This window comes from Allofournierella sp. CML151 (assembly GCF_027853465.1).
Lineage (GTDB): Bacteria > Bacillota > Clostridia > Oscillospirales > Ruminococcaceae > Allofournierella.
This window is the reverse complement of sequence record NZ_JAPNNW010000012.1, coordinates 56,667-105,355: the sequence shown is the minus strand read 5'-3', so window position 1 is coordinate 105,355 and position 48,689 is coordinate 56,667. Positions and strand designations below refer to the sequence as shown.

General features: G+C 62.7%; 47 protein-coding genes and 1 pseudogene (1 of these 48 only partly in view). 27 read left to right on the top strand and 21 right to left on the bottom strand.

Annotated elements, in window-relative coordinates:
* Positions 1 to 1,012: MerR family transcriptional regulator (locus PH256_RS10100; RefSeq protein WP_270914041.1), on the top strand; the 1,012-nt coding region annotated here is incomplete at its 5' end.
* 110 nt (positions 1,013 to 1,122) lie between these two features.
* Here the strand turns inward: PH256_RS10100 and PH256_RS10095 are convergent.
* On the bottom strand, positions 1,123 to 2,235 hold the full coding sequence (locus tag PH256_RS10095; RefSeq protein WP_087183762.1) for an ABC transporter ATP-binding protein: 1,113 nt from the start codon (positions 2,233 to 2,235) through the stop codon (positions 1,123 to 1,125).
* A 143-nt stretch (positions 2,236 to 2,378) separates the two neighbouring features.
* Between PH256_RS10095 and PH256_RS10090 the strand changes: the two genes are divergently transcribed.
* Positions 2,379 to 3,167, top strand: coding sequence for a helix-turn-helix domain-containing protein (locus tag PH256_RS10090; protein ID WP_270914039.1), 789 nt, complete (start codon positions 2,379 to 2,381; stop codon positions 3,165 to 3,167).
* Positions 3,168 to 3,385: 218 nt separating this feature from the next.
* Positions 3,386 to 4,123 carry a glucosamine-6-phosphate deaminase gene (gene nagB / locus PH256_RS10085; protein ID WP_058963141.1) on the top strand — a complete coding sequence of 246 codons (738 nt, stop codon included), beginning with the start codon at positions 3,386 to 3,388 and terminating at the stop codon, positions 4,121 to 4,123.
* Between the two features lie 120 nt (positions 4,124 to 4,243).
* Here nagB and PH256_RS10080 read toward each other — a convergent pair whose 3' ends face one another.
* The gene (locus PH256_RS10080) at positions 4,244 to 4,768 is read right to left on the bottom strand and encodes a hypothetical protein (protein WP_270914038.1); all 525 of its coding nucleotides are present in this window, start codon (positions 4,766 to 4,768) and stop codon (positions 4,244 to 4,246) included.
* A gap of 24 nt (positions 4,769 to 4,792) precedes the next feature.
* On the bottom strand, positions 4,793 to 5,695 hold the full coding sequence (locus PH256_RS10075) for a helix-turn-helix domain-containing protein (RefSeq protein WP_087183765.1): 903 nt from the start codon (positions 5,693 to 5,695) through the stop codon (positions 4,793 to 4,795).
* Positions 5,696 to 5,931: 236 nt separating this feature from the next.
* Between PH256_RS10075 and PH256_RS10070 the strand changes: the two genes are divergently transcribed.
* On the top strand, positions 5,932 to 7,305 hold the full coding sequence (locus PH256_RS10070) for an MATE family efflux transporter (RefSeq protein WP_270914037.1): 1,374 nt from the start codon (positions 5,932 to 5,934) through the stop codon (positions 7,303 to 7,305).
* Between the two features lie 67 nt (positions 7,306 to 7,372).
* Positions 7,373 to 8,242: an NAD(P)-dependent oxidoreductase gene (locus PH256_RS10065; protein ID WP_333766370.1), complete on the top strand. Its 870-nt coding sequence runs from the start codon at positions 7,373 to 7,375 to the stop codon at positions 8,240 to 8,242.
* Positions 8,243 to 8,302: 60 nt separating this feature from the next.
* Here PH256_RS10065 and xdhC read toward each other — a convergent pair whose 3' ends face one another.
* Positions 8,303 to 9,160 (bottom strand): xanthine dehydrogenase accessory protein XdhC, encoded by an 858-nt coding sequence (gene xdhC, locus PH256_RS10060; RefSeq protein WP_270914035.1) that lies wholly within the window; start codon positions 9,158 to 9,160, stop codon positions 8,303 to 8,305.
* Between the two features lie 293 nt (positions 9,161 to 9,453).
* Here xdhC and PH256_RS10055 point away from each other — a divergent pair, with 293 nt between their 5' ends.
* From PH256_RS10055 to PH256_RS10045, 3 genes are all read left to right on the top strand, one after another.
* Positions 9,454 to 10,554 carry an ornithine cyclodeaminase family domain gene (locus tag PH256_RS10055; protein WP_270914034.1) on the top strand — a complete coding sequence of 367 codons (1,101 nt, stop codon included), beginning with the start codon at positions 9,454 to 9,456 and terminating at the stop codon, positions 10,552 to 10,554.
* Between the two features lie 63 nt (positions 10,555 to 10,617).
* On the top strand, positions 10,618 to 11,685 hold the full coding sequence (locus PH256_RS10050; protein WP_270914033.1) for a hypothetical protein: 1,068 nt from the start codon (positions 10,618 to 10,620) through the stop codon (positions 11,683 to 11,685).
* A 32-nt stretch (positions 11,686 to 11,717) separates the two neighbouring features.
* A complete protein-coding gene (locus PH256_RS10045) occupies positions 11,718 to 12,623 on the top strand; it encodes a L,D-transpeptidase family protein (RefSeq protein WP_270914032.1) in 906 nt (301 codons plus the stop codon).
* 97 nt (positions 12,624 to 12,720) lie between these two features.
* Here the strand turns inward: PH256_RS10045 and PH256_RS10040 are convergent, their stop codons facing one another.
* Both PH256_RS10040 and PH256_RS10035 read right to left on the bottom strand, forming a co-directional pair.
* On the bottom strand, positions 12,721 to 13,365 hold the full coding sequence (locus tag PH256_RS10040; RefSeq protein ID WP_270914031.1) for a hypothetical protein: 645 nt from the start codon (positions 13,363 to 13,365) through the stop codon (positions 12,721 to 12,723).
* 136 nt (positions 13,366 to 13,501) lie between these two features.
* Positions 13,502 to 14,905: an ROK family protein gene (locus PH256_RS10035; protein ID WP_087183773.1), complete on the bottom strand. Its 1,404-nt coding sequence runs from the start codon at positions 14,903 to 14,905 to the stop codon at positions 13,502 to 13,504.
* 297 nt (positions 14,906 to 15,202) lie between these two features.
* On the opposite strand from PH256_RS10035, the gene PH256_RS10030 reads away from it, so the two are divergent.
* The gene (locus tag PH256_RS10030) at positions 15,203 to 15,409 is read left to right on the top strand and encodes a DUF378 domain-containing protein (protein WP_087183774.1); all 207 of its coding nucleotides are present in this window, start codon (positions 15,203 to 15,205) and stop codon (positions 15,407 to 15,409) included.
* 308 nt (positions 15,410 to 15,717) lie between these two features.
* Here the strand turns inward: PH256_RS10030 and selD are convergent, their stop codons facing one another.
* The 4 genes and pseudogenes from selD to yedE form a co-directional block, all read right to left on the bottom strand.
* Entirely contained in the window at positions 15,718 to 16,758 is a 1,041-nt protein-coding gene (gene selD / locus PH256_RS10025) for a selenide, water dikinase SelD (protein ID WP_442866660.1), read from the bottom strand.
* 14 nt (positions 16,759 to 16,772) lie between these two features.
* Positions 16,773 to 17,018 carry a DUF3343 domain-containing protein gene (locus PH256_RS10020; RefSeq protein WP_087183776.1) on the bottom strand — a complete coding sequence of 82 codons (246 nt, stop codon included), beginning with the start codon at positions 17,016 to 17,018 and terminating at the stop codon, positions 16,773 to 16,775.
* Positions 17,015 to 17,224, bottom strand: coding sequence for a sulfurtransferase TusA family protein (locus tag PH256_RS10015; RefSeq protein ID WP_087181803.1), 210 nt, complete (start codon positions 17,222 to 17,224; stop codon positions 17,015 to 17,017). The genes PH256_RS10020 and PH256_RS10015 overlap by 4 nt, the downstream gene beginning before the upstream one ends.
* 14 nt (positions 17,225 to 17,238) lie before the next feature.
* A pseudogene (gene yedE / locus PH256_RS10010) lies at positions 17,239 to 18,324 on the bottom strand (YedE family putative selenium transporter).
* Between yedE and PH256_RS10005 the strand changes: the two are divergent.
* From PH256_RS10005 to PH256_RS09995, 3 genes are read left to right on the top strand one after another with little or no spacing between them, the layout of a single operon-like run.
* The gene (locus PH256_RS10005; protein WP_270914045.1) at positions 18,266 to 18,634 is read left to right on the top strand and encodes a hypothetical protein; all 369 of its coding nucleotides are present in this window, start codon (positions 18,266 to 18,268) and stop codon (positions 18,632 to 18,634) included. The pseudogene yedE and the gene PH256_RS10005 overlap by 59 nt on opposite strands.
* Before the next feature lie 58 nt (positions 18,635 to 18,692).
* Positions 18,693 to 19,856, top strand: coding sequence for an aminotransferase class V-fold PLP-dependent enzyme (locus PH256_RS10000; RefSeq protein ID WP_270914029.1), 1,164 nt, complete (start codon positions 18,693 to 18,695; stop codon positions 19,854 to 19,856).
* Positions 19,846 to 20,760 (top strand): selenium metabolism-associated LysR family transcriptional regulator, encoded by a 915-nt coding sequence (locus PH256_RS09995; protein WP_270914028.1) that lies wholly within the window; start codon positions 19,846 to 19,848, stop codon positions 20,758 to 20,760. Before PH256_RS10000 ends, PH256_RS09995 begins: the two co-directional genes overlap by 11 nt.
* Before the next feature lie 69 nt (positions 20,761 to 20,829).
* Here the strand turns inward: PH256_RS09995 and PH256_RS09990 are convergent, their stop codons facing one another.
* Complete coding sequence (locus PH256_RS09990) at positions 20,830 to 22,020, bottom strand: FtsW/RodA/SpoVE family cell cycle protein (protein WP_270914027.1); 1,191 nt, start codon at positions 22,018 to 22,020, stop codon at positions 20,830 to 20,832.
* Positions 22,021 to 22,312: 292 nt separating this feature from the next.
* On the opposite strand from PH256_RS09990, the gene tsaE reads away from it, so the two are divergent.
* The 5 genes from tsaE to PH256_RS09965 are packed head-to-tail and all read left to right on the top strand — an operon-like array spanning position 22,313 to position 25,355.
* The gene (gene tsaE / locus PH256_RS09985; protein ID WP_087181808.1) at positions 22,313 to 22,738 is read left to right on the top strand and encodes a tRNA (adenosine(37)-N6)-threonylcarbamoyltransferase complex ATPase subunit type 1 TsaE; all 426 of its coding nucleotides are present in this window, start codon (positions 22,313 to 22,315) and stop codon (positions 22,736 to 22,738) included.
* On the top strand, positions 22,735 to 23,439 hold the full coding sequence (tsaB, locus tag PH256_RS09980; protein ID WP_333766369.1) for a tRNA (adenosine(37)-N6)-threonylcarbamoyltransferase complex dimerization subunit type 1 TsaB: 705 nt from the start codon (positions 22,735 to 22,737) through the stop codon (positions 23,437 to 23,439). The genes tsaE and tsaB overlap by 4 nt, the downstream gene beginning before the upstream one ends.
* A complete protein-coding gene (gene rpiB / locus PH256_RS09975) occupies positions 23,436 to 23,882 on the top strand; it encodes a ribose 5-phosphate isomerase B (protein ID WP_087183781.1) in 447 nt (148 codons plus the stop codon). Before tsaB ends, rpiB begins: the two co-directional genes overlap by 4 nt.
* 54 nt (positions 23,883 to 23,936) lie before the next feature.
* A complete protein-coding gene (gene upp / locus PH256_RS09970; RefSeq protein WP_087183782.1) occupies positions 23,937 to 24,569 on the top strand; it encodes a uracil phosphoribosyltransferase in 633 nt (210 codons plus the stop codon).
* A gap of 39 nt (positions 24,570 to 24,608) precedes the next feature.
* On the top strand, positions 24,609 to 25,355 hold the full coding sequence (locus PH256_RS09965) for a hypothetical protein (protein WP_270914026.1): 747 nt from the start codon (positions 24,609 to 24,611) through the stop codon (positions 25,353 to 25,355).
* Positions 25,356 to 25,416: 61 nt separating this feature from the next.
* Here PH256_RS09965 and PH256_RS09960 read toward each other — a convergent pair whose 3' ends face one another.
* Positions 25,417 to 26,118, bottom strand: coding sequence for a YoaK family protein (locus PH256_RS09960; RefSeq protein ID WP_270914025.1), 702 nt, complete (start codon positions 26,116 to 26,118; stop codon positions 25,417 to 25,419).
* Between the two features lie 120 nt (positions 26,119 to 26,238).
* Positions 26,239 to 27,426: a nucleotidyltransferase family protein gene (locus tag PH256_RS09955; RefSeq protein WP_270914024.1), complete on the bottom strand. Its 1,188-nt coding sequence runs from the start codon at positions 27,424 to 27,426 to the stop codon at positions 26,239 to 26,241.
* A gap of 187 nt (positions 27,427 to 27,613) precedes the next feature.
* On the opposite strand from PH256_RS09955, the gene PH256_RS09950 reads away from it, so the two are divergent.
* The gene (locus PH256_RS09950; RefSeq protein ID WP_270914023.1) at positions 27,614 to 28,813 is read left to right on the top strand and encodes an acetate/propionate family kinase; all 1,200 of its coding nucleotides are present in this window, start codon (positions 27,614 to 27,616) and stop codon (positions 28,811 to 28,813) included.
* A 105-nt stretch (positions 28,814 to 28,918) separates the two neighbouring features.
* Here PH256_RS09950 and PH256_RS09945 read toward each other — a convergent pair whose 3' ends face one another.
* The 4 genes from PH256_RS09945 to PH256_RS09930 all read right to left on the bottom strand — a co-directional run bounded on the left by PH256_RS09945 (position 28,919) and on the right by PH256_RS09930 (position 32,293).
* Positions 28,919 to 29,593 carry a DUF4956 domain-containing protein gene (locus PH256_RS09945; protein WP_270914022.1) on the bottom strand — a complete coding sequence of 225 codons (675 nt, stop codon included), beginning with the start codon at positions 29,591 to 29,593 and terminating at the stop codon, positions 28,919 to 28,921.
* Positions 29,580 to 30,296 (bottom strand): polyphosphate polymerase domain-containing protein, encoded by a 717-nt coding sequence (locus tag PH256_RS09940; RefSeq protein ID WP_270914021.1) that lies wholly within the window; start codon positions 30,294 to 30,296, stop codon positions 29,580 to 29,582. The genes PH256_RS09945 and PH256_RS09940 overlap by 14 nt, the downstream gene beginning before the upstream one ends.
* Positions 30,280 to 31,926 carry a CotH kinase family protein gene (locus tag PH256_RS09935; RefSeq protein ID WP_270914020.1) on the bottom strand — a complete coding sequence of 549 codons (1,647 nt, stop codon included), beginning with the start codon at positions 31,924 to 31,926 and terminating at the stop codon, positions 30,280 to 30,282. The genes PH256_RS09940 and PH256_RS09935 overlap by 17 nt, the downstream gene beginning before the upstream one ends.
* Positions 31,927 to 32,071: 145 nt before the next feature.
* On the bottom strand, positions 32,072 to 32,293 hold the full coding sequence (locus PH256_RS09930) for a hypothetical protein (RefSeq protein WP_087183789.1): 222 nt from the start codon (positions 32,291 to 32,293) through the stop codon (positions 32,072 to 32,074).
* A 491-nt stretch (positions 32,294 to 32,784) separates the two neighbouring features.
* Between PH256_RS09930 and PH256_RS09925 the strand changes: the two genes are divergently transcribed.
* The 3 genes from PH256_RS09925 (at position 32,785) to PH256_RS09915 (ending at position 35,953) form a co-directional block, all read left to right on the top strand.
* The gene (locus PH256_RS09925) at positions 32,785 to 34,041 is read left to right on the top strand and encodes a hemolysin family protein (RefSeq protein ID WP_242956116.1); all 1,257 of its coding nucleotides are present in this window, start codon (positions 32,785 to 32,787) and stop codon (positions 34,039 to 34,041) included.
* A complete protein-coding gene (asnA, locus tag PH256_RS09920; protein ID WP_087183791.1) occupies positions 34,038 to 35,045 on the top strand; it encodes an aspartate--ammonia ligase in 1,008 nt (335 codons plus the stop codon). The genes PH256_RS09925 and asnA overlap by 4 nt, the downstream gene beginning before the upstream one ends.
* Before the next feature lie 140 nt (positions 35,046 to 35,185).
* On the top strand, positions 35,186 to 35,953 hold the full coding sequence (locus PH256_RS09915) for a sulfite exporter TauE/SafE family protein (protein WP_270914019.1): 768 nt from the start codon (positions 35,186 to 35,188) through the stop codon (positions 35,951 to 35,953).
* A 48-nt stretch (positions 35,954 to 36,001) separates the two neighbouring features.
* Here PH256_RS09915 and PH256_RS09910 read toward each other — a convergent pair whose 3' ends face one another.
* The 3 genes from PH256_RS09910 to PH256_RS09900 are packed head-to-tail and all read right to left on the bottom strand — an operon-like array spanning position 36,002 to position 40,962.
* On the bottom strand, positions 36,002 to 36,370 hold the full coding sequence (locus tag PH256_RS09910) for a winged helix-turn-helix domain-containing protein (protein WP_270914018.1): 369 nt from the start codon (positions 36,368 to 36,370) through the stop codon (positions 36,002 to 36,004).
* Positions 36,371 to 36,404: 34 nt separating this feature from the next.
* Positions 36,405 to 38,555 carry a Tex family protein gene (locus PH256_RS09905; RefSeq protein WP_270914017.1) on the bottom strand — a complete coding sequence of 717 codons (2,151 nt, stop codon included), beginning with the start codon at positions 38,553 to 38,555 and terminating at the stop codon, positions 36,405 to 36,407.
* Positions 38,556 to 38,583: 28 nt separating this feature from the next.
* A complete protein-coding gene (locus PH256_RS09900) occupies positions 38,584 to 40,962 on the bottom strand; it encodes a YfhO family protein (protein WP_270914043.1) in 2,379 nt (792 codons plus the stop codon).
* 134 nt (positions 40,963 to 41,096) lie between these two features.
* Between PH256_RS09900 and yfbR the strand changes: the two genes are divergently transcribed.
* The gene (yfbR, locus tag PH256_RS09895; protein WP_270914016.1) at positions 41,097 to 41,696 is read left to right on the top strand and encodes a 5'-deoxynucleotidase; all 600 of its coding nucleotides are present in this window, start codon (positions 41,097 to 41,099) and stop codon (positions 41,694 to 41,696) included.
* Positions 41,697 to 41,701: 5 nt separating this feature from the next.
* Here the strand turns inward: yfbR and dusB are convergent, their stop codons facing one another.
* Positions 41,702 to 42,676, bottom strand: a complete 975-nt coding sequence (gene dusB / locus PH256_RS09890) for a tRNA dihydrouridine synthase DusB (protein WP_058963104.1) — start codon at positions 42,674 to 42,676, stop codon at positions 41,702 to 41,704.
* Positions 42,677 to 42,836: 160 nt separating this feature from the next.
* Between dusB and polA the strand changes: the two genes are divergently transcribed.
* From polA to PH256_RS09865, 5 genes are all read left to right on the top strand, one after another.
* The gene (gene polA / locus PH256_RS09885; RefSeq protein ID WP_270914015.1) at positions 42,837 to 45,356 is read left to right on the top strand and encodes a DNA polymerase I; all 2,520 of its coding nucleotides are present in this window, start codon (positions 42,837 to 42,839) and stop codon (positions 45,354 to 45,356) included.
* Between the two features lie 32 nt (positions 45,357 to 45,388).
* Positions 45,389 to 45,841: a ribosomal protein S18-alanine N-acetyltransferase gene (rimI, locus tag PH256_RS09880; protein ID WP_270914014.1), complete on the top strand. Its 453-nt coding sequence runs from the start codon at positions 45,389 to 45,391 to the stop codon at positions 45,839 to 45,841.
* A gap of 46 nt (positions 45,842 to 45,887) precedes the next feature.
* Positions 45,888 to 46,916, top strand: coding sequence for a tRNA (adenosine(37)-N6)-threonylcarbamoyltransferase complex transferase subunit TsaD (gene tsaD, locus PH256_RS09875; protein WP_270914013.1), 1,029 nt, complete (start codon positions 45,888 to 45,890; stop codon positions 46,914 to 46,916).
* A gap of 97 nt (positions 46,917 to 47,013) precedes the next feature.
* A complete protein-coding gene (locus PH256_RS09870; protein ID WP_270914012.1) occupies positions 47,014 to 47,850 on the top strand; it encodes a DegV family protein in 837 nt (278 codons plus the stop codon).
* 97 nt (positions 47,851 to 47,947) lie between these two features.
* A protein-coding gene (locus PH256_RS09865; RefSeq protein WP_270914010.1) for a metallophosphoesterase crosses the window boundary here: on the top strand, positions 47,948 to 48,689 show its 5' portion. It continues 77 nt past the right edge of the window; 742 of the gene's 819 nt are visible here — the first part of the coding sequence; it begins with the start codon at positions 47,948 to 47,950; its stop codon lies beyond the right edge, outside the window.

Below are 48,689 nucleotides of genomic sequence, written 5' to 3'. Positions count from 1 at the left end.
AAGTGTTCCCCAGGGGAACACTTTGCAGGGAGAGAAGGATATGCTGATCCATGAGGCGGCCCGCCAGGCGGGCCTGAGCAAAAAGGCGGTGCAGCTTTATCTTTCCGCCGGGCTGCTTCAGCCCCAGGTGGATGCCCGCAACGGCTACCACCAGTTCACCGGCGAGAATGTGCAGCGGCTGCAGCAGATCCGCTGGCTGCGGCAGCTGGGCTTTTCGGTGCAGGAAATCCGCGCCATGCTGGAGGACCCCTCCGCCGCTCAATACTACATCTTAAAGCGGATGACCGCCCTGCGGGAGGAAAAGCGCCGGCTGGACTGGCGCATGACCCAGCTGGAGCAGATTCTGGAGCAGGACTGCCTTTCCCCCAACAGCACCGCCCTGACGCCGGGGCCGGAGCCGTGGCACGCGCCGCTGCCGCTGGACGAAACCGACGCCTATCTGATCGTTTCCTGCTTTCTGGGCAGCCTGGTGCAGAATGTGGAGCTGAACGAATACCGCCGCTTTTTGTGGCAGCGGCTGCTGAAGGTGGTGGTCGCCCACCAGACCCCCGAGCTGGCCGGGCTGCGGGACTACATCTACAGCCTGACGCCGGAGCATGCCGGGCAGCTGTTTGCCCTCTGCCGCCGGGTGGTCAGCGAGATTGCCGCCCTGCCGCCTCGGAAGATGGAGGAATTCTGCAGCCGGGTGCTGGAAGATCTGGGCCGGAACCTGAACAGCTCCGCCGGGCGGCTCAAGCGCCGGTACGAATGCTTTCTGCGGCCCTCCATCCGGCTGTTTGACGCGGAGGCCTGCGACATTCTGCGGGAATTCACCCCGCTGTTTTCGGAATATCAGGACCGGCTGCAGGCCTACTGCGACGCCATGCTGCACCGGCTGCAGCAGCCGGAGAACGCGGCGCTGTGTGCCCGCCTGACGGCTGCCTTCGGCCCGGAATTCAGCCCGGAGCAGATCGGCAGCGGCCAGCTCACCGCCCTTTACTCGCTGTCGCTGGAGAGCGGCGAGGTCAATTAACCAAGGCAATACCGCACAATTTCAGGCAATGTTACTCAAATAAAAAACGCAAAAGCGCCGCTGGTTTTCCAGCGGCGCTTCTGCGTATAACATGATTCCAAGGGGAAGGATCAGTTCAGGATGGTCAGTTCGGTCTCGGGATCGAACAGATGGATCTTGTGAGGATCGAAGGCAACGGTAACGTTGCTGCCGTTCTTGGCCTTGGAGGTGGGAGCCACGCGGGCGGTCATCTTGTTTCCCTTGTATACCAGGTACAGGTAGATCTCGGAGCCCATCAGCTCGGAAACCTCAACAGTGGCCTCCAGCTTGCACTCGCCCTGCTTGTTTACGAACTCGGGATCGTCCTTGATGTCCTCGGGACGAACGCCAGCCTTGACCTTCTTGCCAACGTAGGCATCCAGCTTGCCGTCGGTGGTCTTCTCCTTGGGCAGGTCGATGCGGTCGCCGGACAGATCCAGGTAGTAGCCATTGGCATCTTTGTTCAGGGTAGCATCCAGGAAGTTCATCTGGGGGCTGCCGATGAAGCCGGCTACGAACATGTTGATGGGGAAGTCGTACAGGTTCTGCGGGGTGTCGACCTGCTGCACGATGCCGTCCTTCATAACCACGATGCGGTCGCCCATGGTCATGGCCTCGGTCTGGTCATGGGTAACGTAGATGAAGGTGGTAGCCAGCTTCTGGTGCAGCTTGATGATCTCGGTGCGCATGCTGGTACGCAGCTTAGCATCCAGGTTGGACAGGGGCTCGTCCAGCAGGAACACGGCCGGGTTACGAACCATGGCGCGGCCCAGGGCAACACGCTGACGCTGACCACCGGACAGAGCCTTGGGCTTGCGGTCCAGCAGGTGCTCGATGTCCAGCACGCGGGCGGCCTCACGAACACGCTTGTCGATCTCAGCCTTGTCTACCTTACGCAGCTCCAGGCCGAAAGCCATGTTCTTGTAAACGGTCATGTGGGGGTACAGAGCGTAGTTCTGGAACACCATGGCGATGTCGCGGTCCTTGGGGGCCACATCGTTCACCAGGCGGTCGCCGATGTACAGCTCGCCCTTGCTGATCTCTTCCAGACCAGCGATCATGCGCAGGGTGGTGGACTTACCACAGCCAGAGGGGCCAACCAGAATGATGAACTCCTTGTCGGCGATCTCCAGGTTGAAGTCCTTAACGGCGGTAACGTCGCCGGGGTAGATTTTGTAGATATGACGCAGGCTGATGCTTGCCATGGGAATCGACACTCCTTTTTTATTGTTACTGATTTCGATTGTCTTTTGTTGATACGCTTGACCGCGTATCTCGTTGCTAATATAATAATACCAGACTTTTTCCGGATTTAAATAGCACTTTATTGATATGAGGTGACGTAAAATTGATTTTTGACCCCCTTACCTTCTGTGCCCTGAACGAGACAAAGGACCTGCAGTTCTCCACCCCCACCACCCTGGAGGGGGAAGGGCTTTGGATCGGGGTGCTTTCCAGCGGGCAATGCGCCCTGGCGGACGAGGAAGCCCCCCAGCTGGCGGGCGCGGGCAGCCTGCTGCTGGGCGCGCCCCCGCTGCGGCTGGTGCCCGCCGAGCCCTGCCACCTGGCGGCGGTGCTGCTGAGCGGTCAGGCGGCCGCGGCCTTTGCCGAGGGTCTTGCCGGGCCCATGTTCGCGGCAGGCGCCTCCTGCCCCGGTGCGGCCGAGCTGGTGGCCCAGCTGGTGGCCTCCCCCTCCTCCCGCCGGGCCTCGGCGCTGGGCTACCAGCTGCTGTGCGAGAGTGCCCGGGCGGACGCCGCCGCCCCCAGCTACCCGCCTCTGGTGACCATGGCCATCGCCGCCATGCGGGAGCACTACGCCGGGCTTTACGGCGTGGAGGAGCTGAGCGAAAGCCTGGGCGTGAGCAAGAGTCATCTGGTGCGGGTGTTCAAGGCAGCGGTGGGCGTGCCCCCGGGCCAGTACCTGACCGGGGTGCGCATTGAGGCCGCCAAGCAGCTGTTGTGCCACCGGGAATACCCGCTGGAGGTGGTGGCCAGCCTGTGCGGCTTTTCCGGGGCCAACTACCTGTGCCGGGTGTTCAAAAAGGCCACCGGCCAAAGCCCCACCGCCTGGCGGGCGGCGGCCGCCGGGGTACCGGAGCTGCCGGAGCTGCCCCAGGAACGGGAGCTGTATGTGTAAGGCTTCTCCTTATATAGTAGAGAAAGGCCTATTTTTCAACAAATCCAGCCCCCATTTCGGAAAAGATTTTGTTTTTTGTGCAAAATTTCTGCATATTTTGGGCTATAATTTTTCCCCGGAAGGCTGTATGATAAAGATAAGACCGCGATTTGCAGGCAGGGCGCGTTCCCCGCTTTGCGAGTTTCACCGAAAAATAGTAAAGAACGGAGTGTATCACAATGAAAGTTGTTGTTACCAAGAGCTACGACGAGAGCTGCGCCTATGTGGCCGACATGATCTGCAAGCTGGTGAATGAGAAGCCCAACTGCAAGCTGGGCCTGGCCACCGGCGGCACCCCTGTGCCCATGTACAAGAAGCTGATCGAGGCCAACAAGGCCGGCAAGGTGGACTTCTCTCAGGTACATACCGTAAACCTGGACGAGTACTGCGGCATCCCCGAGACCCACGACCAGAGCTACCGCTACTTCATGAACACCAACCTGTTCGATCACATCAACATCGACAAGGCCAACACCTATGTGGCCAAGGGCATGGGCGACGCTGAGGCCAACGCCGCCGAGCTGGAAGCCAAGGTACGCGAGGGCGGCGTTGCCGACCTGCAGCTGCTGGGCATCGGCAACAACGGCCACATCGCCTTCAACGAGGCCAGCGATCACCTGATCAGCGTGGCTCACATTGAGAAGCTGACCGAGAGCACCATCAACGCCAACGCCCGCTTCTTCGAGAAGAAGGAAGACGTTCCCACCACCGCCATCACCATGGGCATGGGCGACATCATGGCCGCCAAGTGCGTTGTGCTGATCGCCACCGGCCTGGCCAAGACCGACGCCATCAAGGGCCTGGTTATGGACAACGTGATCACCACCCAGAACCCCAGCAGCATGCTGAAGATGCACGAGAACGTGGTTGTCGTGATCGATCAGGAGCTGGCCGACGCCGTTGGCTACAAGGGCTAAGCGCTCCGTTTTCCACAAAGCATTCGCACCCCGGTGAAAAACCGGGGTGTTTTTTGATTGCTGCGCTTTTAAAATAAAAAAGCAGCGGGCGGAATTTTCCGCTCGCTGCTTTTTGTTCTGTTAAAAGCTGCGCCAGGTGTTCAGCCCGTCGGGCAGATGGCCGGCCCAGAAGCCCGCCAGTATGGCCGCGGCCTGGGGGCGGCTCACACCGCCCAGCTCACGGGTAATGGCCGGCCCGTCGGGCTGCTCCATCACCGCCTGCACCGCCAAACCGCCGTCCGGGTCGGTGGTGCAGTGCATGGACCGGCAGCCCTCCAGGGGTGCGGGCGGGGTAAGCACCAGATAGCCTGCGCTCACGCCCACAGCCTCCACCGCCCGGGTGAGGGCGGCGGCGTCCGGCTGGCAGGGCGACTGGCCCTCCACCGTCAGCTGCCACAGGCCGGTGTCGTTCTTTCGGCCGGGGCGCTGCTCCTCGGGCAGGCCCGGGTTCAGCCTCCGGCGGCGCTGTTCTTCTCTGCGCCGTTCCACGGCCTGACGGTCCCGCCGCCGGGAACGCACGGTGGAATAGATGGCAAGGCCCATCATGACCAGCACCAGCACCCCCATCAGCACCGGCAGCAGCACCTGAAAGAAAAATGCACTCATGGTTTGCTCTTCTCTCCTTTTGGTTTATTCCTCGCCGCGGCCGCGCCGGGCCAGCACCTTTACGCTGCTGGCGTACTCCGAGGGGGTCATGCCGGTGACCTTTTTGAAATGACGGGAAAAATAATGGATGGAATTGTACCCCAGCAGGGCCGCGATCTCGGTGAAGTTGTGGCTGCCCTCCCGGATCATCTCCTTGGCCTTCTGGATTTTCAGATTGCCGAAGTATTCCATGGCGCCGCCGCCGGTCTTCTCCCGGAAGACCTTCTGCAGATAGCTGCGGCCCACCAGATTGTCGCGGCAGATGTCGCTCAGGGTAAGGCGGCGCTGGATGTTGTTCTCCAGATACTGCTGCACCCGGCTCAAAAACTCGTTCTGGCTGCGCTCCCGGATCAGGCTGGTGGGCTTGGCCACCACCGGGCTGTCGCCCCGGCGCACCATATCCAGCAGCATGGTCTCCAGCGACAGGCCGATCACCTGCTCGGCGCCAAAGGCCGCATCCTCCCTGCGGGTCAGATGCTGGGCCAGAGGATCGTCCAGCGGAGTGGAAAAAGCCGCCCCGGCCATCTCCACAATGCGGGCCATAAGTACCCGGTCACTGTCGCTTGCCATGAGCACCCGGCCTCTGAAAAAGTCCATGGCGGGGCTGTCGCAGTCGAAGGAGACAATCACGATGTTGGGCGCATCCTTGCCGGTGGCGCGGATGTTGTGGTACTCGCCGGGGGCGTGGAAGATCATCTGCCCCTTTTTCAGCAGCTTCTCCTCTTCGCCCGCGGTCACGTAAACTTCGCCCTTGTCCGCATAGACAAATTCCCAGAAATCATGACTCTCGCCGATGAAGGCGTAGTCCGGGCCATATTCAAAATAATGTACCGAATAGATGCGGTCGATGCGCAGCACCTTTTCCAGTTCCAGCGCCTGATAGCCCATCTGCTTGCAGCTCCTCTCCTTTGGAAGAGGGGCGGTTCGCCCCTGCTTGTTTGCCCGTGGCTCACTTTCTCATGTTTGTAGTATATCCCAAAACGACCGATTGTGCAAATGTTTTCTTTTTTTCCACCCAAAACGCCGCTCTCTGGCAGCTTTTGCCCGGATATGCTATACTGAAACCGATGATGCAAACGGCGGCAAAGCCCCGCCCCAAACCAAAACAGAGAGAGGACGGACCAATGCAGCGATTCAAAGAACATTTTTATACCGACTGGTCGTTTTACAAGCGGATGCTGGCCATCACCATTCCCATCGCTTTGCAGAATGTGATCAGCCTGGGCGTGAACATGATGGACACCATCATGCTGGGTCAGCTGGGCGATGTGGCCATCGCCTCGGCCAACCTGGGCGGCCAGCTGTTCACCATTCTGGACGTGATGGGCTTCGGCCTGGCCAGCGGCGCGGCGGTGCTGATTGCCCAGTACTGGGGCAAGCGGGACATGCTGCGCATCCGCCAGATCTTCGCGCTCACGCTGCGGGTGGTGCTGGTGGTAAGCAGCCTGTTCGCTTTGGTGGGCCATTTCCTGCCCGAAAAGGTGCTGGCCATCTACACCACCGACCCGGCGGTGATCGAATCCGGCGCGGCGTACCTGAAGCTTTTATCCATCAGCTTCGTGCTGTTCAGCTTTTCCAACTGCTACATCATGTGCCTGCGGGCGGTGGAGCAGGTGCGCATTAGCATGGTGGTGTACGGCTGCAGCTTTTTCATCAACGTGTTTTTCAACTACTGCTTCATCTTCGGCAAGCTGGGCGCCCCGGCCTGGGGCGTACGGGGCGCGGCCTTCGGCACCGTGATGGCCCGCCTGTTCGAGCTGTGCGCCACCCTGGTGTACATGTGCTTCATTGAAAAGCGGGTGCGTTTCACTCCCCGCTGGCTGCTGCAGCTGAAGAGCGGCCTGGGCCGGGACTATGTGCGCAACAGCGTGCCGGTGGTGAGCAACGAGCTGCTGTGGGGTGTGGGCCTCTCGGTGGTGAACCTGACCATCGGCCATATGGGCGCCAGCTACACCAGCGCCATGAGCATCGTGAACGTGTTCAACCAGCTGGTGAGCGTATTCACCTTCGGCATGTCTGCCGCCAGCGCGGTGGTGGTGGGCAAGACCATCGGCGAGGGGCGCATTCAGGACGCCAAGCGGGCCGCCAACAGCTCGGTGCTGGTGGGCCTGGGCCTGAGCGTTATCTGCATGACCCTGCTGCTGGTAGGCCGGCCCTATATTCTGAGCCTTTATAATGTGAGCCAGCTGGCCCACGACACCGCCTTCTCCATGATGACCATCCTGGCCCTGATGCAGCCCTTCCAGGCGGTGGGCTGCGTGATGATCGTGGGCGTGCTGCGGGGCGGTGGCGACGTGCGCACCAACCTGATGCTGGACAGCGGCCTGCAGTGGTGCCTGGCCATTCCGCTGGGCCTGCTCACCGGCTTTGTGCTCCACTGGAGTGCCCCGGTGGTATTCTTCTTCCTGCGGTGTGACAACATCGTGAAGAGCATTGCCGGTCTCATCCGGCTGCGCAGCGGCAAATGGATTCGGGTGGTCACCCGGGAATCCACCTGAGCATTGTTTTCTCCACCCCGGCCAAAACCGGGGTGGTATTTCATAAGAAATGGGGAGATGTATTGTTGTGAGCAAGATTGCATGGATCGGCACCGGCGTGATGGGCCGCCAGCAGGCAGGCCACCTGGTAAAGGCCGGGCATACCGTAAAGGCCTACAGCCGCCGCTACGAGGCGGTATGCCAGCAGGCGAAGGAATTCGGCTTTGCGCCCTGCGCCACCATCCGGGAAGCAGTGGCTGATGCGGAATTCGTCTTCGTGATGGTGGGTTACCCGGCGGACGTGGAGCAGGTGTTCTGCGGTCCCGAGGGCATTCTGGAAAACGCCCCCGCCGGGGCCGTGGTGGTGGACATGACCACCTCCAGCCCCACCCTGGCTCAGAAGCTGTATGCCCTGGGCAAGGAAAAGGGCATCGCCGTGATGGACGCACCGGTCTCCGGCGGTGACAAGGGCGCCCGGGAGGCCACCCTGTCCATCATGGTGGGCGGTGATGAGGAGGCCTTTGAGAAGACTCTGCCTCTGTTCCAGTGCATGGGCAAGAGCGTGCTGCTCATGGGCCCCGCAGGCTACGGCCAGCACACCAAGGCGGCCAACCAGATCGCGGTGGCGGGTGCGACCGCGGCCTACACCGAGGCCATTCTCTACGCCGAGAAGGCCGGGCTGGACCCCCACAAGATGCTGGCGGCCATCGGCGGCGGCGCGGCGGGCAGCTGGCAGATTGCCAACATGGCTCCCCGAGCCCTGGCCGGGGATTTCGCTCCCGGCTTCTTCGTGAAGCACTTCATCAAGGACATGAAAATCATCCGGGAGGAGGCCGCCCAGCGGGGCGTGGAGCTGGAAATGCTGGACAGCGTGCTTCATCTCTACGAGGAGTTCGCCGCAGCGGGCGGCGAGAACGAGGGCACCCAGGCCCTGATCGACTTCTACCGCAAAAAGTAACCCCCAGATACCCACATACAAAAAGGGAGCAGCCCGCGCTGCTCCCTTTTTCTGTTTGCTTCAGCTGTGAATCAAATTCAGCGGCTTTGCGCCCGCGCCCCGCTGCTGGGCCCGCCAGGCGATGAGCTGGCCCGCCACGCTCACCGCGATCTCCGCCGGGGTCTCGGCCCCGATGGAAAGGCCGATGGGAGTGCTCACCCGGGCGAACTGCTCCGGGCCAAAGCCCTCTTCCTCCAGCTTCTGGCGGGTCATGGCGATCTTGCGGCGGCTGCCCATCAGGCCGATGTAGCCCGCCGGGGTGGCAAGGGCTTTGCGCAGCACCTCGTAGTCGTGCTCGTGGCCCCGGGTCATGATGACGATCAGATCCTCTTCAGTAGGCTCCAGCCGGTCCACCGAGGCGGCCATGTCTTCACAGAGCACTCCCGCCGCGCCGGGAAAGGCCTCCTCCACCGCGAACTCCGGTCGGTCATCCACCACCCAGTACTCAAACTCCAGTGCGGGCAGCAGCGCCGCCAGTGCCCGGGCCACATGGCCCGCGCCGAACAGCAGCACACGACCGGCTCCGGTTCGGGCGGCTCGCCGCTCCAGCTCCCGGACCGATTCCCTGCCCGCAGGCAGATACAGAAATTCCACCCGTACCTGCCCGCCGCAGGCCATGCCCACCTGGTTGGGTCCCTTGTCGCTCAGGTCATATTTCTCCACCGCGCTCTGCTGTTCCTCCAGCACCCGGGCAGCCCGCTGCTGGCACACTGCCTCCACCTTGCCGCCGCCAACGGTGCCGGTACACTCGCCGCCGCCCAGCACCGCCATAAAGGCCCCCGCGTGCCGGGGAGCCGAACCCCTGCTTTCCAGAATGGTCACCAGCACCGCCGGTTCTGTTTCCAGCCGCCGGGCCAGCTGCTTCATCCCCTGGTTCATCGTTCTTTCTCCTTTGTGCGCCGGGCATATCGCACCGGCCCCGATTCATATTACTACTAAGACCATGCCGCACAATTCGCGTGCGTTATTGTCCTTAGCATATCACGCCTATTGGCGAATGGCAAGCCGGTTGACAAAGTCCCCCTGTTCGCGGTACGCTGGAACAACAAGAGCTGGTATTTTTTGAAAGAGTTTTCCCCGCCGGTTCGTTTTATTGGCAGCTGCCTTTTCCGGCAGTGCATACCGCAGAGCTTTCTCGTAACCGCCGCCCCAAACGCGGCAAAGGAGGACCCATGTCGTTTTCGCTTCCCGTTTACCGCGCGCCGGACTTTTCCGCGCCCGCCTTCGCCCGTTGCCCGAACGCCCGCTTTGTGCCCGCGCCCTGCGACGGGGCCGCGCCGGACGGCTACCACAGCACCAGCATGTACCCGGAATACTTCCGGATTGACGGACGCTGGACCCTGGCCGAGGAAAGCCGGATGGACAGCTGCGTGGTGCTGCGGGAAAACGGCCGGCTGGACGTGGTGGAGCTGCGCAACCTGAAGCAGGGCGACCTGGTGGCCCTGGGCCGCACCGACGACGGAGCGGACGGCATCTACCTGCACACTGGCGGCTTTGCGGACCCGGAGGCCCAGGCGGAGGCGGACGCCTTCACCTTCCGCCAGGGGCGCAGCCGGGAGACCTCTTACACCAAAGACTATGACCGGCTGATTCAGCTGCTGCGCCACGAAAAGGAGCACGGCAACATCCTCTGGGTGATGGGGCCTGCCTTTTCCTTCGACGCAGGCGCCCGAGCCGCCATGCAGACGCTGGTGGAGGCGGGCTATGCCCACGGCCTGCTGGCGGGCAACGCCCTTGCCACCCACGATCTGGAGGGTGCGCACCTGCACACCGCCCTGGGGCAGGACATCTACACCCAGCAGAGCATGCCCGGCGGCCATTACAACCATCTGGACGTAATCAACCGGGTACGCCGCTGCGGCAGCATTCCCCGATTCATTCAGGAATACAACATCCAGGACGGCATCATGTACAGCATCGTGAAACAGGGCGTGCCCTTTGTGCTCACCGGCTCCATCCGGGACGACGGTCCCCTGCCGGAGGTGATCGGCGACGCCTACCAGGGCCAGGCGGCCATGCGCGGCCTGGTGAAGCAGGCCACCACCGTGATCTGCCTGGCCACCATGCTGCACACCATCGCCGCCGGAAACATGACCCCCAGCTTCCGGGTGCTGCCGGATGGCACCATCCGCCCGGTGTATCTGTACACCGTGGACGCGGACGAGTTCGTGGTGAACAAGCTGCTGGACCGGGGCAGCCTGTGCGCCACCACCATGGTGACCAACGTGCAGGACTTCATCACCAAGCTGGCCCACGGGCTGGGGGTTCTGTAAGCGCTTTATTTTGCATAAAACGGAAAGGAAGTGCCATCCATGCGCCGGATCGCGTGTGCATTGATGATTCTTGCGGTTCTGACCGGCTGCGCCCGGCCCGCCGCTTCAGAGCAGGCCGGGCAAGCTGCGTCTGCCAGCCAGTCCTCTGCCAGCACACCACCTGCCAGCACTGCAGCGCCTGCGCAGGGCGCAGTGAACGAAGCCCAGCTGCGCTGGAAGGCAAACGCCTCCACCGGCCTGCGCCAGTCGCTGGTGCTGGCCACCGACCTGCCGGTGATGGACTACCTGCTGCCCGCTTTGAACGAACAGGACGCGGTGGTGCTGGTGGGCAAGCCGGAGCAAAGCGTGCCCCAGGCCGCCTTTTACGTGACCGAGGAGGAGGCCCTGCCGCTGGACACCGGTCCCTGCGGGCCCCAGACGCTCCGAAGGCTTACGCTGGAGGATGGCCAGACCTGGGTGATGATCACCGAGCAGCAGCTGGGCGTTTCGCCCCCGGCCAGCTACTTTTTCTATCTGGATGATACCGGCGCGCTGACCAGCTTTTCCCTCCGGGACCCGGAAAGCGGCCAGCCGCTGGCGGTGTCCGCTCAGACAATCGAGGGCCGCACCCGGTTTTCGCTGGAGGTCACCCGGCTGGACGGCGGCTGCACCCGCATAGAACCCGCGGACGGGATGGACAATTCCTATCTTTGGGTCACCGAGGAGGGGAGCTTTCTGCCCTCCGGCCGCAGTGTGCATCACTACCCGCTGGTGCTGGAAAACGGCAGCTTTTATGAGCTGGGAGCCGTCCCGCTGGAGGAGGAGCAGTTTCTGCAGCTGTTCCCCGAAGGGAAGGACTGGCTGGACCGGATGCTGGAACACCAGACCCGTCTGGTACGGGAGGATACGCTGGACAGCGAATATACCTTTCTGTACCGGGGCGACGGCACGGTGGATGTGAACCTGCGCTACGGGGATTTTGACTGGGGCTGGCAGTGCTGCCATCTCACCCTGACCCCCGGCCAGCCGCTTCCCGAGCCGGACACCCCCGAGGGCACCTTCCAGCCGGGCCGCCGCCAGGAGGCCGCCTGCCCGGCCATTGCCCGGCAGCCCGAACTGCCCGACGCTCTTGCCGCACCCGGCGAGGGCTGATAAATCAATCCAATCACAGGAGGAACCCAACCTTGACCAAACGCATTGCATCCATTCTGTTTGCCGCCCTAATGCTGGGCGGCCTGCTGGCGGGCTGCGGCAGCAAAGACGCTTCCGAAACGCCTGCCGCCTCCACCTCCACGCCTCAGAGCTCCCCCGCGCCCACCGCCGAACCCACCCCCACGCCGGACCCGGAGGCGGTGTGGGCCCAGGCCGGCAAGGACACCATGGCCTGGCTGCAGAGCCAGCCCGGCTTTGAGGGGCTGGACCTGACCGTGCAGGAGGGCTTCCCCTTTTTCCTGGCGGTGAACCGGGACGCCAACACCGTGACCGTTTACACCGCCGATGAGAACGGCCAATACACCAAGCCCTACATGGCCATGGTGTGCAGCGGCGGCACCGACACCCCCACCGGCTACTGGAACACCCCGGTGAACTACGACTGGCGGCTGCTCTCCGGCCCCTGCTACGGCCAGTACGCCACACGCATCGACGGGCCCTACCTGTTCCACTCGGTGCCCTACTACACCCAGCACAAGGACGATCTGGAATACGACGAGTTCAACAAGCTGGGAACCACGGCGTCGCTGGGGTGCATCCGTCTGGCGGTGGTGGACGTGCGCTGGATCTACGAAAACTGCCCCATCGGCACCCCGGTGGCCATTTATGACGACGCGGCCAACCCCGGCCCCATGGGCAAGCCGGATACCCTGACCATTGACCCGACAGACGAAACCCTGCGTGGCTGGGACCCCACCGACCCGGACCCGGCCAACCCCTGGAGCGACGAGTATCTGGACGGCACCGCCATCCGCAGCGCTGCCGCGCAAAGCGACTGGGATGCCTTCAAGGCCAGCGAGGCCTTCACCCAGAACCTGACCCCCACCGACCTGCAGGGCTGGAGCCACGACAGCGCCATCGTGGGCACCCGGGGCTGATGCCGCTCTCTCTTTTCGCAAACAAAAAGACCCGTGCGGGCCTGCCGGTTTGGCGGCCCCACGGGTCTTTTTCTGTTTCGTTGCTTTCGCGGACGCTTTACCAGTCCCAATGGAAACCGGCTGCCTGCAGATCGGCGCGCACCGCGTAATATTCCTGCTCGAAGGTCACGTATTCCCCGGCAGTCAGCGCGTCCAGCTGGCGCTCGCAGGCGCGGGCGGCGCGGGCCAGGGCAGGCGCTGCACCGGCGGGGCAGCCCTCATGGCTGCAGGCCAGCAGATACTGCATTACATTGGGCAGGTACTGCACCGCAAAGTCCGCCGCCTGGGCCGGGTCGGCCCCTTCCGCCTCCAGCACCGCCAGCAGGGCGGCGCAGCCGGTCTGCAGCCGCTCGAACTGCCAGGCCAGCATGGGCGGCCGGGCAAAGGTTTCGGTCATGCCGCCCATGGCGCGCATCGCGCCCCGCAGGCTGCCCAGCACCCGCTGGTCCACAGGCAGGTCCTGGGGCAGGCTGGGTGCAGGAGGCACCGGTCGGGCGGCGTGCTCCGGCTCATCCAGCCCCAGCACCGGCAGCGCACCCGCAGGCAGCAAAGCATTCACCACCAGCAGCATGGCGCCCACCAGCAGAGGCACCGAAAGAATGGCAAGCGTGACCCGCAGCCAGGCCCAGGGCGCGGGCAGAAGAATACAAACGGCAGCCAGCACAAAGCAGGCGGCAGCCGCCATCCAGAAACGTTTTTTCACAGGGCAAAGCCCCCTTTCCCATCAATCACCCCACCCTGCCCGCAGGCAAACCAGGAATCGATTTCTATTATAACACAAAAAGCGCCCGCCTCCAAAGAGGCGGGCGCAAATGCTCTGCAACTTTTACAAAAAGTTTTTACTTAACCTCGGGCAGGCTGGCAGCAGCGGAGCTCTGGCCAACGCGGCGGGTCATCTCGTCCGGAGCTTCGGGACGGAACTTCACTTCGGGGTACTCCTCGTCCATCACGCGGGCAGCGGTCTCCAGGATGATATCGCCGCCGCGGCCGCTCATCACGCGGCCCATCATCTGTACGTGGTGGATGTCGTAGAACTGAGCGTACAGGCCCATGGTGTGGCCCAGGTACACGCCGATGCTCTCGTACACCTTGATGGCGCGCTCGTCGTTCTCAGCCATCAGGCCCTGAACAACCTTCAGGCGCTTTGCCGGGGGCTCGGTCTCGTCCAGCTCAATGCCGGCACGGGGAGCCAGCTTGTTCACGCCGTCCTGGCTGAAGTACTTCACGCCGCAGCCGATGTCGCCGCTCCACTCGTCTTCCATGGCGTCGGGCTGGCCGTCCACGGGAGCGAAAGCCAGCTCGTTCAGCCAGCCGCAGATGTTGCCCTCGCCGTCCACGTAGCCAACAGCCTCGCTGGTGCCCATGGCGATGCCCATGATGCCGTTCTCACCCAGACCCATGGCACCGGCCAGAGCGGAAACGTCGCCGTCGTTGGCAACCACAACGGGGATCTCGTAGCCCAGGATGCGGCTCAGATCCTCGGCAGCGCGGGTGTAGATGTTCTTCACCTTGGCGTCGAAGTCTTCCTTGCCCACCTTCAGGAACAGGCTGGCAACCATGCACTTGTTGTCGATGTAAACACCGGCGGAGGAAACGCCGATGCCGTCCACCTTGCGGCCCTTCTCCAGGATCTTGGCGGCAGCGGTCTCCATGGCGGCCAGGATGCCCAGGTAGTGGTAATCGGGATTGCTGTTGACCTTCGGGTACCACACAACCTCTTCGCTGTAGATGGTCTCGCCGTCGATCACGGCGCTCACCTTGCGGTCAGATCCGCCGGCGTCGAAGCCGATGCGGGCGCCGTTGGTGTGACGGCCCACGCTCTCGGTCTTCTGGAAGGGAGCGGGCTTCTGGTCGTAGGGCAGAGCCACAACCTCGAACTCGTGCTCGTAAACGCCCTCCATGAAGTTCTTGTCGAACTCACGGCTGCCGCCCACGGAGTAGGCCTTTTTGATGCCCTCGGCCAGCTTGTCGTTGCCGCAGATGTATACCTTGAAGCCGCCCCAGCTCCACAGCAGGAACTTCACCAGGCGGTCCACATAGTAGGCGTCGGCCTCAGCCATCTCGGGGGTATCGTAAACCTTGCACTCCCAGGTGCCGATCTGGCCGCCGCTGCGCTCTACAGCGATGCACAGGGGCTTGGTGGCGCCCATGGCGTAATGCTTGAAGAACAGGCCCAGGGGCACAAAGCCCTGGTCCAGTTCAGGCAGGTTCTTTACGGGGATCTCAACATTCAAGAATTTCATGTTTTTCCGTCCTTTCGTGTCATCACCGGCGCTTTGGCCTGTGGCCCGCAGCGCACTGCGCCGGGCTGCGGGCCCGGCCGCTTCTCTTGCTTTCATTGTAGTACATCCCGCGGCGCAGCGTCTAGTGCAAAGCGGCTTTACTATTTGTACTTTCGTGTATTTTTGGGCGCTGTGGCCAAAATCACCGCCCCATGTTCACAGCTTTTGCACTATATTGGACGGAAGCGAACGGCCCGCCCGGTTTGTATAACGCCCCCAAAACCGGGGCAGACTAAGGCCAGAAAAGGAGGAAAAAACATGTCTGTTTTTTATAAGATCTGTATTCTGCTGCTGATCGTGGGCGGCTTGAACTGGGGCCTTGTGGGCCTGTTCCGCTTCGATCTGGTGGCCTGGCTGTTCGGCGGTTCCGCCAGTGTGCTCAGCCGCATCGTCTACTCGCTGGTGGGGATCTCCGCCCTGGGCGCTATTCCCAGTCTGTTCATGTCGTCCGACGGCGAGCACTGACCCCCGCAGCACAAAAAGCGCGCTTTGAGGCTGTCGAAAAAGTTCGACAGCCTCCTGAGGGACACCAAACGCACCACCCGCGCATAGCGCGGGGGATGCTTATTGGTTTCCCCCAGTACCCTTTTCCGGCGAAAAAAAGACCGATTTTGCGCACTACGCACACAAAATCGGTCTTTTTTTCTGTTAAGGTGTCAGGATTCCCGGTACATGCCCGTGAATCCTGACATTGTTTCTATTGCAGAAAAAAGTTTATCGACAGGCTGAAGCGCGCTTTCCCGCTGTTTTGGGAATAGCGCGCTTTTAACTTTTTAGCTCTCCAGGCAGACCGCCGCATCCTGCTGCTCGGTCACATAGCCGATGCGCGCCGCCTCCACGCCTGCGGCCAGCAACTGCTGCAGGCATTCTTCGGCGCACTCCTCCGGCACTGCCGCCAGCAGGCCGCCGCTGGTCTGGGGGTCGTAGAACAGATCCTCCAGCGCCTGCTCCACCTTTCCGCTCACCTGCACGCCCGCCTGGGCGTATTCCCGGTTGCGGTAGGCACCGGCCGGGATGAAGCCCATCCTTGCCAGCTCCAGCGCCTTCGGGTGGAAGGGCACCGCATGGGCCCGGATGTGCAGGGTGCAGCCGCTGCCCTGGGCCATCTCGAAGCTGTGGCCCAGCAGGGCGAAGCCGGTCACGTCGGTGCAGCTGTGCACCGGGTAGTTCACCAGCACATCCCGGGCAGCCTTGTTCAGGGTGGCCATCTGCCGGTAAATCCGCTCCAGCACCGGCGCTTCCACCAGGTCCGCCTTGGCGGCGGTGGTGATGACCCCCACGCCCAGCGGCTTTGTGAGCAGCAGCACGTCGCCGGGTCTGGCGCCGCTGTTGGTGAGCACCTTATCCGGGTGGACAAAGCCCGCCACCGCCAGGCCATAGATGGGCTCGGCCCCGTGGATGGTATGCCCGCCGGTGATGATGGCTCCCGCCTCGTAGGCTTTCGCATAGCCGCCCCGCAGAATCTCGTGCACCGTGTGCTTGTCCATGGATTCGGGCAGACACATGATGTTCAGCGCGGTGCGGGGCTCGCCGCCCATGGCGTACACGTCGCTCAGGGCATTGGCCGCCGCGATCTGGCCGAAGAGATATGGGTCATCCACGATGGGCGGGAAAAAGTCCGTGGTCTGCACCAGGGCCACCTCGTCGGTGATTACATAGACGCTGGCATCGTCGCTTTTGTCGTAGCCCACGATGAGCCGGGGGTCGTAGTGGGTTTCAAAGCCCTCCAGCATGCGGGCCAGCGTGCCCGCGCCCACCTTGGCCCCGCAGCCCGCGCAGCTGGCCAGCTTTGTAAGCTTTACCTCGGTTTCCATCAACAGCGCCTCCTTCAGCTGCCTTCCGCCCGGTAGACCGGGCGGTATCCCTCACCGGTCACCTCCACCACCTGCTCCACTTCGGCGGGATATTCCCCGCCGGGGCATGGGTCACTGCCCCCGTATTCCGCACAGGTGCCGCAGCTGCTGCTCAGCGCCCGGGGCACCGGCATCACCTTCACCGGAATCCCCTCTTGCTGGCACAGCTTTTTGAAGCGGATGGCTCCGAAATGGGAGTAAAAGGTTGCAATGTAGCTCATGCCTTGGTCAGGGTCAGGGTATATTCGCCGCCCGTTTCCTCCACCTGGACCGCATAGCCCTGATGCTGGGCATAACGGGTCACGTTTTCCTTGCTGGCCAGATTGTCCACCAGCACCTGATACTTGGCCTGCTTGTCCATCATGGCCTTGCGGGTCATGACCACCGGCTCCGGGCAGGAAAGCCCTCTTGCGTCCACGATAACCATAGTTGTTTTCCTCCTTATGCGTTCTTGCGGAAGGTGTTCACGCAGGCGATGACCGCCACCACCGCGATGCCGATGATCACAGCCACCCGGCCGGCAAAGGTGGTGCCGGTGCCGCTGGAGGCCAGACCGAAGTTGTGGGCAAAGGCAGCGCCCGCGATGAGGCCCAGAACGGCCACGGCACTGTCGGAATTGCCCTCGCCCGCCAGCACCAGCTGACGCAGGGGGCAGCCGCCCAGCAGCACGCAGCCGAAGCCCGCCAGCAGCATGCCCAGGAAGTTCCACAGGCCATCGGTGTGGGCCACGGGCTGGCCCTCAAAGCCCAGGGTGAAGTAGGCCTAGCCGGTGACCGCGCTCAGAATCAGGTTGCAGACCAGAGCGCTGGCGAAGATGGCCACAAAGCCCAGCAGCAGCTTGCTCTCCCGAAAGAGGGCCATGTCACGGATGCCGCCCACCATGCACAGGCGGGTGCGCTGGGCCAGAGCGCCCACCACAAGACCGGCGATCAGGCTGATCAGAATGGGAGCATGCAGCGCGCCCGGGCCTGCGCCCGCCTCGGAGAAGAAGATGAAAGCGGGAGCCGCCACCAGCAGCACCAGCATGGCCACCTGCACCGCCGGGAAGGCTGCGCCCTCCAGCACCGGCTGCCTGAAGGTGCGGCCCAGGGAGTAGCCACGGTTCAGGAACACAACGCCCACCAGGATACCCGCCACAAAACCGGCCAGGCCCAGCAGCGCGTTCAGATCGCCGCCCGCCAGACGCAGAATCATGCGGAAGGGGCAGCCCAGGAACATCAGGCAGCCGATCATCACAAAGAAGCCCAGCACGAAGCGGGTCAGCGGGGCGCTGCCGCCACGGGCGGAGAATTCCTTCTTGGCCAGCGCCATGGCAAAGCTGCCCAGCACCAGGCCGATGATCTCGGGCCGGATGTACTGCACCGCGCCCGCCCGATGCAGGCCCAGCGCACCCGCGGTGTCACGCAGGAAACAGGCAATGCAGAAGCCCATGTTCACCGGGTTGCCGAAGAACACCAGCGCCGCCGCAATGACGCCGATGATCAGCCCCGCGATCACGATTGTGATCTTTTCTTTTTTCAAGTCCATACCAAACGATCCCTCACTTTTTTTATTTTTGGCAACACCACACAATTCACGCCTAACGGCTCAGGCGGCGTATCACGCCAAAATTTTCCGTGCTATTTTCCAAAAATGCTCGCCAAGCCACCAAGGCTTGTCTGTGCTTTTTGGTTCATATCACAAAAAATTTCCGGCGCGCTCCACCACCCGGAATTATGCGGTGCCGCCTTTTGGGGTTCTCCTGTTCCCAATTATAAAGAGTATTACTTTTATTTTCCAATTGAATTTATTAATTTTACTAATAGATTTATTTGCTTTTCCAATAAAACAATTGTGAAGCCGCCCTGTCTGTGGTATGCTGGAAGCAAACCACAGATCGAATGGAGGATGCGACCATGCCGCGCATTTATCTGGACAATGCCGCCACCAGCTTTCCCAAGCCGCCCCAGGTGGCCCGGGCGGTGTTCGAGTTTATGACCCAGGGGGGCTGCAACATCAACCGGGGCGGCTACCAGACCGCCTACGACACCGAGGAGCAGGTGTTCGACACCCGCCAGCTGCTCTGCGACTTATTCGACGGGCCGGACTGCAAAAACGTGATCTTCACCAAAAACGTGACTGAGAGCCTGAACCTGCTCATCAAGGGCTTTCTGCACCCGGGGGACCATGTGCTGGTCTCGGCCATGGAGCACAACGCGGTGATGCGCCCGCTGGTGCAGATGACCGGCCACGGGGTGGAGTTTTCCCGCATTCCCTGCCGCGCGGACGGCTCGCTCTGCATTGAGCAGATGGAGGAGCTGATCCGCCCCAACACCCGGGCGGTGATCCTGACCCACGCCAGCAATGTGTGCGGCACCGTGATGCCGATCCGGCAGGTGGGCGAAATCTGCCGCCGCCGGGGCCTGCGCTTTTTCGTGGACGCCGCCCAGACCGCCGGGGTGCTGCCCATCTCCATGACCGGGGACCTCATCGACGCGGTGGCCTTCACCGGCCACAAGGGGCTGCTGGGGCCCCAGGGCACCGGCGGCCTGGTTCTGGCCGAGGGTCTGGAACAGGAGCTGGACCCGCTGCTCAGCGGCGGCACCGGCAGCCTGAGCCACACCGAGGAGATTCCGGCTTTTCTGCCGGACCGGTTCGAGCCGGGCACCCTGAATCTGCCGGGCATTCTGGGCCTGCGGCAGGGGCTTTTGTGGCTGGGTGAGCAGCCGGAAGGCGCGGTGCTGACCCACGAGCTGGCCCTCACCGGCCGGTTTCTGGCCGGGCTCGCCCCGCTGGAAGCTGCAGGCCTTGTGCGGCTGGCGGGCAAGCGGGGGCTTGAGGGCCGCACCGGCGTGGTGGCTCTCCAGACGCCGGGCCGGGAGATGGCCCAGGTGACCTACCGGCTGGACAGCGAGTTCGGCATCCAGACCCGGGTGGGGCTGCACTGCGCCCCTTCCGCCCACAAGAGCCTGGGCACCTGGCCGGAGGGGGCCATCCGCTTTTCCTTTGGGGTCTTCAGCACCCAGGCGGACGTGGACGCGGCCTTGGCCGCACTGGAGGTGATTCTGCATGGAGCTTAAGCAGCTGCGCTCCTTCGCGGCGGTGGTGCGCTACGGCAGCTTCACCCGGGCGGCGGAAAACACCTATCTTTCCCAGCCCACCATCAGCACCCACATCCGGGCGCTGGAGGAGGAGCTGAACACCCAGCTTCTTTTACGGGACACCAAAAATCTGCAGGTCACGCCCCGGGGGCAGGAGCTGTACGAATGTGCATGCCGGATGCTGGAACTGCAGGACAATCTGCTGCAGCGCTGGCGGCAGAGCGACCAGCATATCATCCAGCTGGGGGCCTCCACCATTCCCTCGGCCTACATCCTGCCGGAGGTGCTGCCCCTCTACGGCAAGCAAAACCCTGGCAGCTACTTCGTGGTGCACCAGAGCGACAGCCGCCAGGTGATTGAGGGGGTGGCGGGCGGTTTGTTCGACGTGGGCATGAGCGGCATGCCCTGTCAGGACGAGGCCATCCGCTGCGAGCCCTTTTTCCGGGACCGGATGGTGCTCATCACCCCGGTGAGCCGCCGCTTTCTGGCCATGCAGAGCCAGGGCCAGGATGCGCTGGCCGAGCTGCTGCACGAGCCCATCATCCTGCGGGAGGCGGGCAGCGGCAGCCAGAAAAGCGCCGACCGGTTTCTGGCCCAGATGGGCCTGCGGGAAACCGAGCTGCGGGTCACCGCCCGGGTGAACGATCAGGAATCCATCAAGAACCTGGTATCCGGCGGACTGGGGGTATCCATCGTGTCGGAAAAGGCGGTGCGGGATTTTGTGGCAGAAAAACGGCTGCTGGCCTTTCCGCTGCCGCCGGGCAGCGCCGAGCGGGACCTGTATCTGCTGCTGCCACGCCACGCCAGCGCCGACAGCCTGCGTTTTTGCAGCTTTGTGCGGGAGTTCTATCGCACTCCGCAGCCTTTGGAGGAATCCAACTAATCAAAAACCGCCCGCCGTGTGCTTTGGCTGCACACAGCGGGCGGTTTCGTTTTTTTCAATTGGCTCTGCTCAGTCGCTGAACAGGCGTTTTTTGTTGTGCATGTAAACGCTGGTGACCAGGCCCACACACAGATACATCATCAGCGCGCTGCTGCCGCCCGCCGAGAAGAAGGGCAGCGTGACGCCGATCACCGGCAGCAGCATGGTGTTCATGCCCAGATTGATGATGATCTGCCAGGCCATGGTGGCAAACACGCCCACGCAGATGTAGGTGCCGATGTGGTCCTCACTGCGCAGGCCGGTGGTGAGGGTGCGGATGGCGACGCCGAACAGCAGCGCCAGCACCACCATGCAGCCCACAAAGCCCACGCACTGGGCCAGGTAGCTGAAGATGAAGTCGTCCTGGGCGTTGATCACGTAGGCGTGGTCATTGTGGAAGAAGCCGTTGCCGAAGATCTGGCCCGAGCCGATGGACACCCGGCCGCCCTTCTGCTGCTGCATGATGTCCCGGTACTGGGGATCGTCCGGATAAAACCACAGGGCCATAATCCGGTCCACCTGGTAGCCCTTGAGCTGATCCGGGAAGAAGGTCAGAATCGCCGCCAGGCCCGCCGTGCCCAGCGCAATGGCGCTGAGGATGTATTTCCAGGAAAGGCCCGCCGCGAACAGCATCATGCAGCCGATGGTGGCGAACACGATGCCGGTGCCGTCGTCGCCCTGGATGTGGATGATGCCCACCGGCACCAGAATGTGCAAAAGCAGCTTGGCCAGCACCTTGGGCTCGTTGATGTGCTCGCGCACATTGTCCAGATGCATGGCGAAGGTGAGGATAAAGCTGATCTTGGCCAGCTCGGTGGGCTGCAGGCTCAGCGGCCCCAGAATCAGCCAGCTCTGATTGTCGGTACCGCTGGGGGTATAGCCCAGCGTGACCGGTCCGATGGTGAGTCCGGTCAACGTAAGCAGCACCAGACCCCAGGTGATGGACACATGCACCGGCCAGATCTTGGCCAGGCTCCGGTAGTCGATGCAGGAAAGCATCACCGCACAGCACAGTCCCAGCAGGCTGGCCACCGCCTGGATCAGCACATCCCGGTAGTTGCCCAGGCCGGTGATGGCCCCGGTGAAGGAATCCACGGCAAAGCCGCCGTTGTCCATGCCGATGCTGATGAGGGTGAGCACGCTGAGAACCGAGCAGCACACGCACATCAGAAGATAGAACCAGTCGGTGGCTTTTACATATTGACGGATGATCTTGAACATTCCACGGCTCCTTTTGTATTTGCCTTACCGCCCGCAATACCGGGCGGGCCCGCAGCCCTTGGTGGCCGGGGCAGGGTGTCGCTTTTTATTATAGCCCAGTTGGAGGCGGCTGACAATCATTTCCCCGCTGCTTTGTGTTGAACTTTGGGGGGCAATTGAGTATACTTATTATAAGTATGCGTGTTTCTTGTGTTTCTTTTATGAAAACGAGGCTGCATCCCGTTTTATTTCACGGCCGGGGCCTTCTTTTTTGCCGCGGCCGGCATCCCATCGTTTAAGGAGCATTTGTTTCATGGCCATTTTCAATACCGCCAGCCGCGCCGAGACCGTGGCTCTGGGCGAGCGGCTGGCCGGCCGCCTTGCCCCCGGCAGCCTGGTGTGCTTCACCGGCGGGCTGGGCGCGGGCAAGACCGCCTTCACCGAGGGGCTTGCCAAAGGTCTTGGCTGCACCGACCCGGTGAGCAGCCCCACCTTTGCCATCGTGAACTACTACCGGGGTCCCCGGCCGCTGGCCCATTTCGATCTGTACCGCATCTCCACCGAGGAGGACCTGAACGCCGCCGGGTTCTATGATTATCTGGACCAGGGCGCGGTGGTAGCCGCCGAGTGGAGCGAGAACTTCGCCGCGCTGCTGGCGCTGGAGCACCCGGTGACGGTGGACATCCAGGTCACCGGGCCGGAGAGCCGCTGCATTACCATCGAGGGGGTGAGCCTGTGATCACCTTTGGTATGGACACCGCGGGCCGCACCGTGAGCGTGGCCCTGATGCGGGACGATCAGTTACTGTACGAGTGTTACCAGGACGCGGGCCTCACCCACAGCGAGACCCTGATGCCTCTGGTGGACCAGGCCTTCCAGGCCACCGGCCTGACCCCGCAGGATGTGAATCTGTGGGGCGTGTGCGCCGGTCCGGGCAGCTTCACCGGGCTTCGCATCGGTCTTGCTGCTGTGAAGGGGCTGGCCTTCTGCACCGGCGCGGCCTGTGCGCCGGTCTCCACCCTGGAGGCACTGGCCCACAGCTTTGTGGGCGAGGGCACCGTGGTCAGCGCGCTGGATGCCCGCCGCGGCCAGGTGTACTGGGCGGCCTTTGATCTGTGCCCCGGCCATGCCCGCCTTGTGCCGGACACCGCCGCCGGACTGGAGACAATGTCCGAATTGTTGCAAAATTGCAAAAAGCCGGTGTTTTTTGTTGGTGACGGGGCTGCCCTGTGCTATAATAGGTACGGCTCTTTGCCGGGGGTTCTGCCCTGCCCGCCCGCGCTGCAGCGGCCCCGGGCAAGCGCGGTCTGCCTCGCGGCAATGGAAATGAATCAAAAGGGCCTTTGCGTGCCCCCTGCCCGGCTGCTGCCCAGCTATCTGCGGCTGAGCCAGGCCGAACGGGAACGCCAGGCCCGCATCAAAGGAGAATCGACCCAATGAGCAAACCCGTTGCCCTTGCCGCCGACCACGGCGGCTACGAACTGAAGGAAGCCATCCGCAAGCATCTGGACGAGATCGGCGTTGCCTACAAGGATTTTGGCAGCTACACCGGCGAGGCCTGCGATTACCCGGACATGGCCGAAGCCGCCTGCCGGGCCGTGGTGGCCGGTGAATGCGACAAGGCGCTGCTGTTCTGCGGCACCGGCGTGGGCATCAGCATGAGCGCCAACAAGATCCGCGGTATCCGCGCCTGCTGCTGCAGCGACGCCTTCAGCGCGGAATACACCCGCCGCCACAACGACGCCAACGCCCTGTGCATGGGCGGCCGCGTGGTGGGCCCCGGCCTGGGCGTGTATCTGGTGGACCTGTTCCTGAACACCCCCTTCGAGGGCGGCCGGCATCAGCGCCGCATCGACAAGATGATGGCTCTGGAAGCCAAGTAACTGCGTTTTAAGGAAGTTTTTATACACAACTCACAACATAAGGAGCGGTTAATTATGAGTAAGAATCCCATGATCCTGGACCATCCCCTGGTACAGCACAAGGTAAGCCACCTGCGTGACCGGAACACCGGCACCAAGGAGTTCAAGGAGCTGGTAAGCGAGATCGCCATGCTGCTGTGCTACGAGGCTACCCGTGACCTGCCCACCGAAGAGGTGGAGATCGAGACCCCCGTGGCCATTGCCAAGACCCGCGTGCTGAGCGGCCGCAAGCTGGCTCTGGTGCCCATCCTGCGCGCCGGCCTGGGCATGGTGGACGGCATGCTGACCCTGCTGCCCGCCGCCAAGGTTGGTCACATCGGCCTGTACCGCAACGAGGAGACCCTGGAGCCGGTGGAATACTACTGCAAGCTGCCCAGCGACATCGCTGAGCGCGACGTAATGGTTCTGGACCCCATGCTGGCCACCGGCGGCAGCGCTGTGGACGCCATCACCCAGATCAAGAAGCGCGGCGCCAAGAGCATCAAGTTCCTGGCCATCATCGCCGCTCCCGAAGGTCTGGAGCGCCTGCACACCGCCCATCCCGACGTGGACATCTACGTGGCCGCTCTGGATGAGAAGCTGAACGAGAACGGTTACATCATCCCCGGTCTGGGCGATGCCGGCGACCGCATCTTCGGCACCAAGTAATTTTTCTGCACAAAACCAAACGGAAACGAGGTGTGCCTTGTGAAACAATTTTTTCGTTCGCTTCTGCTCAGCCTGCTGCTTACCGGAGCGATCGGCGCTGCCTTCTGGGTGTTCCATCAGGGCACATTCTTTGACGCGGCAGTAAACCGGATTACCATGGCCTGTCTGGCACTGCTGCTGGCGGCGGTGTGGTACCTGTTCTTCTCGAACCTGTGGTTCCATCACATGCAGCGCAAGCAGCGGGTGCTGGACGCACTGCCCCAGCCCCAGCCGCCCCGGGAGGAGCCGGAAGCGCAAAAACCGGAAGCGGAACCTGAGGCAGAAACAAAGGCAGAGGCAGAGCCCGAACCGGAAGCCGTGCCCGAACCGGAACCTGTGCCGGAGCCTGAGCCCGCCAACGGGCCGGAGGCCACGGTGTTCATTCCGCCCCAGCCCGAAGAAGCCCCGCAGCCCGAGGAACCGGCAAAGCCCCAGGCCAAACAGCCTGCGGAGCAGTGGACCGCCGCACCGGAAAGCGCCCAGCGCCCGGCTGCAAAATCCAGCCGCTCCGCTTCCTCCCGAAGCCAGGCCAAGACCGCGGAGGAAAAGGCCGCGGAGAAGGCCCGCAAGCTGCAGGAGGCCGCCCAGGAAAAGCAGGCCCGCCGGGCCCGCCGTCTGGACGAGGACGCCGCCCGCCAGCAGCAGAAGCTGGAGGAGCTGCGCGCCGCAGCCGCCCGCAAAAAAGCTGCCGGGACCAAAAAACGGATGGACTGGAAAAACAGCGATTCCCAAAACAGCGAACAATAACAAGAAAAAAGTTCCGTGTGCGGCGCACACGGAACTTTTTTTGCTTTCATTTGACTTGCGGTCACACCGGGCCGCTGGTTTCCCATTCGCTGGAAAACAGCATGCCCAGCACCACGGTCAGCACCAGGCAGGCCAGCCAGATGGCCCCGGTGCCCAGCGGCTCGCAGACCAGCGCGCTGATGCCCGCGCCCACCACAAAGGCCAGAATGACCCCATAGTAGTTGAACATGTGAGCCAGCAGAGTCTTGTCGCCGGTGCGGCGGTACTGCACCAGCAGCTCGGTGCCGCTGCGCAGGTTACCGGTACACATGGTGGTGGCGTAGGCCCGGCCATGCACCCGCCGGAAGGATTCCACCTGCAGCGAACACACAAAGGACACGCACACGTTGGCCAGGTCGTTCCAGCCCTCGGCCGCGGGCAGAAAGCCCACCACCGCCAGCACCGCCAACTCGATCAGAAGCACCCACTGCCGCCAGTGGAGCCGTCCGCCGGGGCGGGCCTTGCCCCGCGCCCTGATCCATTCCGCCAGCAGCACGCCCGCCACAAAGGCCAGAATGGGCAGCAGATAATGCCCCGCTCCGGCCCAGTCGCCCCGGGCCGCATCCACGCCCAGCATCACGATATTGCCCGTCTGGGCGTTGGCAAACACATGCCCCCGTCCCAGATAGGTGTATGCATCCAGAAAGCCGCCTGCCATTGCCAGCAGAAGGCCCACACGCAGCGCCTCACTGCTCTGCACCACAGCCTGCTGTTTGTTGTTCACCACATCTTCCCTCCCGCTTGTGATTCTTCGCACCTCATTATAGTGCGTTGACGCGCAAAATGCAACTTGCCCAAAAAAGCCAGGGAGCATTTGTGGGTTCTGCCAAAGCAGGAGATTTGGTCATTCTTCGGTGCGCAGCAGCGGTTTCTGGGTATAGCTGCCGCCCATGGGACCGGGCGTGCGGCGGCACAGCGCCGCCAGATCCGCCCCCGCCGCGTGGGCGCGGGCCATGATGCGGGCCGCATCGCTTTTCTTCTCCAGCGCGGCCAGGGAGGTATCCGCCGGAAGAGCCGCCCCCTTCAACAGGGCGAGGCCCGCCCGGTTGGCCGCCAGCACATGCAGGTAGGGCGGCGTCTGGGAAAGCTCCGGCCCGTAGCCCAGCGCCGCGCACAGGGCATAGCGGCGCAGCCGGGCATGGGCATAGCGTTTGGTCTTCATGGCGGTGTACAGGCCCTCCAGATCCGGCGCGCAGCGTGCCGCTGCCGCCAGTCGGTGCTCCAGGCCCTCGGCGGTGCCCCGGGTGCCCGCCAGCTGCTCGGGACTCATGGCCCGCAGACGGCTGAGCACCGCGATGGAAAAGGCCCGGCTATCCAGATCCTGCCCCTCGGTCGCGGCGGCCTTGTAGCGCTCCAGCGCCGGGGCGGGCACATAGGGGGCCAGCGCCTCCACCCCCTGCTGCCGCCACAGCCCCCGCAGAAAGCTGGCGCTGGCAAAGCCGCCCTCGCCAGGGGTCTGCTGGCCGTGCTGAGCCCCGGTGCGCTGCACCGGCACCGGTACAAGGCGGCTGCCCTGGCGCAGAATGGCCTTGCAGTATTCCACCCCCAGGTTGTTGTTTGGGGCCGCCAGAATCTCCCCGGCCCGGGGATGCAGCGCCCCGGCCGCCCTGGCGCGGGCAGCGGCAAAGGGTATGCCCTGCCCGGCCAGCTGCCGTACCATCTGATCGAATTCCGGGCTGCACAGCACCCGGGCGGTTTCCAGCAGGGCATCGGTATCCGGCGTTTCCGCCCCGAAGACCAGGCTGTCCAGCCCGGGAAGGGCACTGAGCGCGGCCACGCCAGCGGCGGCAAAGCCCTCGGCGCTCTGCACCGCGCAGGGGTTGGGCAGGCCGATCACCAGGTCGGCCCCGGCGTCCAGTGCGGCAGCGGCCCGCACCGCCGGAGGCAGCAGCGCCGCCGAGCCCCGCTGGGTCAGATCCTCGCTCATACACACCGCAATTGCCCCGGCTCCCAGCTCCCGCGCCCGGCGCAGCTGCCAGGCGTGACCCGCGTGAAAGGGGTCGTATTCTGTGATAATGCCCGCCAAACGCATGTTTTCGCCGCCTTTCTCTGGCTTATTGCCGGAAAACCGGCCTGCTTCTTGCAAACAAACTGGTTCCATTATATAATAAAATAAGCAAAATGTAAAAACCCGGCTCGGTCAAAGGTCTTCTTTTTCCTGGGCGCGGGTTTTTGCGCCGATTTTTTGATTTTACATGATTGCAGGAGGAAACTAACACATGAAGATTCTGGTTATCAACTGTGGTTCTTCTTCTCTGAAGTACCAGCTGATCGACATGGACAACGAGAACGTGCTGTGCAAGGGCCTGTGCGAGCGCATCGGCATCGAGGGCAGCAAGATCACCCATAAGGCCAATGGCGGCTCCTGGAGCGAAGAGGTTCCCTTCCCCACTCACACCGAGGCCTTCTCCAAGGTCGTTGAGATGATGACCACCGGCGAGGGCGCCGTTGTGAAGGATAAGAGCGAGATCGGCGCCATCGGCCACCGCGTGGTGCAGGGTGCTGAGTTCTTCACCAAGAGCGAGATCGTGACCGACGCCATCATCGACAAGATCGAGGAGATCGCTCCTCTGGCCCCCGTTCACAACATGGCTCACGTGCAGGGCCTGCGCAGCGCCAAGGCTGTGTTCGGCGCCGAGACTCCCAACGTGGTTGTGTTCGACACCACCTTCCATCAGACCATGCCTCCCAAGGCTTACATCTACGGCGTTCCCTACGAGATGTATGAGAAGTACGCCATCCGCCGCTACGGCGCTCACGGCACCAGCCACCGCTATGTGAGCATGGCTGCCGCCAAGTTCCTGGGCAAGGACCCCAGCGAGCTGAAGATGGTTACCTGCCATCTGGGCAACGGCTCCTCCATCACCGCTGTGGACGGCGGCAAGTGCGTGGACACCAGCATGGGCCTGACCCCGCTGGCCGGCGTGCTGATGGGCACCCGCTGCGGCGACGTGGACCCCAGCGTTGTGACCTACATGGAGCAGAAGCTGGGCATCCATGGTCAGGACATGGCCGACTACCTGAACAAGAACAGCGGCCTGCTGGGCATTTCCGGCGTTTCCAGCGACAAGCGTGACGTTGAGGCTGCCGCTCAGTCCGGCAACAAGCGCGCCCGCCTGGCCGAGGAGATGCTGAACTACCAGATCAAGAAGTACATCGGCGCTTACACCGCTGCCATGGGCGGTCTGGACTGCGTGGTCTTCACCGGCGGCATCGGCGAGAACGACGCCCCCCTGCGCAAAGAGGTTTGCGAGAACATGGAGTTCTTCGGCATCAAGCTGGACGAGGAGAAGAACAAGCAGCGCGGCGCCGACATCATCGACCTGTCCGCTGAGGACAGCCGCGTGAAGATCCTGATGGTCTGCACCAACGAGGAGCTGATGATCGCCCGCGACACCCTGGCTCTGGTGAACGGCTGATTCATCCCCCAAAACAGGACATAACAAAAGCCGCCCGGTTTTCCAAACGGAAAGCCGGGCGGCTTTTTGTTTGCTTTTGATTGCACCTGCCGGAAAAGGCGCGGCTCAGAACCGGGCTTCGCCGTCGTGGGAGAGCAGGCTCACACTCTCGACCCCGGGCACTGCAGCGCAGGCGCTCACCAGCTGGGCCTCCTTGCTGGTGCGCAGCTCCACGATCAGGTCCACGCCCTGGGCGGTCAGGTTGCGGCTCTTCACGCGGCAGCTCTTGGCGTACTTCCGCACCACCGGGTCCAGCGCATGCTCCAGGTTGGCATCGCTGCCGTTAACCACCAGCAGGAAGGGCGCCCTGCCCGCCGGAACCAGGTCCAGCAGGAAGACCAGCACGGTGACCACCAGGCTGGCAATAATGGCAATGGAATACAGCCGCGCGCCGCACACAATGCCGATGCTGATGCTCCAGAACAGGAACACCAGGTCCATGGGGTCCTTCACCGCGTTGCGGAAACGGACGATGGACAGCGCGCCCACCATGCCCAGGCTGATCACGATGCTGCTCTGCATGGCCAGCACGATGGCCGCGGTGATCACCGGCATCAGGGCCAGGGCCTTATTGAAGTCCCGGCTGTAGAAGGAGTTGCGGCTGGCCAGCCGGTACACCACATACAGGTAAACGCCCAGCAGGGTGGTGATGCCCAGCACCACCGCCAGGGAGGCGGGGGTGATATCGGTGGAGGCGAAGCCCTCCAGCACACTGTTTTTGATCACGTCATTGAAGCTCATATTGCATTGCCCTTTCCGCCAGAGGCTCGCTCAGAACCAACCGGCTGAGATAATATTTCGAGAATGCGGTGCGGCGCAGATGCCCCAATTCCAGCACCTGAGCCACCGGGTCCGGGAGAAATTCGTCGTATTTGACCTCCAGCACATGCTGCCCTGCGGGCAGGATGGGCGTAAGCGGCACCCGCTCGTCCAGAAAGCGGCCCACCGCCGCGCTGGCAGCGATGTTCCGGTCAAAGGTGATGCGCACATTGCCCAAACGGCTTATGTAGGCGGTACGCTCGTATTCCACAATCACCTTGGGCGCCATGCCCCGGGTGCGCATGGCCGCCGACAGCAGGTTCATGGGCGGCGGGCTGTCCGGCCCAATGGGCGGAGGCGTGCCCTGCAGGATGGCCCGGCACTGCTCCGGTGTGATGGTGCAGCCGGTCTTGTGGGTCATGCCGTGCAGCTTTTCCTTGATCTCCAGCTTGATGAGGCCCGTATCCCCATTGTAGATGCGCAGTCGGTATTTGCGCCGGTCGTCCACACCGGCCTCGTTTTCCCGCAGGCAGCTGTTGTCGAAGTCGTCAAAATACAGGCTGCGGATGGCATAGCCGCCGGGCCGGTGATGGCCGTCCGGCCGGAGCAGAGGGGTGAGCCGGGCGGCAAGCACCGCCAGCTGGGCTCCGCTCACCTGGTACTTCCATTCATTCCGGTAATCCAAACTCTTCCACCCTTTCCGGCCGGTAGTCCGCCATATATTCGTCCAGATAATCCAACCGCTTTTGCATCAGCTCGTCGGTTTCCTCCAGATCCAGCGTCCGGTGGGCGGAAAGACCGCTGGCGTAGGCGTCATCCTCACCCCAAAGCGACCAGTCCCGGCCCATGGCTCCGCTTTCCACCAGATACGCGGTTTCGGCCTCCATGGCCTCATAGATCACATCCCAGTCGAACAGGGTCTCGCGCAGCTCGGCCCAGCGCCGGGCCACCCGGTCCACGGTCCCCTCCGGGTCCGTTTCGTACAGCCGGTTCAGCTCCATGTCCGGAATGATCAGAGTGGTGAAATCCAGCTCGAACATCCCCTCGTGGGTGTCGCCCCAGACGTAGTTCAGGTCCCAGGGGATGCGGTAGAACTGGCCCTCATCCGCCCGATACATGTAGTACATATTGTGGTAGGAGTTGTCGATGGCGCAGATAAACTGCTTGAACAGGGCCACATCGATCAGGTTGTCGATGTTGGCGGTCTGCTCCAGATGTTCGGTATCGGTCTTGGTATCCGGCCAGAAGAAGGCCTCTGCGTAACTGCGCATGGGCTCCCACACGCCCTCGGTCCAGCGCTGAGGCCAGACCACCTCCAGCTTGTTCAGCCACTGCAGGCTCTGGTCCTCTTCCAGCTGGTCGTATTCCTCATCGTAGGCCATCACGCCCTGCCGGTATTTATACAGCCGGTCGCCGCCTTCCAGGTCCAGCAGCTCCCGGTCCACAGTGGTGCACAGCAGATACACGCCCATGTATTCGCCGTTCAGATACAGCTCCACATACTCGCAGGTGGCTCCCGCAGGATCGAAGTCATAGGCGGCGCTCATCTGGCCCCACAGGTCGTTGACCACCTTGTCCCGCACGCGGGTCACGTCGGTGGCCAGGTTCAAAAGAATCCAGTCCGCGTCCGAGCCCAGGCCCAGCAGGTCCTGCGCGTCGGCCGCGCCGCTTTCGTCCATCAGGTTCAGCCGGTAGGATTTTTTGTCCGCAAAATAGCTGGCGTTGCCCCGCCAGTGCCATTCCAGGCCGGTGCTCACCGCCTGCTGGCGCACATTGCCCTCGGGCCAGAACACCCGGATGCTGCCGTAGTTATTTTCCACCGGCAGGCGGCCCATGGTACCGCCCACCACCGCCGGGTCGCGGGGCGTGCTCACCCGCACCTGGCTGTCGATGGCAATGGCTGGCATGCCGCTGCGGTACACATACAGCTTTTTCCACTGCTTACCGTCGCTCACATACACCGCCTGCGGCTGGCCGCTGGCAATCTGTTCGCTGCCGTCGGCCTGCCACAGCCAGTCCGGCAGATATACCTGCCCCCACTGGGCACTGAGTGTGCCGGTGGCCTGGCCGTTTCGCGGCTGCGGCAGGCAGTAGGCCCCCAGCTCCCGGTTGTAGGGCAGCTCCACCCCGTTCCAGTACAGCGCACATTCCTCCGCGCTCAGCGCCGCCGTACTGGTCAGCTGTTCAATTCTTCCCCGATCTGCCAGACGGACGCCGAACAGCATGCGGGACTGCTGCAAGGCGCTGAACGCCAAAAACCCGGCCAGGGCGCAAAGGCAGCCGATGACCAGGACCAGTTTGACTGTTTTCTTCAAGAAATTGCCCCATTTCCCCTAAAGTCGCGTCACAGTTGATTTCATTTTACCATGCCGCCCGGGGACTGTAAAGGCTGCTCCACCATCTGCCAGGCAAAAAAGGCCGGCCGGTGCAATGCACCGGCCGGCCTTTTTTCCCTTATTGTTACTGAACGACCGCGTTGTAGACGTGCTCTACTTCCTCGGCATTCTCACCCATCAGCTTGACGGGGTGCTTGTAATCCAGATTCATCAGGCCCAAAATGCTCTTGGCATCGGCGATGACGCCTTTCAGATCCTGCACGTTCAGCTCGCACTCGCAGGAAGCTGCGGCGCTTACAATGTCCTTAACCTGTTTGAAGCTGGAAACCTTGATCTCTTTCATCATTGTCTCATGCCTCCCAAAAAATCTTTTCAATGTTTTTCCGGCGGCGCGCCTTTCCCCTGCGCGCAGCATTCCGGTTTTTCCTCGGAGCACCTGCCGGTATGCTTTAGTATGGCTCAATGAGCCGCCCCTCAAACACACCCTTGCTCCTTGCTAGGCATTATAGCACGGAATAATCCATTTGTCGCCACTTTTCAAAAGTTTCTCCCCGATGTACCAAAAGCGCAGTTTTCCTCGGTTACTTTTTGTTACTTTTGTCTTTAACATTGAGATTGGTTCACACTTAGGAAACATTTATCCATATTCTTTTGTCCGCATAATACAAACACATTGTTTCACTGCAACAACCTTCGCCACATTTTTGTTGCATTGACGGCCATGTTCTGTTATATATAATAAGGTAACCCCTGCCCCGGTGCAGAGGCTGCATCCCGAAAAATACATTTGACATTTAGAAAGGTTCGTGATTGTTTTTGGATACTCCTGGCCCTAGTATGTACCTGTTTATTCTTCTTCTGGTCGCCGGTTCGGCCTTCTTCTCCGGCAGTGAGACCGCGCTTTCCTCCTTCAACCGCATCCGCATGCGCAACCGCGCGGAAAGCGGCGACAAGGGCGCGGCCCTGGCGCTGAAAATCGCCGACGATTACGATAAGACCATCTCCACCATCCTCATCGGCAACAACATCGTGAACATGGCCTGCTCCTCGCTGGGCACCGTGATGGCCGTGGCCCTTGTGGGCCAGCAGTGGGGCCCCACGGTTTCCACCGTGTTGATGACCCTGCTGGTGCTGATCTTCGGCGAGATTCTGCCCAAGAGCCTGGCCAAGGAGCACGCGGAGTCCATCGCCATTCGGGCGGCAGGCATCATCGACCTGCTGCGCAAGCTGTTCACCCCTCTGGTGCTGTTCTTCGTGCTGCTGAAGAAGCTGGCCTTCGGCCGCAAGGCGGCGGACGACCAGCCCAGCGTGACTGAGGACGAATTGAAGACCATCATCGACACGGTGGAGGAAGAAGGCGTGCTGGACAGTCAGGAGACCGACATCATCCAATCGGTCATCGACTTCGACGATATCACCGTGCAGGAGATCCTGATCCCCCGTGTGGATATGCTGGCCGTGGACGTGAACGAGCCGGTGGATCAGGTGATTTCCACCGTGCTGGCCAACAGCTACACCCGCATCCCGGTGTATGAAAACGACATCGATCACATCATCGGCATGCTTCACACCCGGGATCTGTTCAGCTGCCTGGCCCAGAACAAGCCCGTGAACGTGCGCGAGCTCTGCCGCGACATCTCCTTCGTATACCGCACCAAGCACATCAACGACCTGCTGGCCGAGCTGCGGCGCAAAAAGCAGCACATGGCCATTGTGACCGACGACTACGGCGGAACCCTGGGCCTTGTGACCATGGAGGACGTGCTGGAGGAACTGGTGGGCGAAATCTTCGACGAGACCGACGAGGTGGAGGAGATGCCCATCCAGAAGCTGGAGGAGAACCTGTACCGGGTGGCCGGCGAGGTGAACATCGACGATCTGTTCGACGAGCTGGACCTGAAGATCAAGGACTTCGAAAGCGATTATTCCAGCGTGGCCGGCTGGGCCCTGGAGTGCCTGGAGCACATTCCCGAGCCCGGCGAGAGCTTCGAGTTCCAGAACCTGCACGTTACCGTGGAAAAGGTAGAGGACAAGCGCATTCTGAGCCTGCTGGTGCGCATTGAATCCAAGCCCGAGGAGGAAACACACCAATGAACAAAACCCTGCTGCCCGGCGGCTACACCCCCTGCCTGGGCCTTTACGATACCCAGAAGGCCATCGGCCTGATCAAGCAGATCTTCGAAGTGAAGCTCTGCGCCGCGCTGCACCTGAAGCGGGTCACCGCGCCCCTGTTCGTGGACCCGGCCACCGGCCTGAACGACGATCTGAACGGCGTGGAGCGCCCGGTCAGCTTTGACGTGCCCGCCACCGGCTCCAGCGCCCAGGTGGTGCACAGCCTGGCCAAGTGGAAGCGCCTGGCCCTGCACCAGTACGGCTTCCGGGTGGGCAACGGCCTGGTGACCGACATGAACGCCATCCGCCGGGACGAGGAGATGGATAACCTGCATTCCATCTACGTGGACCAGTGGGACTGGGAAAAGGTGATCACCGCCCAGGACCGCACCCCGGAATTCCTCATGCACACCGTGCAGAACATCGTGTACGCCATCAGCTCCACCCTGGACGAGCTGAAGTGGCAGTTTGCAGACCTGAACACCAGCCTGTGCCGCGAGGTCACCTTTGTGACCAGCCAGGAGCTGGAGGACCTGTACCCCGGCCTGTCGCCCAAGGAGCGGGAGAACGCCTTTGCCAAGGAGCACCGCACCATTTTTATCATGCAGATCGGCGGCAAGCTGAAGAGCGGCAAGCCCCACGACGGCCGCGCCCCCGACTACGACGACTGGACCCTGAACGGCGACCTGCTGTTCTGGCACGAGCCGCTGGAGCAGGCCATCGAGATCAGCAGCATGGGCATCCGCGTGGACCCCGCTGCCCTGGACCGTCAGCTCACCGAGGCGGGCTGTGACGACCGCCGCACCCTGCCCTTCCACAAGATGCTGCTGGCGGGCGAGCTGCCCCTGACCATTGGCGGCGGCATCGGCCAGAGCCGCCTGTGCATGCTGCTGCTGGGCAAGGTACACGTGGGCGAGGTGCAGGTGAGCCTGTGGGACGACGAGACCCGCGCCGCCTGCCGCGCTGCCGGTGTTCCCCTGCTGTGATATTTCCCTTATATTACAGGTTCCCGGCCTTCCGGAATGGAAGGCCGGGCCTTTTTTCGGACTGTTCACAGAATTTTCGCCTTTTTGCGCTATTCTTCTCTTTGACATTTTTGAAATTGGAAAAGTGAGGCAACAGTAAGATGCTTTTGACCCTGATCGTATGCTTTTTTGCGGGGATGGGCGCGGGCCTGGGCACCGGATTCGCCGGCATGAGCGCCGCCGCGGTGATCAGCCCCATGCTCATCACCTTTCTGCACATGGACCCCTACCTGGCGGTGGGCATCGCCCTGGCCAGCGACGTGCTTGCCAGCGCCGCCTCCGCCTACACCTACGGCAAAAACAAAAATCTGGACATCTGGGGCGGACTGGTGATGATGGCTGCGGTGCTGGTCTTCACCATGGTGGGCAGCTGGGCCGCCAGCCTGATGCCCAGCCAGACCATGGGCGGCTTCTCGCTGTTCATGACCCTGTTCCTGGGCTTGAAATTCATTGTTCTGCCGGTGACCACCACCAAGGAAAAACGGGCCGGGCTTTCGCCGCTGGTGAGCACCCTGCAATCACTGGGCTGCGGCGTGGTGATCGGCTTCATCTGCGGCTTTGTGGGCGCGGGCGGCGGCCTGATGATGCTGCTCATCCTCACCAGCGTGCTGGGCTACGAGCTGAAGACCGCGGTGGGCACCAGCGTGTTCATCATGACCTTCACCGCCCTCACCGGCGCGGTTTCCCACTTTGCCATCGGCGGTGCGCCGGATGCTCTGGTGCTGGCGCTGTGCATGCTGTTCACCCTGGTGTGGGCGCTCATCGCCGCCCGCTTTGCCAACCGGGCCAGCCCGGTGGTGCTCAACCGGGCCACCGGCGCGGTGCTCACTGTGCTGGGCGTGATCATGATCGTGGTGCATTATCTGTAATCGAAAAAAGCCGCGGGGCATTCTTTTTGGAATGCTCCGCGGCCTTTTTTATTGCTCCGGTGAAAGGTCCTTTTCCGGATGGAACGAGGAAAAATAGGTGTTATACAGATCCTGGGCACTCTGGCCGCAGGCGGTGCGGTAGGCCTGGTAGCGCATAAGCAGCTCCTTGGCCTGGGGCGTGATGGTGCTTCCGCCGCCGCCCTTACCGCCGATGGTTCGCTGGGTCATGGCGAAGCCAAACTCCTTTTCCGCCCGTTTAATCATGGAAAAGGCCTTGGTATAGGCCATTCCCAGATGCTGGGCTGCGGCCCGCAGGCTGCCCAGCCGCTCCACCTCCAGCAGCAGCTCACAGGGACCTGCGCCGAAAAAGCGCTCGCCCTCATCGCTGCAAAAGTACACGCTGAATTTTACCTGCATGGCCGTTTCCTCCCTTTCCCTTCTCTGCCTTGATTTACTGCTTGTTCAGCCCCTTCATGGTCAGGCTGATGCGTTTTTTCTTCTGGTCCACATCCAGGATCTTCACCTTGACCACGTCGCCCACCTTCACCGCCTGGCTGGGATGCTTGATGAACTTGTCGCTCAGCTGGCTGATGTGAACCAGGCCGTCCTGGTGCACGCCGATGTCCACAAACGCGCCGAAGTCGATCACGTTGCGCACGGTGCCCATCAGCTCCATGCCGGGCTTCAAGTCCTCCAGGCTCATCACATCGCTGCGCAGCATGGGCGCGGGCAGCTCGTCGCGCATGTCCCGCCCGGGGCGCAGCAGCTCGGCGATGATGTCCTTCAGGGTCGGCTCGCCCGCGCCGGTCTCGGCGCAGAGGGCGGCAAAGCCGATCTCCCTGGCCTTTTTGGGCAGAGCCTGGATGGCCTCGGTGCCGATGTCTTTGTCCGCAAAGCCGCACAGGCTCAGCAGCTTTTCCGCCGCCGGGTAGCTTTCCGGGTGGACGGCGGTGCCGTCCAGCGCCTTCTTGGCCCCGGGAATGCGCAAAAAGCCCGCGCACTGCTCAAAGGCCTTGGGGCCCAGGCCCTTCACCTTTTTCAGCTGGGCACGGCTGGCGAAGGCGCCGTTCTCCTCCCGCCAGGCCACCACGTTTTTGGCGGTGGAGGCGCTCAGGCCCGCCACCCGGGCCAGCAGGGGGGCGCTGGCGGTGTTCAGGTCCACGCCAACGCTGTTCACGCAGTCCTCCACCACGCCGTCCAGCGTCTCGTTCAGCCGTTTCTGGGGCATGTCGTGCTGATACTGGCCCACACCCACGGCCTTGGGGTCGATCTTCACCAGCTCGGCCAGGGGGTCCTGCAAACGGCGGGCGATACTCACCGCGCTGCGCAGGTTCACGTCGAACTGAGGGAACTCCTCGGCGGCCAGCTTGCTGGCGGAATAGACGCTGGCCCCCGCCTCGCTGACCACCATGTACTGCACACCGCCACCCAGCTCCCGGATGACCTCAGCGGCGAAGATCTCGGTCTCCTTACCGGCGGTGCCGTTGCCGATGGCGATGATCTGCACATGATGCTTGCGGATCAGGTCCTTCACCTTGGCCTTGGCCTGGTCCACCTTCTTGAACTCGGGCACCGGGTAGACCACCGCGGTGTCCAGCACCTTGCCGGTCTCATCCACCACAGCCAGCTTGCAGCCCATGCGGTAGCCCGGGTCCATGCCCAGGGCCACCTTGCCCTTGATGGGGGGCTGCAGCAGCAGCTGGCGCAGGTTCTCGCCGAATACCTGGATGGCGCCCTCGGCGGCCTCGTCGGACAGATTGGAGCGCACCTCACGCTCCAGACTGGGATGGATCAGCCGGGTGTAGGCATCCTCCACCGCGGCGCTTACCTGGGCCGCGCTGGGGCCGCCGCCCGCCTTCACGAACATGCGGCGGATACCGCCCACCGCCTTTTCCGCATCCACCTCCACGGTCACCTTCAAAAAGCCTTCCCGCTCGCCCCGGTCCAGAGCCAGCACCCGGTGACCGGCGATCTTGTTCACCGCCTGGCTGAAATCGTAGTACCCGGCGTAGACGCTGTCCTCCTCCTTGGCGGCCTTGCTCTTCACCAGGCCGAAGGTCTGGTAAAAGCGGCGCAGCTGGGCGCGCAGGGTGGCATCGTCGCTCACCTGCTCGGCGATGATGTCCCGCGCACCGGCCAGGGCGGCCTCGGCGTCCGGCACCTCGTCATTGATGTACTTCTCCGCCTCGGCGTTCACATCCAGATCCGGCTTCTGGGCGAAGATGGCCTGGGCCAGCGGCTCCAGGCCCCGGGCCTTAGCCACACTGGCGCGGGTCTTGCGCTTGGGTTTATAGGGCCGGTAGATGTCCTCCACCTCGGCCAGGGTCTTGGCGGCGTCCAGCGCCTTCTGCAGCTCCGGGGTCATGGCGCCCAGCTCCTCGATGGTAGCCGCCACCTCGCCCTTGCGCTTTTCCAGACCGCGCAGGTACTCCAGTCGGTCGGCCAGCTGGCGCAGCACCTGGTCGTCCATGGCGTTGGTGGCCTCCTTGCGGTAACGGGCAATGAAGGGAATGGTGTTGCCCTCATCAATCAGGCGGATGGCCGCCGAAACATACTGCTCGGGGACGTTCAGCTCCCCGGCAAGAATCTTTGCAAAATCCATTGGGTTCTTTCTCCTTTGTGTTCCGGTCTTACTGCCGGGGCTGCGGCGGGTCCAGATGATATTTTTCCGCAAGAGCCGCCCGGTGCTTTTTGCGGGCACGGGCGCACAGCACCAGATAGCCCGCAAAGGCCACGGCGCTCACTGCCGCCAGGGTCAGGCTCACATTCAATCCCTGGGTATGGTATTCCAGCCGGATGGTATTGTCGCCCGCGGAGGCAGGCACTGCCATCAGGCCGCCGGAGACCTTGAGCACCGGGGCCTCCTCGCCGTTCACGGTGGCGGTGAAGCCCGCGTCATAGGGCACCGGGAAGAAGACCAGGGTGCTGTTTTCCAGCTGGATGTTGGCGGTGAGGCCCCAGTTGTCCAGCTCAACGCTGCTGGCGGCCATGGCCTGGCGGTCGTCCAGGTCCTCCTCGTAGCTGGCCCGGTCGAAGTCGGTCTGCTCGGCCTCGGTCAGATGGCGCAGCCCGCCGCCCCAGGTGTTCACCTGCTCCTCACTGAGCACGATGGCCCGGACCAGCAGATTGTCCCGGTATTCCTCCGGAATCTCCTCGTACTCCTCCTCGGTGATGTAGGCATCGTAGGAGTAGGCCATGGGCAGCCAGTCGGTGTTTTCATAGACCGCCAGCTGGCCCTGGATGGTCCAGTAGCGCCAGTTGTCGCCGGCCTTTTCCTCAAACTCCTCCTGCTTGTCCACCGGGCAGATGGTGTATTTCACGCTGAGCAGGCCACGCAGGGCGTATTCGTCCACCTCCGGGGCACTGCGCACATCCCGCTTCACACCCACCTGGGGGTAGAACTCCAGGATGGAGGGGGCCACGGTGGAGTTGAAGGTCTGCAGGTCGCTCCGATTCACCCACAGGCCCAGGTTATCGTAACATTCGTAGTCGTCGATGCGGTAGGCGCCCTCCGGCAGAATCTCCGCCAGGGCCCGGCCGTCCACATACTGCTGCTGGTAGAAGTCCTTGTCGTTGTCCCACTGGGCAAATTTGCCGATGGCGATGTGCATCGCACCGTACAGACAGCCGAAGACAAGTACCGCCGCGGTGAGCCGCCGGGGCAGCTGGGGGGTGCGCTTGTACATGAGCCACAGCACCCAGAACAGCAGCACACCGATCAGGGCGATGCCGAAGTTCAAGAAGAACTTTTCCGGGTAGTCCATCACACCGATCTTCCAGCCGCCGTCATCGGTTTCGGTGGGTACCAGGGCGAAGGCACAGTAGGCCACCAGCACCGCCAATGTGGGGCGCAGACCCTTTTTCAGGTCCACTTCGTCCTCGTGCTCCAGCCCGTAGATGGTCACCGCGCACATGATGAGCACCGGCATGTAGTACCAGCGGGCGTAGTAGCTGGAGTTCATGGCGTAGAACATGGAGTTCAGCCCCGGCACCAGCGCCATCACCAGGCAGGTGCTGAGAATCCATTTGAAGGCAGTGCCCTTTTTGCACCGGCAATAGGCCAGCACGCCCATCATGCTCACCAGGGGCAGGTAGGCGGTCATGCTGGTCCACTTAATGACGCCGGAATCGAAGATCACCGGCATATAGGGGCAGTCCGGCGGGAAGAAGAAGCTGTAAAGAATGGCGGCATACTGCTGTACACTGCTGTAAAGCAGCAGGCCGAAGCCCTCGGAAAAGCTGGATACCCGGGGATTGTTCTGCAGGCTGAGCATGGTGGGAATGGCCAGAATGGCGCCCATGCCCACGCCTGCCAGGCTTTCGAAGGCCAGCGCACCGAAGGTGCGGCCATTGATTTTGTACCGCCCGGCCAGCACCATGCACACAAAATAGATGGCCAGGAACACCACCTGACCGGCGAAGAAGAAGTAGTTATTCAAAAGGTTCAGCGCCACCAGCACCGCGAAGGGGCCCCGGCGCTTTTCGTACACCGCCGCGTCCAGCGCCCAGAGCAGATAGGGGAACAGCGCCACCACATCCACAAAGTGGTTGAAGAACACGTTGTACACTGTGAAGCCGGAAAAGGCATACATGCAGGCGCCCAGCACCGCCATGTTCGCCTTGCGGGTGTAGCGGCGCATCCACAGGTAAGCGCCCCCGCCCGCCACGGCAAATTTCAAACAGAGCATGGGCACCATCAGGTAGGGCATCCATGCCGCCGGGAACAGCAGGCTCAGCCACCAGAAGGGGCTGCCCGCCAGATAAAAGGCGTAGCTGTTCAGAAAGCCGCTGCCCAGGTCGGTGGCCCAGCTGAAGGAGCCGCCGCCGGATTTTACGAACTGATTTGCGGAATAATAAAAGGCAATTTGCTGGCTGTTAAAATCCCCCGCGTATAAAAAGAAGCCCTTGTCCAGAATGTAGAACGGCAGGAACATCAGGGCGGCAGCCAGGCCGCACAGCGCGAAGGTAAGCCAGTATTTGTTCTGTGGTTTTTCCAGCGGGCGTATCATAGAACGCACCTCACATCCTTTTTCTTTCGGCGCACCGGGGCTGCCCCCGGGCGGGAAAATATGATATAGTGTTTTCAGAAAGCGCCCGGTGGGCGCAGACAAAGTTAAGTATAACACCCAGGAGTGTGAAAGAAATGAAAATCTATTCCTTCAACGCACTGGTGAGCCGGATGAAGTACATCCGCCGGTGGAGCCTGATGCACGCCTCCCGCACCGAGAGCCTGAGCGAGCACGCGGCGGACACCGCCATTCTGGCCCACACCCTGTGCCTGATTGCCCAAAAGATCACCGGCACGCCGGTGCGGCCGGAGACGGTGGCGGTGGCGGCGCTGTATCACGACGCACAGGAGATCCTCACCGGCGACATGCCCACCCCGGTGAAATACAAAAACGAGCGGCTGCGCAAGGCCTACAAGGCATTGGAGGACGAAAGCGCCGCCGCCCTGTTGGGCTATCTGCCGCCCCAGCTGCGGGAGGAGATGGCCGGTTATGTGACCGGCAGCCTGCTCACCGAGGAGGAGGCAAAGCTGCTCAAGGCGGCGGACCGGCTGAGCGCCCTGATCAAATGCACCGAGGAGGTGCAGGCGGGCAACCGGGAGTTCGCCGCCGCGCTGACCCAGCAGCGGGCCGCATTAAAGGAAATGAACTGCCCGGAGGCGGACTATTTCATCGTGCATATGCTGCCCTGCTACGCCCAGCCTTTGGATGAGCTGACCGGCCAGAGCGCGGACTGAGCCGCTCAGCGGTTGCCCGCGTCGTATACTTTTTGAAAGAGCTCGTCCAGGTCCTCGTAGTGGCTCAGCTGGCAGCAGGCCCGGCGCAGCCCCGCCGCGCCCTTGAGGCCCTTCATGTAGTAAAGGGCCTGGCTGCGGGCCTGGGGCATAGCCACCCACTCGCCCTTTTCTTCGCACATCTCATACACCTGGGTGCGCAGAGCCTCCAGCCGCTGGCGGAGGGTGGGCTTTTCGGGGGCGGGCTCGCCGTTCAACGCGGCCTTGATCTCGGCAAAAATCCAGGGGTCGCCCAGCGCGGCACGGCCCACCATCACGCCATCGCAGCCGGTGGCGTTCACCATGGCAACCGCATCGGCGGCGGATTCAATGTCGCCGTTGCCCAAAACCGGAATCTTCACCGCCTTTTTCACCGCTTCGATGATCTTCCAGTCCACGGTTCCGGGCTGGTACATCTGTTCCCGGGTGCGGCCGTGCACCGCCACCAGCGCCGCGCCCGCGGCCTCGCAGGCCTTGGCCACCTCCACGGCGGTGATGTGGTCGGCATCCCAGCCGGCGCGCATCTTCACGGTGACCGGCTTGCCCTGGCTTTCCTTTACCACCGCGGCCACGATGTCGCCGCAGTTTTTGGGGTCCAGCATCAGCTTGCTGCCCGCTCCGCTGGAGTTGATCTTGGGCGCCGGGCAGCCCATGTTGATGTCGATGAAATCAAACTTGTACTTTTGAATCAGCGCGGTGGCCTGGCCCATGGTCTCGGGCTCCGCACCGAACAGCTGCACCCCGTAGGGGGCCGGGTTGTTTTCATTATAAATCAGCTGGGCGCTTTTTTTGTCGCCAAAGGTCAGGGCCTTCGCGCTGACCATCTCGCTGATGGTGTAAAGCGCCCCGTGGTTGGCCGCCAGGCGGCGGCAGGCGGCGTCGGTGAAACCGGCCATGGGGGCCAGCACCGCGCCGGGGGCAAAGGTCATATTGCCAAGCTGCATTGCAGTTTCTCCTTTGAAAAAGCCGGAGCGCTGCCCCGGCAGAAATCCAGGGTTTATTGTACCACAAAACTTAGCGTTGTGGTATACTTATTAAATATAGCATCTGCCGCCTGTCCCCTTCGGGCGGGCGGTCAACACACGTTTTTTCGGAGGTCTGCCCATGAAATTGCTGGTTTTGGACGGCAACAGCATTGTGAACCGCGCCTTCTACGGCATCAAGCTGCTCACCACCAAGGATGGCCGTTACACCAACGCCATCTACGGCTTTATGAATATTCTGCTGAACCTGTTGAAAGAGGTCCAGCCGGACGAGGTGGCCATCGCCTTTGATCTGAAGGCCCCCACCTTCCGCCACAAGATGTACGACGGCTACAAGGCCACCCGCAAGGGCATGCCCGAGGAGCTGGCTCAGCAGATGCCGGTGCTGAAGGAGCTGCTGGCTGACCTGGGCTTCGTGATGGTCTCCAAGGAGGGCTACGAGGCGGACGACATTCTGGGCACCCTGAGCGCGGCCGCTGCCGCCCGGGGCGACGAGTGCTACCTGGCCACCGGTGACCGGGACAGCCTGCAGCTGGTGAACGACCACGTGACCGTGCTGCTGGCCGCCACCCGGATGGGCCGCAGCGAGACCGTGGTGATGGACAAGGCCGCTGTGGAGGAAAAATACGGCGTTACCCCCAAGCAGCTCATCGAGGTGAAGAGCCTGATGGGCGACACCTCGGACAACATCCCCGGTGTGGCGGGCGTGGGCGAAAAGACCGCCCTGGCCCTGATCCAGAAATTCGGCAGTCTGGCGGGCGTGTACGAGCACATCGACGACAGCGCCATCAAGCCCGGCGTGCGCACCAAGCTGACCACCCATAAGGAGGACGCGGAGCTCTCCCGCAAGCTGGCGGAGATCGACTGCGCCATCCCGGTGGACACCGCCCCCGGCACCTACAAACGGGGCGAGGGCGACGCGGCCGCGGCCGCCGGGCTGCTGGCCGAGCTGGAAATCCACAGCCTTGCCCCCCGGCTGGGTCTGGACGGCGTGACCCCCAAGGCTGCCGCCCCCGCGCCGGAGCTTGCCGCCGTGGAGCCGGACGTGCTGCCCATGATCCCCGAGGGCCGGTATGACCTGGCCCAGGAGGGCGAAGGCTGGTACGCGGTGCAGGAAAATGCCGTTTACCCGCTGGACGAGGCCGCACTGGTCCGCCTGCTGGACAGCGGCGCCACCCTGCGGGTATTTGACGCAAAGCCGCTCTATCATCTGGCGCTGGCCGGCGGCGGCGAGGGCAAGAGCATCGTGTTTGACGCGAAGCTGGCCGCTTACCTGCTGAACCCCGCCGCCAGCAGCTACACGGTGGAAAACCTGACCGCGGAGTACGGCATCCAGCCCGCCTTCCGCTGCGAGGCCGCACCGCTGGCCGGTGTGCTGGCCGGGCTGTACGACGCGCTGGACGCCAAGGTGACCGAGGAGGGCATGGACCGGCTGCTGGCCGAGGTGGAGCTGCCCCTGGCCCTGGTACTGGCGGACATGGAGCGCACCGGCATGCTGGTGGACAAGGAGGGCCTGGTAGCCTTCGGCGAAAAGATGAAGCAGGAGCTGGAGGGCTGTCTTGCCCGCATTTACGAGCAGGTGGGCTACGAATTCAACGTGAACAGCCCCAAGCAGCTGGGCGAGGCCCTGTTCGTGAAGCTGGGCCTGCCGCCCCGCAAAAAGACCAAGAGCGGCTACTCCACCAACGCGGAGACGCTGGAAAGCCTGCGCAGCGAGCACCCGGTGATCGACGACATTCTGCAGTACCGCACCTACCAGAAGCTGAACTCCACCTATGTGGAGGGTCTTTTGAAGGTGATCGGGCCGGACGGGCGGATGCACTCCACCTTCAACCAGACCGAAGCCCGCACCGGGCGGCTTTCCTCCAGCGAGCCCAACATGCAGAACATTCCCATCCGCACCCCGCTGGGCAGCCAGCTGCGCCAGTTCTTTGTGGCAAAGCCCGGCTGCACCCTGGTGGACGCGGACTACAGCCAGATCGAGCTGCGGCTGCTGGCCCACATTTCCGGGGATGAATCCATGCGCCAGGCCTTTCTGACCGGGCAGGACATCCACCGCAGCACCGCCGCGAAAATTTATAACCTGCCGCCGGAGATGATCACCCCCGCCCTGCGCTCCTCCGCCAAGGCGGTGAACTTCGGCATCGTGTACGGCATCGGCGCGTTCAGCCTTTCCCGTGATATCAATGTGTCGGTGAAGGAGGCGGACCAGTTCATCAAGAATTATCTGGCCACCTTCCCCGGCGTGAAAAACTATATGGACGAGACCATCGCCCACGGCACCGAGAAGGGCTATGTGACCACCCTGTTCGGCCGCCGCCGGGCCCTGCCCGAGCTGGCCAGCAAGAACCACAACCTGCGGGCGCTGGGCGAGCGGATGGCCATGAACACCCCCATCCAGGGCACCGCGGCGGATGTGATCAAGCTGGCCATGGTAAAAGTATGGCGGCGGCTGCGGGCCGAGGGCCTGGCCGCAAAGCTGATCTTGCAGGTGCACGACGAACTGATCGTGGAGGCCCCGGAGGCCGAGGCCGAGACCGTGGCCCGCATCCTGAAGGAAGAGATGGAGGGCGCGGTAAGCTACTCCGTGCCCCTGACCGCCGACGTGGGCCAGGGCAAGACCTGGCTGGAATCCCACTAAAGGTGGGTTTTCCACAAAGGAGGCATTGTTTCGTGGAATATTTGATCCGGCCCATGGAGCGGGCCGATCTGGACGCCTGCGCAGTGATCGAGCAGAGCGCGGGCGACCCCTGGAGCCTGGCCCAGCTTTCCGAGGAGCTGGAAAACCAGTTGACCGGCGGCGCGTCCCGGCTGTTTGTGGCACAGGCACCCGGCCAGCCGGTGGCGGGCCTTGCCGCCTGGCAGCTGGCCGCCGGGGAGGCCAGTCTGTACACCCTGACCGTGGCCCCCGAGGCCCGGCGCACCGGCGCGGGCACCGCTTTGCTGCGGCATAGCCTGGAGGCGCTGCGCGGCGAGGGCGCGGAGGTTGCCTTTTTGGAGGTGCGTGCCTCCAACGCCGGGGCCATCGCCCTGTATGAGCAGGCGGGCTTTGCGGCGGACGGCCGCCGCCCCCGCTTCTACCAGAACCCCACCGAGGACGCGGTCCTCATGCACCGGGCGCTGTGACCCGAAAATCCCCGATATTTGTTGAAAAGCATGGTGATATTACAAAATGTATATTTTAGGAATCGAGAGCACCTGCGATGAGACCGCCGCCGCCGTGGTGAAGGACGGCCGCGAGCTGGTGAGCAATGTGATCTCCACCAGTGTGGCGGAGCAGGCCCTCTATGGCGGCGTGGTGCCGGAGATCGCCAGCCGCCGCCACGCGGAATACATCAGCGCCACGGTGGAAAAGGCCCTGGCGGACGCACAGCTGACCCCCGCCGACCTGGACGGCATTGCCGTCTCCTTTGCGCCGGGTCTGATCGGCGCGGTGCTGGTGGGCGTGAATTTTGCCAAGGGCCTGGCCTACGCGGCAAAGAAGCCTTTGGTGCCGGTGCATCATCTGCGGGGGCACATTGCCGCCCTCTACCTGACCCACCCGGATTTAAAACCGCCCTTCCTGTGCCTGGTGGCCAGCGGCGGCCACAGCCACATTGTGCAGGTGACCGACTACACCCGCTTCACGGTGCTGGGCCGCACGGTGGACGACGCGGCGGGCGAAGCCTTCGACAAGGTGGCCCGCACCCTGGGTCTTGGTTACCCGGGCGGACCGGCCATCAGCAAAGCGGCCAGGAACGGCAACCCCAAGGCCTACAAGCTGCCGGTGCCCCATGTGGAGGGCAAGTACAACGTGAGCTTCTCCGGCCTGAAGACCGCAGTGCTGAACGCGGTGAACCAGGCGGAAATGCGGGGCGAGACGGTGAACGCGGCAGACATGGCCGCCAGCTTCGAGCATCGGATTGATGAGATTCTGGCGGGCAAGCTGCTGGATGCCGCAAAGGACACCGGTGCCTCCACCATCTGCCTGGCGGGCGGCGTGGCCGCCAACAGCCTTTTGCGCTGCCTGGTGAACGAGGGCGCCCAGAAGCTTGGGGCAAAGCTCTGCCTGCCCGCGGTGGAATTCTGCGGCGACAACGGCGCCATGATCGCCGCCCAGGGCTTTTACGAGCTGCAGAGCGGCAACCTGGCGGACCTGAGCCTGAACGGCCTGCCCACCCTGCCCATCGATTACAACTGCGCTTCGACTGTTTCGCCTTGACGAACAGGGGCAAAGGCTCTATAATAGATAATAATCTAGTATTAAAAACTATGTGGTTTTGCGCGGCTCCGCGCCGCCCAAAGGGAGTGTATTTACTATGTCTTGGATGATCGTTGCCGACTCCTCCTGCGAACTGCGCAGCCTGCCCGACGCCGCCCCGCAGACCGGTTTTGCCACCGTACCGCTGAAAATTCGGGTGGGCGACCGGGAATTCGTGGATAACGCCGCCCTGGATGTGGCCGTGATGATGGCCGAGATGCGCAACTACAACGGCGCGTCCACCACCGCCTGCCCCAGCCCCGAGGAATGGGCGGAAAAGTTTTTGCTGGGGGATCACATCATTGCCGTGACCATCAGCAGCAATCTTTCCGGCAGCTACAACAGCGCTATGATCGCAAAGGAAATGGTGCTGGAAAGCCACCCGGACAAAAAAATCTACGTGCTGGACAGCCTGTCCACCGGCGGCGAGATGGCCCTGGCCATCCGCAAGGCCAACGAGCTGATCGGCCAGGGGCTGGAGTTCAAGGACGTGGTGAAGGAGCTGGAGGTGTATTACGCACCCCGCCAGGTGCTGTTTGCCCTTTCCTGCTTTGACAATCTGGTGAAGAACGGCCGCCTGAACCGCATGGTCGGTTTTGTGGCCGGTAAGATGGGTATGCGCATCGTGGGCCGCGGCAGCGACGACGGCAAGCTGGAAATGCTGCACAAGACCCGCGGCGAGACCCGCACTCTGGCCTTCATCCTGGAAGAGATGGACCGTCGGGGCTATCAGGGCACGCCGGTGGTCATCAGCCACTGCTTCAACGAGAACGCCGCACACCTGCTGCGCCACGGCATCGAGGCCAAGTGGCCCGGCGCGGACGTGACCGTTCTGCCCTGCAGCGGTCTGACCAGCTTCTACGCCCAGGACGGCGGCATCATCGTGGGCTACTGATTTTTCACTGTTTCTTCGCACCTCGTTTTCTTTCAAACGAGGTGCGTTTTTGTTATAATAATGGTATCGAAACAATTCCCACAGGAGGTCAGACTCTATGGATCAAAACCGTGCCGATCGGGCCGCCCGTCTGTTTCTGAGCGCAGCCGCCGGAGCCGCCGTCACCGGGGCCGCGGTGGGCTGGTATGCCGCCAAGGTGGAGCCCCGGCAGCTCACCGTGAGCCGACCGGAGCTGTGCCGCCGCCCGCCGGTGAAGACCCTCTTTTTCTCGGACGTACACTTCGGGCCCATGTACTCCCCCGAATTTCTGGAGCCGCTGGTGGATGCCATCAATGCCGAGGAGCCCGAGCTGGTGCTGTTCGGCGGCGATTTCTTCGCCAAGTTTGCCCGGGATGCCCACATGCTGGACTTCTCCTGGCTGGCAGGTCAGCTGCAGCGCATCGAAGCGCCGCTGGGCAAGTACGCGGTATGGGGCAACCATGATGTTCGCCAGGGCGCCGCGCCCTTCTACCGGATGCTGATGGAGCACGGCGGCTTTGTTCCCCTGTGGGATAAGATTGTACAGCCCGCGCCGGGTGTTACGGTCTGCGGCCTGGCCCCCTATTCCGACGGCAAGGTGCCGCGGGATATGCCCGCCGAAGGCTGGCGGGTCTGCCTGTGCCACATGCCGGACAAGGCCCGCTACCTGAATCTTTCCCGGGTGGATGTGATGCTCAGCGGCCACAGCCACGCGGGCCAGCTGCAGGTGCCGGTGCTCACCAAAATGATTCTGCCGCCCGGGGGCAAGATGTTCCCCCAGGGGCTTTACCGGCCTCAAGCAGACTGCCCCGCCCAGCTGT

What these genes read in the sequence shown, in the direction of transcription:
- PH256_RS09990 (WP_270914027.1), bottom strand. Translation starts at nt 22,020, where the DNA reads ATGTTCAAGATCATCCGTCAATATGTAAAAGCCACCGACTGGTTCTAT.
- asnA (WP_087183791.1), top strand. Translation starts at nt 34,038, where the DNA reads ATGAACAAAACCCTGCTGCCCGGCGGCTACACCCCCTGCCTGGGCCTT.
- PH256_RS10035 (WP_087183773.1), bottom strand. Translation starts at nt 14,905, where the DNA reads ATGAAATTCTTGAATGTTGAGATCCCCGTAAAGAACCTGCCTGAACTG.
- tsaD (WP_270914013.1), top strand. Translation starts at nt 45,888, where the DNA reads ATGTATATTTTAGGAATCGAGAGCACCTGCGATGAGACCGCCGCCGCC.
- polA (WP_270914015.1), top strand. Translation starts at nt 42,837, where the DNA reads ATGAAATTGCTGGTTTTGGACGGCAACAGCATTGTGAACCGCGCCTTC.
- PH256_RS09950 (WP_270914023.1), top strand. Translation starts at nt 27,614, where the DNA reads ATGAAGATTCTGGTTATCAACTGTGGTTCTTCTTCTCTGAAGTACCAG.
- upp (WP_087183782.1), top strand. Translation starts at nt 23,937, where the DNA reads ATGAGTAAGAATCCCATGATCCTGGACCATCCCCTGGTACAGCACAAG.
- PH256_RS10075 (WP_087183765.1), bottom strand. Translation starts at nt 5,695, where the DNA reads ATGGGCTATCAGGCGCTGGAACTGGAAAAGGTGCTGCGCATCGACCGC.
- PH256_RS09930 (WP_087183789.1), bottom strand. Translation starts at nt 32,293, where the DNA reads ATGATGAAAGAGATCAAGGTTTCCAGCTTCAAACAGGTTAAGGACATT.
- yfbR (WP_270914016.1), top strand. Translation starts at nt 41,097, where the DNA reads ATGAAAATCTATTCCTTCAACGCACTGGTGAGCCGGATGAAGTACATC.
- rpiB (WP_087183781.1), top strand. Translation starts at nt 23,436, where the DNA reads ATGAGCAAACCCGTTGCCCTTGCCGCCGACCACGGCGGCTACGAACTG.
- PH256_RS10015 (WP_087181803.1), bottom strand. Translation starts at nt 17,224, where the DNA reads ATGGTTATCGTGGACGCAAGAGGGCTTTCCTGCCCGGAGCCGGTGGTC.
- PH256_RS10030 (WP_087183774.1), top strand. Translation starts at nt 15,203, where the DNA reads ATGTCTGTTTTTTATAAGATCTGTATTCTGCTGCTGATCGTGGGCGGC.
- nagB (WP_058963141.1), top strand. Translation starts at nt 3,386, where the DNA reads ATGAAAGTTGTTGTTACCAAGAGCTACGACGAGAGCTGCGCCTATGTG.
- PH256_RS09945 (WP_270914022.1), bottom strand. Translation starts at nt 29,593, where the DNA reads ATGAGCTTCAATGACGTGATCAAAAACAGTGTGCTGGAGGGCTTCGCC.
- PH256_RS10070 (WP_270914037.1), top strand. Translation starts at nt 5,932, where the DNA reads ATGCAGCGATTCAAAGAACATTTTTATACCGACTGGTCGTTTTACAAG.
- PH256_RS09955 (WP_270914024.1), bottom strand. Translation starts at nt 27,426, where the DNA reads ATGCGTTTGGCGGGCATTATCACAGAATACGACCCCTTTCACGCGGGT.
- PH256_RS09995 (WP_270914028.1), top strand. Translation starts at nt 19,846, where the DNA reads ATGGAGCTTAAGCAGCTGCGCTCCTTCGCGGCGGTGGTGCGCTACGGC.
- PH256_RS10095 (WP_087183762.1), bottom strand. Translation starts at nt 2,235, where the DNA reads ATGGCAAGCATCAGCCTGCGTCATATCTACAAAATCTACCCCGGCGAC.
- PH256_RS09870 (WP_270914012.1), top strand. Translation starts at nt 47,014, where the DNA reads ATGTCTTGGATGATCGTTGCCGACTCCTCCTGCGAACTGCGCAGCCTG.
- xdhC (WP_270914035.1), bottom strand. Translation starts at nt 9,160, where the DNA reads ATGAACCAGGGGATGAAGCAGCTGGCCCGGCGGCTGGAAACAGAACCG.
- PH256_RS09905 (WP_270914017.1), bottom strand. Translation starts at nt 38,555, where the DNA reads ATGGATTTTGCAAAGATTCTTGCCGGGGAGCTGAACGTCCCCGAGCAG.
- PH256_RS09925 (WP_242956116.1), top strand. Translation starts at nt 32,785, where the DNA reads ATGTACCTGTTTATTCTTCTTCTGGTCGCCGGTTCGGCCTTCTTCTCC.
- PH256_RS10080 (WP_270914038.1), bottom strand. Translation starts at nt 4,768, where the DNA reads ATGAGTGCATTTTTCTTTCAGGTGCTGCTGCCGGTGCTGATGGGGGTG.
- PH256_RS10050 (WP_270914033.1), top strand. Translation starts at nt 10,618, where the DNA reads ATGATTCTTGCGGTTCTGACCGGCTGCGCCCGGCCCGCCGCTTCAGAG.
- tsaE (WP_087181808.1), top strand. Translation starts at nt 22,313, where the DNA reads ATGGCCATTTTCAATACCGCCAGCCGCGCCGAGACCGTGGCTCTGGGC.
- PH256_RS09900 (WP_270914043.1), bottom strand. Translation starts at nt 40,962, where the DNA reads ATGATACGCCCGCTGGAAAAACCACAGAACAAATACTGGCTTACCTTC.
- PH256_RS09915 (WP_270914019.1), top strand. Translation starts at nt 35,186, where the DNA reads ATGCTTTTGACCCTGATCGTATGCTTTTTTGCGGGGATGGGCGCGGGC.
- PH256_RS10055 (WP_270914034.1), top strand. Translation starts at nt 9,454, where the DNA reads ATGTCGTTTTCGCTTCCCGTTTACCGCGCGCCGGACTTTTCCGCGCCC.
- PH256_RS09910 (WP_270914018.1), bottom strand. Translation starts at nt 36,370, where the DNA reads ATGCAGGTAAAATTCAGCGTGTACTTTTGCAGCGATGAGGGCGAGCGC.
- selD (WP_442866660.1), bottom strand. Translation starts at nt 16,758, where the DNA reads ATGGAAACCGAGGTAAAGCTTACAAAGCTGGCCAGCTGCGCGGGCTGC.
- dusB (WP_058963104.1), bottom strand. Translation starts at nt 42,676, where the DNA reads ATGCAGCTTGGCAATATGACCTTTGCCCCCGGCGCGGTGCTGGCCCCC.
- PH256_RS10000 (WP_270914029.1), top strand. Translation starts at nt 18,693, where the DNA reads ATGCCGCGCATTTATCTGGACAATGCCGCCACCAGCTTTCCCAAGCCG.
- PH256_RS10020 (WP_087183776.1), bottom strand. Translation starts at nt 17,018, where the DNA reads ATGAGCTACATTGCAACCTTTTACTCCCATTTCGGAGCCATCCGCTTC.
- PH256_RS10005 (WP_270914045.1), top strand. Translation starts at nt 18,266, where the DNA reads ATGACGCCGATGATCAGCCCCGCGATCACGATTGTGATCTTTTCTTTT.